This is a genomic window from Pedobacter gandavensis, assembly GCF_014172405.1.
Classification (GTDB): Bacteria; Bacteroidota; Bacteroidia; order Sphingobacteriales; family Sphingobacteriaceae; genus Pedobacter; species Pedobacter gandavensis.
Map to the genome: position 1 here is coordinate 288,358 of NZ_WNXC01000005.1, position 57,671 is coordinate 346,028.

Sequence of the window (57,671 nt, forward strand, 5' to 3'; positions counted from 1 at the left end):
GATGCAATTTGCGATACTGCTTGTTTCTTATCAAAACAAACAAACGCTGTTGGTATCGTTTCTATGACTGTAAGTGGTTATACTGCCTTCGAAATTTCAAGTCACAGACCAAAAGCATTAACTTATATCTTCACCAGCAATGTATCTCTACTAAATACTTTAAGCTTATTATGGGGTGTTCAAGGCTTCTACTACGATAAGTTTGACAGTACTGATGATACCATTCAGGACGTAAATAACTTGCTAAAAGAATACAAAATGATTAAAAAAGGTGATGTAATCATCAACACAGCGGCAATCCCAATGGAGAAAAAAGGGAAAACCAATATGTTGAAAATTACGGTAATTGATTAATCTCTTGTAGCAATCAAAATTTTTTCTACTTTTGCAATCCGCAAAAAAGGAGAGATGTCCGAGTGGCTGAAGGAGCACGCTTGGAAAGCGTGTGTACCTCAAAAGGGTATCGAGGGTTCGAATCCCTCTCTCTCCGCTGTTAAGATTGTACCTTAAAAAGTAGAAAAGGGTTATTCCATAAGGAATAACCCTTTTTTTATATCCACCCATCTCCCCGATTTAAGGTCAATACAAAAGCGCCACATATAAGGAATGGCCAAATTGGGGCAATAGGAGTATTCGATGAGCTCATGACTTACTTTTAAGATAAAAACACAAAAAAAAATAGGCTATACGCTACCTGTAATGTAATGTTCCAGGTTTCCGATAATGAATTTTTGCTCTTCAATGATGTATTTTACTACGTCACCAATGGAAATGATTCCGCTCAGTTTACCATGATCTATGACGGGAAGGTGTCGGACAAATTTGTTGGTCATCAGCCACATACATTCTTCGATCGTGTTGTCTGAAGATACTGTAAGTGGATTTTTAGTCATGATTTCACTAACTGGAATATTTTTGGAAGATTTTCCTTTTAGAATGACCTTTCTTGCGTAATCTCGTTCCGTGAAAATCCCCTTAAACTTTTCCTGATCCATGACCAGAATGGATCCTATGTTTTTTTCAAACATTAACTCTAGTGCTTCAAAGACTGTGGTCTCTGGACTTAAATAGACGTTGGGATGGGTTTTGCCTTGTAAGATATTTCTAACTTTTCCCATAATTGAACTCCTTTCTATGACAGATTTGGTGTACAATGATTCAATAGGGTTGGGTGTATTAAAGTTAAGGCTTATTTTAATAAAAAGAGTACATAATGCAGTTAATTTTTCAATTTGTAAATCAAATGTTTCAATTGTTTGTTATTGATTTACAGCCTGTTTCAGGAGTAGTGTTTCTTTTTTATAATTGCCTTTCCGCCCAGTATTTGGTAATCCTGATATTGGTTAAAATAACCGTCCCCTTGGTTTTCTTTCTGTGATTTTGAAAAACTTATAGCTGATAAAACTGCAATGAGTATGAAAAGTAAGATTTTTTTCTTCTTGGTTTTTCTAGGTGGTCTTCCCCTGTTCCTGTCCGCACAAAAGGTAGTTGTGGTCAAAATTGATGGGGCAATTAATCCAGTATCTGCTTCTTTTATTCATGATGAGATTGAAAAAGCAGCTAAGGATAGGGCAGTGTGTCTGGTGATTAAGCTGAATACACCAGGAGGATTACTACAGTCCACCCGTAGTATTGTTAGTGATATTCTGGTAGCACCGCTTCCAGTAGTGGTTTATGTGGCGCCTTCTGGTGCCCATGCTGGCTCAGCAGGCGTTTTTATTACGCTTGCTGCTCATATTGCTGCGATGGCGCCTGGAACTAATATTGGCGCAGCACACCCCATCAGTCTGGTCGGCCAAACAGATTCAGTGATGAATGTAAAAGCAACCAATGATGCCGCTGCATTTATTCGAAGCATCGCAGAAAAACGAAAACGGAATTTGAAATGGCCCGAAGATGCAGTTAGAAACAGCCTGGCTATTACGGAAAATGAAGCCCTGAAATTGAAAGTGATCGATGATATTGCATGGAACGAAAGGGCTCTGCTCAACCAGATAGATGGCAGGATGGTGGAGTTAAATACGGGTCAGGTAACTTTGCATACCAAGGGTGCAACCATTCAATATGTGAAAATGTCTGTGGCCGAAAAACTGCTGGATTTCATCAGTATTCCTGATGTTGCTTACCTTTTACTGATGCTGGGTATGATTGGAATCTGTTTTGAGCTATTCAATCCAGGGGCAATTTTGCCGGGTATCGTGGGTGTAATTAGTTTGATTCTTGCATTTTATGCGATGAACACCTTACCCGTTAATTATGCTGGTTTGCTATTAATCGCCTTTGCACTGCTGCTATTCCTATTAGAAATTAAAATAACCAGTCATGGCTTTCTTGCAACTGGTGGGGTCGCCTCTCTTCTTCTGGGCTCTATGATGCTGTTCAAATCAAGCTCTTCTTTGGACATGATTAAAATTTCCAGTGGAATTATAACGTCCGTGACCTTAGTTTTTACAGTTTTCTTTCTCTGTGTGATTGGTCTGGGTATAAAGGCACAGCGGCTAAAAACGGTAACTGGCATTCAGTTATTACTGGGAAAAACTGGAGAAGTGCTAAGTCAGCTAGATCCTTATGGACAAGTAGAGATAAACGGAGAAGTGTGGATTGCTGAATCCCTGACTGGAAAAATTAGCATATCTGAGCGGGTAAAGGTGGTCAGGATTAAGGGACTTACACTATTTGTAGAGCCAGTTGGGCAGGCCTGATCAATATTTTTTAAATAAAAGGAGGTGTTTATGTTTTACAATGTATTGTCAATGGTACTCGTTTTTTTTGCCATTATTGTACTTGCCGGTGCAATCCGAATTCTCCGTGAATATGAGCGGGGTGTTATTTTTCGTTTGGGTCGTGTCCTTGATAAGGGAGCAAAGGGGCCGGGACTGGTCATTCTGATTCCTTTTATTGATAAAATGGTCCGGATTTCATTGCGTATTGTGGTGATGGATGTACCGCCACAAGACGTCATCACCAGGGATAATGTCTCTATAAAGGTCAATGCGGTCATCTATTTTAGGGTAATTGACCCTCAGCGTGCGGTGGTGGAGGTGGAAAACTATTTAACGGCAACGTCTCAATTTTCACAGACGACATTACGAAGTGTGCTTGGCCAGTCTGAGTTGGATGATCTCCTTTCTCAACGCGATAAAATTAACCTCCACTTACAACAAATCATCGATCTGAAAACGGAGCCATGGGGAATAAAGGTAACCGCGGTAGAGGTAAAACAAATAGATCTTCCTCAGGAAATGCAACGTGCTATGGCCAAACAGGCGGAAGCAGAACGGGAAAGACGTTCAAAAGTGATTTCTGCCGAAGGGGAGTATCAAGCTTCGCAACGCTTGTCTGATGCCGCAAAAATATTGAGTGAACAACCAAGTGCCCTGACCTTGCGCTATTTGCAAACGCTGCGGGAGATTGCTACGGAAAATAATTCTACAACCATTTTTCCCGTTCCTATTGACCTCTTGAAACCTTTTATGCAACCCGCTGTTGAGATCCAGCCTAAGGAAAACCCTCCAGGCGATGCTGCCGAAAAAAAGGAGCTTTAGCTACTCTTGGAATTTTACTTTTATTTTGTGATTCAGGGATTTACAGGTGTTTTTTCTAAAACGTCAATTTTTTAATAGCCCTTTAAGTGCCTTTAAAACCCCTTTCTAAAAATAAGCAATTTATTAACCGTACATTGCGCTTTTACCTGATTATGAGCGATATTACAAAAGAGTTGCACCAAGGTGCAGATGAGAAGAAGAGACTAGAGTTTGAGGAAAAGCTTAAACAAATTGCTCTAAAATATGATCGTTGGTTTAGCGGGCATACCAATAAAGATACAGGTGACAAGCCGGATAGAATTCAAAACTATTTCCGTTACTTCCAAAATCACGAAGGATTAACCCAACTTTATATTAAAGATGGTATGCCAATAGAAGTTGATTTGGATTGCAGAGAAGCCTTTAAAGCGACCTTTAAAGCTTAAGAAATCACAGCTTCTTTTCTTAAATACCATTGCTGATTTGTCTGTTCTTCCTTTTTCATCCAATGAGACAGGAAGAAGAGATGGGTCTCTGGGTATATGCGATCGCTTACTCGAAAACGAAAAAAGGTTTTATTAGTGGAAGGTTTTTAAAGTTTTGAGGAGGTAGGGCGCTTTCTCCTTTTAGTTTCCATAACTTGAGGTTCTTAATGGCTCCTTTGCCGTTAAAAGCGAATCCAAACTGTCCTTTAGGCTTTACAAAACCAGTACTGTCTTTAAAGGAGATTACGGCTTCCTGGTTGATCCAGATGAAAAATTGATTTCCTGATCTTTGTATTTTCCAGTCTTGCCAATCATGTTGTGTGGTTCTTTTTACCTTAGGCATCGTACCAATATGACCGCTGCTGTGGATAAATGAACCCCTGTTTTCTAAGTTTGCAAATAATGATCGGTCTTCAATAGCGACCCTGTTTTCCAATTGATTGAGAAGAATTCCAAGAAATTTTGAACCATTTAAGTTCAGCATGACTTCAAAAAGGTAGGTTTTTGGTTCTGCAATGGCAGAAAACGTTAAAATATAGTCTTCTGGTAAAGGTTTGTTCGCGAGTAAAATCGCCCAGTTGATATCCTTGCTTGCATGAAGCTCCGCATCCTTAATTTCCCAACTTCCATTAACTGTCAGCCATTTTTTTTGAAGCTGATTCTTTTTAAAATCTTGTTCAAAGATCAGTTTACTTTGCGCATTTGAGGTGAAAACGGTATTAACAGCTAAAAATAGGGATAAAATAAATACAGGGAACTTCATCATAGGGGAAAATAGGCAGGATATTGATAGAATCTGCGGGCAAATATAGGAATTGCAGACCTGTGATCTCTGTAAAAGACGTTACAGGTCTGTAATTCTATTCACCTGAGCCATGCGATTAGTTGCCGGAAGCTTCTACATATTTTTTAAAATTATTTAGAATTGCTTGCCAGCCATCTCTTTGCATTTCTTTTGAATTCGTGCTTTCTGCATCGAAACGCTCTGTGATTTTTACTCCATCGATATTTTTTTCAAAGTTGATTTTTACCTTTCTGTCATCCCCGAGGGTATAGCTAATCAATTCATAAGGAACCACTTCATCATAAACCCCGCCAAAGTCAAAACCAAAACTACCATCTCTGGCTTCCATTCTTGAGCTGAATTTCCCACCTGGTCGTAAATCATTTTCCGCAGTTGGCGTATGCCAGTCTTCGGAAGCTGAATTCCATTTAATAATGTCTGATGGCGTGCTCCAGGCTTTCCAAACAGTTTCAATTGGTGCATTTACAGTAGCTGTTACCGTAATTACGTTTTGATCTTGTGTCGTCATTTTCGTTTCTTTAATTGGTTGATGAATCAAAGTTAATGCTATTGTATTTATTTTCTGTGGGTAGTAGCGACAATCTGAGGGGGAATTCGCGACATTAGCGCGTATCCTATTTTGTTGATTTAAATTAAATAAGGCTCATTTATCCGATTTTTAACCAGCCGGTAATGCTCATTCTGGGCTTATTAGTCATCAAAACTTCATGCTCCAATTCGCTGCTTTTAAAGAAAACACTCTTCCCGTTCATCGGCGAAATATGCTGTAGGGTGTCTGCATGATGAATGCACAGTTCCCCTCCATCAGCAAGTTGCCAATCTGTATTGAGGTACATAATCATGGAGTATTGCCTGCTTACATTCGTTCGAAATTGATCCAGGTGTTTCTTGTAGAAACTGCCTGTCTCATATAAGGTATAATGGAATTCATATCCTGTAATTCCCGTGTAGCAGGTGCTGTTCAGGTGGCTCACAAAACTATCCATGAGGTCAAAAAAGGCATTTTCATGGGGGTCATTGTGCGCCCTGTCCAGCCAGTAAATCCGATCACTTCGAAATAATTTGTCCTGGACGACAACAGTATCGTTGCCTGTTCCTGCGGATAAAAGCAGGTTTCCCTGGTAAAGCCGTGTTAGGTTGGTTTTTAAATGACTGGATAACTGATCATTTAAAAAGAGGTCTGCTATGCCAACCTTATTGTTTATAAAGCTGTCAATTAGCGTATTAAATATTTTTTCCAATGGAAAGGTGCGGCGCGATCAGGGCATAATTGCCCTTATCTGGTGAAGGTAGTTTTAATTAGCGGTAACTAATTGTATTTCAATAAGGTTTGCTGTAGTATAAAAGTCTATGGAATTTGTAGTTTATTTAATTATCTTTGTGCCATTAAAGGATTAAACCAGCTCAATAACATGAACATATTTAAGTTTGCCATTTTTGGATTACTGCTGAGCAGTACTACCGTTTTTGCACAAGATAATAGTAAAGTTGCCATTACCGGAACAGTTAAAGGGGCAACATCAGGGAAAGTATACCTTCAGAAATTTGATAATAAAATGTTTAGGACGCTGGATTCAGCAGAAGTAAAAAACGGGACATTTAAGTTCAATAAAAGCCTTAAATTGCCTGAATTGTATGGTCTAACTCTTGATAAAGAGGAAAGTCCATTGTATGTTTTCCTGGAGAAAGGCCAGGTTAATGTAACACTTGATCCAGAGAAATATTATAGAAATTCGGTGGTGACTGGCTCTGTTTCCAATGATCTGTTTACCGATTATAAGAAAGAAAAAGACGTTAAAATTGACGAATTCATCAAAAAGAATCCAAACTCTTTAGTGGCTGCTTATGTATTATACAGAGATTTCTCCTACAGATTGACTCCAGAAGAAATCAGCCAAAACTTGCAATTACTGGATCCTTCTTTGCAAAACACACCATATGTTGCGGTATTGAAAGATTTGGTGAACGTGTTGAACTCGGTAAGTATTGGAAAAAAAGCACCGGATTTTGAAGGAAATACGCCGGAAGGAAAAACGATTAAACTTTCCGATCATTTTGGGAAATATCTGTTGCTTGATTTTTGGGCTTCTTGGTGCGGACCATGCAGAAGAGAAAATCCAAATCTGGTAAAAGCCTATCAAAAATATCATGAAAAAGGATTTGACATCTTCGCGGTGTCTTTAGATAAATCAAAAGAGGCCTGGTTAAAAGGAATTAAAGATGACAACCTGAGCTGGACTCATGTTTCAGACCTGACCTTTTGGAACAGCGCCGGGGCAAAGTTGTATGGCGTAAGAGCGATCCCTGCAAATGTATTGATCGATCCTAATGGAGTAATTATTGCAAGAAACCTAAGCGGTGAAGAACTGGAGAAAAAGTTAGCAACGCTTTTAGCTAGCTCATTGGCGGAAACAAAGTAAAATTATTCGTGTTCATTTCTTCGTAAATGAGGGAAAAAATAAATGCCTGTTCATCCTTGTTGAACAGGCATTTATTTTTTGAGATATTGCCTTTTATAAGCTTGTATCAATCAATAAAGGTTATACTAAAATATGGACCATTAATTTTATGCCTGATGTAGGTACAAGTTAAGTAGGGCAGCAGCTGAAGCGCCAATTAGTGGACCAACAACAGGGATCCAGGCATATCCCCAGCCACTATCACCTTTTCCATGAACAGGTAATATGGCGTGCATAATTCTTGGAACTAAATCTCTTGCCGGATTGATGGCATAACCAGTGGTTCCTCCAAGCGACAATCCAATCACCCAAACCAGAAATGCAACTGGTATTGCGCCTAATGAACCTAGTCCTATGGCTGTTTTTTCCGTACCTAAAGCTGCATCAGTAAAATGAAGAATGACAAAAATCAGGACAAATGTGCCTATGATCTCTGAGATCAGGTTAGACCATTTGTTTTTGATCGCCGGAGCGGTACAGAAAGTAGCCTGTTTTGCAGCTTGACTTTCAGTTGGTTTATAATGGTCTTTATAAGTTAACCAAACTAGAAAAGCGCCTAAAAATGCGCCAATAAATTGCGCTGCAACATATAGTGGAACTTTAGCCCAGCTAAATTTTCCGGCAATGGCGAGGCCAATAGAAACAGCAGGATTCAGGTGTGCTCCGCTATAAGGCCCGGCCACAACTACGCCCACAAATACGGCGAGTGCCCAGGCAGTTGTGATGACGATCCAACCACCATTGTTTCCTTTGGTACCGGATAAGACCACATTTGCAACCACCCCATTTCCCAAAAGTATCATTAACATAGTACCGATGACCTCGGCTGAAAATTCCGACATTTCTATAGATTTAAGTTTTTTAATGAACTAAGCGCAATTATACGTAAGTATAAACAAACCGTTTCGAAAAAATAGAAAGCCAATTGGAAAATTTAATCAACCAGATGCCTTTAGCCTTTGCATTCCGGTTGCTTAAAATGGCTTAGCATACAAACAACGTTTCTTGGAAATGAGTGTGGCCAGCCCTTATTGTATCAAATTTGATACAATAAGGGCTGGCTTTAATATCCTCGGTCTTGTCTTGAGATATTTTTCTTTTTGGAGGGTTAAAACACTTCAAATGAGCCATTCAGCAAGGATTTCAATAAGCTGATTTTCTTCCCCCAAGGCATTGTGGCACATTTCTTTCTAAGCCCCCTCAAATAAAATAACACATTATGAAAAAGATCATCATTTTGGCAATTTGCCTATTCACCGCTGGTGCTGTAAATGCACAAAGTCCAATTAGGTTTGGGATTAAGGGCGGACTAAACGTCCCTAACATCATCAAAGGAGACGGAAATAACGATTATAAAACAAAAGTAAACCCTGGGTTTAATGCAGGTATTACTTTGGATATTATGCTGATTAAAGGTCTGGCATTCACTCCAGAGCTATTGTATTCCACCAAAGGATATAAATTGGAAACACCACTGGGTGAGTTCAAACAAACAACCCATTTCGTCGATATACCAATTTTGGCTACCATTAATGTGGGCGGTTCTGGTTTAAACCTGGTTGTAGGGCCTCAGGTTTCTTTCTTAACCTCTACCAAAAATAAATATTCAAGCGATTTTGGTCCAACTATAGAAGAGGAATACAGAGAAGATTCTGATAAGTTTAAAAAGAGTCTTTTGGGAGGGGTAATTGGTTTTAGATATGATATTAATGACAAATTTGACCTTCATGGACGTTATGCATTGGATTTCCAGAAAAATAATGAGGATGGAACGAAAAGAACTCCAGAATACAAAAACCAGGTATTCTCAGTTGGACTGGGTATGAAATTCTAAGCTGAGATTTCTCAGCTGTGTTGAATTTCAGACAATTTATGCGCTTTGCCTGGAAAATTATGAACAGCTGTTGATTGACTTTATTTAACTGATAGTCAGTGGAGTTTGGCTCTTGTAATCGCCTTTTCTTGCCATTGTAACCAAGTGTTTGGCATGGTTATTACATTAACCTCCTTGAATTTTAAAATAATTAAAATCGATAACTATGAAAAAATTATTCATTATAGGATTAGGTCTAACGATGAGCAGTATGGCCTATACGGCAAAAGCACAACAATCACAAAGTGCAGCAAACGATCAGATCAGGTTTGGTATTAGAGCTGGAGCCAATCTGATGAACATGGGTAAGATCTCTATTGCTGATCAAAATTATTCCACAGATTCAAAAGTAGGATTTCAGGCTGGTGTATATGCAGACCTACCTTTAGGTGGTGGCTTTGCTTTCTTGCCGGAGGTAATGTACTCCCAAAAAGGGGGTAAGTTTAAAGAGACTTTTGCAGGAAATACCTCAGAATTTGATTCTAAAGTAGGTTATCTAGATGTGCCAATTCTGATCGGTTACAGACCAACTCCAGAATTGACGATTTTTGCAGGTCCTCAGGCATCTTTCCTGCTTTCTCAGGAATCTTCATTTAAGGTGAATGGGGAACAAGTAGGAGATAGCTTTACTAACAAAAAGGATTATAAAAAATCTATCGCAGGTGGAGTTGTAGGTCTTGGGTATAACATTACCCCTAATATCAATGTGAATGGAAGATATGCGATGGACTTTCAAAAATCATTTAATGATGATTTAAACCAGGATAAATTGAAAAATAAAGGTTTCGCCTTATCCTTAGGATATACTTTTTAGAACCTGATTTTTTAGAAATTCGCTAGAAATTTAAATTTAGATTATTGTAAAAAGCCCGTGTCATTCAATTGATACGGGCTTTTTAGCTCCTTGTTTTTTTATCTACCTTTGAGATTTAACCGAATCCCAGCTCCATGAAATTTAAATACCCCATCCTTGCTTTCTTTTGTTCCTTAACAGGCCTTTCTACAGCTCAGGCACAGCAAACAGAAAACCAAACACAGCAACAGTCACAACAAGTGCAACGGAAAAGCTATATAGAAACGTTGTCGGTGCCTAACCCATGGGTTGATTCTGTATTTAAGAAGTTAAATAAGCGTCAGCGAATTGCACAGCTGTTTTTCGTGAGAGCACACACAGATATGGGCAAAGTTTTCGAAGATTCGATTGCCAAGGTGGTTAAAAAAGAACGAATCGGCGGTCTTGTGTTTTTTCAAGGAGGTCCCGGCCGCCAAGCAATCTTAACGAATAAATATCAGGCACTCGCACGTGTACCTTTATTGATCACTTCGGATGGAGAATGGGGACTCGGAATGCGTTTAGACAGCACGATTTCTTATCCTTACCAAATGGCACTAGGTGCTGTTCAGGACAAAGGATTAATCTATAAAATGGGACAAGAGGTAGCCAAAGACTACAAACGCATTGGGATGCACATGAACCTGGCGCCAGATGTAGATGTCAACAACAATCCTAAAAATCCAGTGATCAATTATAGGTCATTTGGCGAAAATAAATACAATGTGACCGCTAAAGCTTCCGCTTATATGAAGGGAATGCAGGATGGCGGACTATTGGTTAGCTTAAAACATTTCCCCGGACATGGGGACACCGACGTAGATTCTCATTACGATCTGCCTAAACTGCCTTTTTCAAAAGAGAGACTGGACAGCCTGGAAATCTATCCTTTTCGCGAACTCATTAAGGAAGGAGCAGCGGGAGTGATGATCGCACATATGAATATTCCGGCATTAGACAATACGCCAAATATGCCTTCCACCTTATCAAAACCTATTGTTACCGGGATCTTAAAGGAAGAGCTGGGCTTTAAAGGAATCATCATTTCAGATGCGATGGGTATGAAAGGTGTAGTGAAGTACTTCAAGGATGGTGAGGCTGATGTGATGGGAATTATTGCTGGAAATGACATTCTAGAGCTCTCGGAAAATAGCGCCCGCGCGATTAAACTCGTTAGAAAAGCAGTTCGAGAAGGACGAATTCCAATGGAGCGCATCAATCAGAGCGTAAAAAAGATTCTAACTGCTAAATACTGGGCCGGCTTAAATGTAAAAGACACGGTTAATGAACAGCATGTTTATGCGGAAGTTAACCGACCAGAAAGTAAAGTATTGTTACAACAGCTTGCAGATGCTTCCATGACTTTGCTCAGGGGAAAACAGTACCTAAAAACACTTGCTGCTGAAAAGAGAACAGCAATCATTAGTATTGGTACACCTCAGGTGACAATCTTCCAGACGGATTTGGGTAAATATTACAAGAATTCTATTTTTTATACCCTTGATAAGACTGCAAATGCCGCCGCCATTGCTAAAATTTTAAAGGAAATTGGCAATTTTGATCAGGTGATTATCGGGATTCATGATACACGCAATCGCCCGGGAAATGGAATGGTCTTAAGCGCAGACCTGAAGAAATTTATTAAAGATATGTCAGATCAGAATGCCGTGTTTGCCTTGTTTGCGAATCCATATAATATTGCCGCTTTGCCAGGTTTAGAGAACAGTAAGGCACTGATTGTCGCGTATCAAAAGGAAGACTTTATGCAGCGTGCAGCGGCATCAGTGCTTAAAAATCAATTGATACCTTCTGGTAAATTGCCAGTTACCGTGAATCAGAGCTTTAAGTATGGTGATGGGTTGTAAAAGAAATTTTCACTAAATATAAAGCCACCAAAAAGTATCTAGCTTTTTGGTGGCTTTTTTTATGGGTATGCAAACAATTATAGCTGGGAATTTAAAACTATTTGTTCGCACCTGTGGGTATGATCCCTTAATTTATGATTTGTTGTTTTCAGGTTTTAATGCAGCAGCAGTCCAGCCCTTCAAAAATTCAGATACCTTTTTCACACTGTGGCCTTTTCCTTCTTCCAGGTAAGCCGAGTTTTGGGTGTGTAATAGTTTCCCATTGCCATCAAGGATTAGAAATACAGGAAATCCGAAACGTCCTGGATATTGCAATTTCGCCAATACCGCTTCATTTTTGTTCTCTTTGCTATAGTTGATCAATACGGTTTCATAATTGTCATTCAACAATTTTTTAAGCTCCGGGGTGTTGTCTACCAGATTGTGAAAGGCGATACACCAAGAACACCAGTTCCCACCAACCTGTACAAATACGTGTTTACCTTCTTTTTTAGCCTTTGCAATGGCAGCTTTAAGATCGGCCTGTGCATTCGCAGCAGGATTATAAATTTTAACCGCCTCTTTGGTATCCTGCGCAAAGCTGCTGGCAGAGATAGTAAGGAAAGCGAAAAGTAGTAATGCCAGTTTTTTCATGAGTATTCTTTTTGATTTTTAGGTTGATACAATTTCTGATAAAATATTAAGATTTAAGAGGATTTCAACCCAATAAATTTGCTTAATCCAAAAATAGAAAACTATTCAGATCTTTTTGTAATCTGAGTATAAAATTAATCTACTAATTTGGTAGTCTACTATTTTGTGGAAACTTCGGAAGAATCCTTTAGCTTTACCTAATGCCTCAACAGCCGTTAAAAATACTACAAGCTTCCGCAGGATCTGGTAAAACATTCAGTCTTACAGCCCATTATTTGACCCTATTATTATCCGGAGAAACGAAATATCGGGAAATTCTTGCCGTAACCTTTACCAATAAGGCAACCGAAGAGATGAAAACCAGGATCATGGAGGTGTTGAAAGGCTTTGCACTCGGGCAGGAAGATGTGGAAGACTATCGGGTATTGGTTTTAAAAGCGCATCCCGATTTAAATAAATCGCTGCTTCAGCAAAGATCGGAGCGGATCTATAAAAGAATCCTTCATGATTATAGCCGTTTTTCTGTTAGTACAATTGATGGATTCGTTCAAAAAGTGATCAGAGGCTTTGCCTTTGAATTGGGTTTAGATTCCGGCTATGCCTTAGAGATGAATTTTGAGAAGGTAAAGAACGAACTTGCAGACAAGCTGGATGAGCAAATGGACCACAATCCAAACCTCTTGCAGTGGATTATTGACCTTGCCTTAGACCGGATCAGCAACAATGTAAGCTGGAACTATAGAAATGAGCTGACCGACCTTGCTGGTGAGATTTTCAAAGAACGTTATCAGCCATTCGACAATGCTATTCAGGAATTAATTGAGCACAACGACCTCAATGCCATGTTTGGGGAGTATAGTAAAACAACTAAGCAACAAATTAATCTGTTTGAGCGCGATCTTAAAGAGCTGGCATTGCGCGCAACCAATCTTTTTGAAGGTGCGAATGTTCCTACGGATCAGCTCAAAGGAAAATCCAGGTCTCCTTTGCTGGCAATAGCGAAAATTTCTGATGGAGATTTCTCCAAGCTCGAAACGATTGCCAGAGTCATTAATGAACCGGAAGAATGGTTTAAACCAGGTGCCGACGATAGTCTTTACTATACGTTGAACCCTATCCTCGATAAATTATACCAACATTATATCCATGGCCTGCCGGAATATATTCTTGCCCAGGCCTTCAATAAAAATTTATACTACCTGCGCTTAATGCAGGAAATGGCGGTTTTGTTGAAAACTTACCGACAAGAAAGTGGCAATCTACTCATCAGTGATGCGCAAAATCTGCTGAAAGGAATTACCGGAGAAGACGATGACAACCCTGCCTTTATCTGGGAAAAAACCGGGAGTCGATACCGACATTTTCTGTTTGATGAGTTTCAGGATACCTCTGCAAATCAGTGGGGAAACTTTAAACCCCTGTTGAAAAATGCGATGGCGGAAGCCAATGGAAAATTGATTGATCATTTGATTGTAGGTGATGTCAAGCAATCTATTTATCGCTGGAGGAATGGAGATTGGAATATCCTCCACCAACAAGCAAAGAAAGATATTGGTGAAACTTACGTGGTTGCCGCAAACCTGGAAGAGAATTACCGAAGTACAGAAAATATCATTTCTTTCAACAATACGCTTTTTAAAGCATTGCCAATCCTCATGCAGCGCCGGTTAAATGAAACGATTGGAGAACAAGCTGCCAATGAGAAATTAGCCAATTGGTGGGAAGAAATGGGCTTCAGTCACATCATGACTGACGTTTATGCCGAAGTAGAACAGAAGATTACTCCAAAAACAGCGGAAGGTGGTGCCATTGATTTTTCTGTTTTGAAAACAGATGCGGATGGTGCCAGCCTGGGCAGAACAGGCTTCAAACCTGAAGCATTAAGGCGTATGGTAGAGACCTTAAAGCGCCTGATTGTGGAAGAACAACGCTATAAAGCAGGTGATGCCTGTGTTTTGGTGCGCTCCAATTCAGAAGCAATTGCCGTGGTAGATGCGCTAATGGAGAACAACATTAATGTGATCTCCGGTGAAGCCTTGTTGATTGAGAACAATGTCTCGGTAAAAATTCTGATCAACACCTTAAAAGTGATGGCCGGAATCCCTGGAAATACAGCTTTGTATAAAGCGAATATCATCAGTTTACATGCGCAGTTAAGAGGCGTTGAGGTTCTGCCAGATCAATTGTTCAACCTGAAAATTAAAGGTCTGGAACACTTGATCGAGATTCTCCCACAGGAACTTTGTGAAAATTGGAAGAGCTGGATGCAGCAACCTTTGCCAGAGCTATTGGAAAAATTAATCCATGCTTATGGACTGAATCAAGCCAGACATGCTGCGCATTTACCTTACCTCTTTGCATTAAGAGATCTTGCCGGGAATTTCGCCAGACAAGGGGAAAAAGGGATCACCGCTTTTCTGACCTATTGGGATGAAGAAGGAAAAAGAAAAACCTTGCCCTCTTCAGAAAGTACAGATGCGGTACAGGTGATTACCATTCATAAATCTAAAGGATTAGCTTTTAAAGTGGTGATGGTACCATTCTGTAACTGGGAAATCAATGGAAAACCCAATGGGATTTTTTGGGTGCCTACAGCAGATACCGCTTACCATCAGCTGCAAAGTATTCCTTTGAAATACAATAAAGAACTCGGACAATCGGCAGTTGCCATTCCTTATTATGAGGAATTACTTTACAACAATATGGATGCGCTAAACATGTTATATGTTGCAACCACCAGAACAAAAGAGTACCTGTACATCACCTGCCTGGGTAAAAAGACGGACACGGTAAGTACGATCGGCGATGTGTTGGCGATGACTTTACAAGATCAATTGGATGAAGAAGGTCGCTTTTTTGTGGATGTGCCTGTAGTTAAAAAGAGTAAATCAAAGCCGGCCGAAGAAAATGGACCCGCGTTGATCAATTTGCAGGAATATCCAACTTCAGAAAGGCTTTCAGAAGTTTTCAATAATAAGCTCAAAAGAAAAGAACTGGAAATGTTAACCGGCACAAATGCTGGTCGGGAAGGGACGATTTTACACGAGATATTGGCCAGATCAGCTAATCTTCAAGAGATGGAAACTGCCTTGAGCAGTATGCTCAATGAAGGGTTCTTTAAAGTAGATGAGTTGCCCTCTCTCCGCAGGCAAGCGGGGAATGTGTTGGCACATGAAGAGCTACAGGCCTTATTGAAAACCAGTAAAGAGACCATTAACGAAAAGAGCATTATTGATGTCCGCGGAAAAATGTACCGTCCGGATAAAGTGCTGATCTCTGGAAATGAGGTCATCGTGATTGATTATAAATTTACGCTTAAAGAGAGCGACTCACATATTAAACAAGTGTACGGATACCGCGACTTGTTATTGGCAATGGGCTACCAGAAGGTAAAAACCTATTTGTTTTATGCACATAGTGCAACCTTAAAATCAGTGTAAAGATGAAGGCGTTTTTAAAAGAAGTTGCAGAAGATTTAGTAAAAAGATTGGGTTCGGATCTGCACCATGCCGCAATAGTTTTTAACAATAAAAGACCGGTGCCTTACCTGCAAAACCATTTGGCAGATACGCTGAAGAAGCCTTTTTGGGCCCCCTCGTTTTTCACCATTCAGGAGTTTTTTGCCCTATCTACGCATCTGCAGGTAGCCGACGGTTTTACCCAGTTCTTTACCCTGTTAAAAGAATACAATAAGCTCATTATTGAAGAAGGTGGAAAACCACTCAATCCTGATGTTTTTTACCCGATTGCCAGGATCATTCTGAGTGATTTCTCACAAATAGACAATGATCTGGTGAATGCAGATCAGCTGTTTCAGGAACTGGAAGATATTGCGGTGATTGAAAAGGATTTTCAACACCTGACCGAAGAACAGCAACAGTTCTTAGAGCAGTTCTGGTCCTCGTTTTCTTCCGGAAAGCAACAATACCATCAGGAACAGTTTATCCGCATGTGGAGACGTATGCCAAAACTGTATCGCGCATTCCATGCGGCACTAAGAGATAAAGGCTATACCACCATGGCCTATATTTATCGTCAGCTGGCAGAAGGAAATGCAGATTTACCACAATTTATCGACGCTTTTAAAGCAGGGAAAATTGTCCTGGCTGGCTTTAATGCACTCAGCAATGCGGAAGCCGTGATTTTCAAAAAATGGAATAAAGAAGAAAAAGCTTTGTTCTATTTTGATGTCGACAAATACTATATGGATGATGAAACTCAGGAAGCAGGACTTTTCCTGAGAAAAAACATTCAAAAATTAGGACTTCCAAATGCTTTGGGCGAGGCAAGAGACCTGATTCGAAATCAACAGAAAGAGATTAACGTTTATAAAACACAAGGACAGACCGCACAAGCAAAGATTCTTCATCAAGAATTGTTGCAGGATTATCCATTGTTGGATGTCGCAGACAATGCCGGAAAAATAGCACTGATTCTTGCCGATGAGAGCTTGCTATTGCCTGTTTTACAAACGATTCCCACCAAATATCAACACGCAGCCGGGATTTCCAATATTGAATTGAACGTCACGATGGGATATCCACTATTGGCCACCTCCATTTTCGGCCTTGCTGATTTATGGTTGAGCGTACAGGCACAATTGACTGAAGGAAAAAAAGACACCATTTATTATAGAGAAGTAGAAGCCTTCCTCTCTCATCCTTTAACGGGCGTTTTACCCGCATTAAGAGATGCCATACAACAGGAAATTTTGAAAGATCAATTGATTGATGTTCCGGTGCAAACCTTACAAAAAGATAGCTTGTCTACCTTGTTTTTCACCAAAGTAGACAAAGGCTTAATGGCCATCGATCACCTGCAGCAGGTCTTCAAATTGATACTGGAAAGACAACTGGAAGAGCAGACTTTAAAACAAACGGAAGCCGATTTATTTGGCGCCACGCTGAAAGAACTGAACAGATTACACGATACTTTAGCCGATTATGCGGCACATCTACCCCTTTCTTTTGTGCTCTCTTTGATGCAAAAAGCAGTGCAGGGAATCGCAGTTCCTTTAAGTGGAGAACCTCTACAAGGAGTACAGGTGATGGGATTGCTGGAAAGCAGGAGCCTGGATTTTGAGCATGTGTATGTGCTTGGGGTAACGGAGGGTATTCTTCCACAGATCAACGTTTCTCCAAGTTTCATCCCTGATAGTATCCGCAGGGCCTATGGATTACCTGTGATAGAAAACCAGGACGCGATTTCTGCCTATATGTTTTACCGTTTATTGCAGCGTTCTAATAAGGTAAGTCTGGTGTATAACGGCCAGGCGGACGACAGTAATACCGGTGAACCCAGTCGCTTTTTAAAGCAACTGGAATTTGAAAGCGGCTATACTTTTAAATATTTCGATCAGTCACAATCCCTTGCTATTGAGCCGAAAGTAGAATTTGAGATTAAAAAAGAAGGGGAGGTGCTGAGGCGTTTACATACTTATTTAGACAATCAGGAGCAAGATCCGGTTAGGTTATCCGCCACCAGACTCACCACTTACCTCAACTGCCCGGTACAGTTTTTCTATAAGTATATTGCCAAAGTAGAAGAACCGGAAGCGCTTGCAGAGAACCTGGAAGCCAACAGCATTGGTTCTACCTTACACCTTGTTCTGGAGAATTTTTATCAGAAATTAAAGGATGAAAGCCCTTATATCACCAAAGAACGCATTACCGAAAACAGAAAACAGCTTACAGAGATGTGCAAGCTTGCCTTTTCCAAGGTGATGTTTGATAAAGAAGAAAGTTTACTGGAATACAATGGCATGCAGCAGGTGATGCTGGCCATTGTTGCCGAATATGCCAATGTGATCCTGGATCATGATGAACAACAGGCACCATTCTCACTCGTAGAATTGGAAAATGATAAAGATTATGTAATTACCTTCCCGATTAAGGTCAAAGGAGCAGAACGGAAACTGACTTTATTCGGTATTATCGATCGGGTGGATCAGCGTAATGGCGTCACCAGGATTGTGGATTATAAAACCGGAAGGGATGAAGTTGGTTTTTCTTCTATTGATGAACTGTTTGATAGCGAGAGTAATAAGCAAAATAAAGCCCTGGTGCAAACGTTGTTCTATACCTATGTTTATGAGCAAGCAAAGGGAATTTCTGGCGTAGAACCCAACCTGTATATCGTGCGTAAGATGCGCGAAGAAGGTACCTTGTTCTATCTGAAAGAAAATAGAAAGAGAGTACTTTTACAAGCGGAACATCTGGAGGAATTAAAAGGAAGTTTTACGACGCTTCTGCGCGAAAAACTGGAAGAATTGTTCAATCCGGAACTTCCTTTTAAACACACTACTGTTGCGGAAAATTGTACTTATTGTCCTTATCTTACCCTTTGCGGAAAATAAATAAAAAAAATAGCGCCTATGTTACTTTCAGCAGTCCCTATTCTGGCTTACAACAATCCAGCAGAAACCATTGCTTTTTATACCGAAAAATTGGGCTTTACCTTCCATTCTGAATGGGATGGTTACCTGATTTTCAGTAGGGAACAGGTCTCTATTCACCTCTGGTTTACCGAAGATCCGGCCATTCCAAAGCATACAGGCTGTTATATTAATGTAAATAATGTGGCACAATTGTATCAGGAATATGAGGCCCATGGGATCGTTCATCCGAACGGAAAGCTGTCTGAAATGCCCTGGGGAATGCATCAGTTCTCAATTTTGGACAATAGTGGTAATATTATTCATTTCGGAGAGCCCTCCGAAAATGAAGACAATTAAAGGGAAAATACAGTGTAATTAAAACACTACTTTATAATTAATTTACAATGGTTATATTTGCCATCAGTTAATATTTGAATATACAATGAGAGAAATTCAATTTAGAGAAGCGTTACGTGAAGCCCTAAGTGAAGAAATGCGTAAAAACGAGAACATTTTTTTGATGGGTGAAGAAGTAGCGCAATACAATGGTGCTTATAAAGTAAGTCAGGGTATGTTAGACGAGTTTGGCGACAAACGCGTGATTGATACTCCTATTGCCGAAATGGGCTTTACCGGTATTGGTATTGGCGCAGCAATGAATGGATTAGTTCCGGTCATAGAATTTATGACTTTCAATTTCTCATTGGTTGCCATTGATCAGATTATTAACGGTGCAGCCAAAATGCTTTCAATGAGTGGAGGTCAATTCTCTATTCCGATCGTATTCCGTGGCCCAACCGGAAATGCAGGTCAGCTAGGTGCTCAGCACTCTCAAAACTTTGAGAACTGGTTTGCAAACTGCCCGGGTTTAAAAGTAGTAGTTCCATCTACTCCTTATGAAGCTAAAGGTTTATTAAAACAAGCTATCCTTGATCCAGATCCAGTTATTTTCATGGAATCTGAGGTGATGTATGGTGATAAAGGTGAAGTTCCTGAAGAAGAATATTACCTGCCTATCGGTAAAGCAAACGTGGTTAAAGAAGGTACTGATGTAACCATCGTTACTTTCGGTAAAATGTTAACACGTGTGGTAAACCCTGCAGTTGAAGAGTTGACTAAAGAAGGAATCAGTGTAGAAGTAATCGATTTACGTACTGTACGTCCTATCGACTATGCAACCATCATTGAATCTGTTAAGAAAACAAACCGTTTAGTGGTAGTTGAAGAGGCATGGCCATTGGCTTCTATCTCTTCTGAGATCGCGTTTAATGTTCAAAAGAATGCTTTTGATTATTTAGATGCACCAATCTTACGTATCACTTGCGCTGACGTTCCACTTCCATATGCACCAACGCTTATCGCGGCTAGCTTGCCTAACGCTGAAAAAGTGATTAAAGCAGTAAAAGAAGTGATGTACGTAGCAAAATAAGTTATAAATTACATCGTTAATATAGGATCCCGTTGGTATTTACCAACGGGATTTTTTTTAACCCATCCTAACCGAAGGGCAACAATTCATTAACAAATTATTTATTTGAGGATATCGATTGTTAGCCTTAATTTTGGCCGCAATTGTACGTTAGCATAACAAAAGATCATTAAATGAGTCATCATTCTAAAATAATTGCTGCCGAGCTTGGGGTAGCTGAAAAACAGGTTGTTGCAACCATCGAACTGTTAGATGCCGGTGCAACTGTACCCTTTATTTCCCGCTATCGTAAGGAAATGACAGGCAGTCTGGATGAAGTGCAAGTCGCGTTAATCCGAGACAGATTTCAACAACTTCGCGAACTTGATAAACGTAGAGAAGCCATCCTAAAAGCACTGGCCGCATTGGATAAACTGAGCCCGGAACTGGAGCGTCAGATCAATGAGGCAACAAATATTGCCGCAATTGAAGACATCTACCTTCCATACAAACCTAAACGTAAAACGAGAGCTTCTGAAGCGCGTAAGAAAGGTCTGGAGCCATTGGCGTTAACGCTTTTGGAGCAGGGCAAGGGAACTCCGGATTCGGAGGCTAAGGCTTTCTTAAACGAGGAGCTGGGCGTAAATTCCATTGAAGAAGCTTTGGCAGGTGCAAGAGATATCATTGCTGAGATTGTGAATGAGCATGTGGAAGTCAGAACCGCAATGCGCCAGTATTTTCAGCAAAAATCTTCTTTCAAATCTTCAGTGATGAAAGGTAAAGAAGAAGAGGGGATCAAGTATAAAGATTATTTTGAATGGGAAGAGCCACTGAAAGCAGCACCATCACACCGTGTGTTGGCGATGAGAAGAGGGGAAAATGAAGCCATTCTGAAACTGGAAACGATGCCAGAAGAAGAAGGTGCAATTTCCATCATCGAAAGGCAATTCATCAAAGGGAGCTCTGCTGCGGCGAAACAGGTACAGATGGCCATTCAAGACTCTTATAAGCGTCTTCTAGGACCAGCGATGGAAACCGAAATTCGTTCTTTCTCAAAAGAGAAAGCCGATGTAGAAGCCATCCGTGTATTTGCAGAAAATGCCAGACAATTGTTATTGGCCGCGCCAATGGGACAGAAAAACGTATTGGCGATCGATCCTGGATTCCGTACCGGATGTAAGGTGGTCTGTTTAGACCGACAAGGAAAATTATTAGAGAACACAGCGATTTACCCACATACCGGACAAGGGAATGTGAAAAACGCAGCAGATAAAATTATAGAGCTTTGTAAAAAGCACCAGGTTGAAGCCATTGCCATTGGTAATGGTACTGCCGGAAGAGAAACAGAAGTGTTTGTCCGCAGTTTACAAATTCCTGAGGTGACTATTGTGATGGTCAATGAAAACGGTGCCTCTATTTATTCTGCTTCGGAAGTGGCACGTGAAGAGTTCCCTACACAAGATATTACCGTTCGTGGAGCAGTTTCTATCGGTAGAAGATTGATGGATCCATTGGCAGAGTTGGTGAAAATTGACCCTAAATCTATTGGTGTCGGACAATATCAACACGATGTGGATCAGAGTAAATTACAACAATCACTGGATGATACCGTAATGAGTTGCGTGAATGCAGTAGGCGTAGAGTTAAATACAGCTTCTAAGCAGGTATTGGCCTATGTTTCTGGTTTAGGCCCGCAATTGGCACAGAATATCGTGACCTATAGAAATGAAAACGGTGCGTTTAAAAATAGAGAAAGCCTGAAAAAGGTACCTCGTTTAGGCGATAAAGCATTTGAACAGGCTGCGGGTTTCTTGAGAATCAGAGATGCAGAACAGGTATTAGATGCTAGTGGTGTTCACCCGGAGCGATATAATTTGGTGAATAAAATGGCCAGAGACTTGAACTGTAGCGTAGCACAGCTGGTTAAAGATGCGGAATTGAGAAAACAAATCAAGTTGCAACAATATGTAACGGATGAGATCGGCTTGCCAACTTTAAACGATATCATGAACGAATTGGCAAAACCAGGGAGAGATCCAAGGGAACAATTCGAAGCATTCAGTTTTACAGATGGCGTAAATGAGATCGCTGATTTAAGAATCGGAATGAAACTTCCGGGAATTGTCACCAACATTACCAATTTCGGTGCTTTTGTAGATATAGGTGTTCATCAGGACGGATTGGTGCACACCAGTCAGCTGGCAGATCGTTTTGTAGCCAACCCTAATGATGTGGTCAAAGTACACCAAAAAGTAGAAGTGACCGTAGTAGAAGTGGATGCGGCAAGAAAACGCATTTCCTTATCCATGAAAACAGGGGAAGCGAAGCCTAAAATGAAAACAGCAGGAAAACCTGAAGAGCAAGGAAAAGCTTTCCATAAATCGGGTAATCACAAGCCTACCGGCAATAAACCGAAACCTGCTCATAAATCGGATCAGAAAGGGAAAGCTCAACCAGAAGGTGATTTACAGGTGAAATTGGAAGCTTTAAAGAATATGTTTAAATAAACAATCCAAATCAATTGATCTGAGTCAAAAGGAGAAGGTTCGGCATTTAGCCGAACCTTTTTTGATTATCAAATTTACTTGTTATTACTCGTGTAAAAAATAAAATGGTGAATATTTCCTCCTTTTTAGTTATTTTTGGTGAAAATATTCACCATTATGAAGTCAAAGAAGATTGTGATATTTCCCAAACAACAGAAAATTCTGGATTTATTGGGAGAGCATATAAAATTGGCGCGTAAACGTCGAAAACTAACAGCTGTTCAGCTTGCTGAACGTTCAGGTATAGATAGGGTGACGCTTAGATCCATTGAGAAGGGAAGTCCTAGTGTAGCAATGGGTTCATATTTTAATGTGTTGAGGTCGCTTAATCTACATGAAGACTTTCTTAAGCTTGCTGCAGATGACGAATTAGGTAAGAAATTACAAGATCTCGATTTACTTAAATAATGGCAACTGACAAAACAGATATTTGGGTGTACGCCCACTGGCAAGGGATGAAAAGTCCTGAGTGTATTGGTGTTTTATCAGGTCACCAGAGTAAAGGTAGAAAGGTCTTTAGCTTTGATTATGATAAAGAGTGGCTGAAATCTAAGACAAGATTCCTGCTAGATCCAGATATTCAATGGTACCATGGCTCCCAATTCCCAGGTGGTAAGGAGAACTTTGGAGTGTTTATGGATTCTATGCCGGATACTTGGGGAAGGAGGCTGATGCAACGAAGAGCTGCTCAAAATGCCTTGGCTCAAGGTACTGTGGTTTCAACTTTGTATGAACTAGATTTTTTGCTTGGGGTTCATGATTTTACTCGTATGGGTGCATTGCGATTTAAAAAAGATCCTGATGGACTATTTTTGGATGACAATAATGAAAACCCTGCTCCGCTAATGGCGCATATCAGAGCTTTACAGGAGAGTGCCAGGTTGTATGAGGAAGATGTGGATGGGAAACAAAGTGATAAATGGATGCAAATGTTAATTGCACCAGGTTCATCGCTTGGTGGAGCCCGACCGAAAGCGAATATTCTGGATGCTGATGGTAATTTATTTATTGCAAAGTTTCCTTCTAAAAGTGATACTACAGATAAAGCCGCATGGGAGTATCTTGCCTATACTTTAGGTTGTGATGCAGGACTAGATATGCCAGAGTGTCAATTGGTGAAAGTACATGGACCCTATCGGACCTTTTTGTCCAAACGATTTGATCGCGTTGGGGGAGAAAGAGTTCATTTTGCCTCGGCCATGACAATGACTGGAAATAATGAGGAACTTATTCGGGATTCAATACCAAGTTATCTGGACATTGCAGAATTTATACAGTATTCTGGAACGGCACATCTTGAAAAAGATTTGCATCAGCTCTGGAGAAGAATTGTATTTAACATGGCTATCTCCAATACTGATGATCACCTTCGTAATCATGGTTTTCTTTTAGATCAGGATGGCTGGCGGCTTTCGCCAGCTTATGATATTAATCCTTCTACTGAGAAGGATGGATTAGCTATAAATGTAGATAGTCACCACAACAGCCTTGATTTTGAACTTGCAAGAAGTGTTGGTATGTATTTTCAATTGAAAGACGAACAAATGGATAAGATTCTTCAAGAGGTTATCCTTGTCGTAAGGACCTGGAGATCTGTTGCTAATAAAATTGGAATTTCTAAAGTTGAGCAAGAATTAATGTCACCTGCATTTTCTTTGACTATTTAATAGTTGCTCCTTTAATCGAATGATCATTGACTTAAGGTGTTTAATGATATTTAAAAGACAGATTGAATTACAATTCAATCTGTCTTCTGATACTTTCTTCCAGTGAAATCAGTGTTTCCGTGCGTTGAATGCCTTCTACTGCCTGTATCTCCTCATTCAATACATGTCTCAAATGATTCGTGTCTCTACAGATGATTTTAGCGAACATACTATAAGCACCAGTCGTATAATGTAATTCTACGACCTCCTTAATTTTGCTCAGCTGTGCTACGGCATCTTTATATTGTATCCCTTTTTCTAAATAGATACCTAGAAAAGCACAGATGTCATACCCTGCTTTTTGCGGATCAATCATCAAATGGGAACCTTTAATAATGCCCATCTCCTGTAATTTTTTCATTCTTACATGGATCGTTCCCCCAGAAACGATCAGATCTTTAGCGATTTCCGTATAAGGTTTCGTCGCATCCTGCATTAACTGTTTTAAAATGTCAATATCCAGGTTATCAATTTCTAAATTTTGGCTTTCTTTTTTAAGCATGATTTTGATATTTGTTAACGATATTCAAATATAATTATTAATATGGTAATAATAAAATAATATGATTAAAATATTTGTAACATAAACGGGTTGTTGTTACATTTGTATCAAGCAAGTAACAAAAAATATTAGTTCTTTAACATTTGCTTATACTCTGTAGGGTGGTGAAACTGGCAGACGCACCTCCTTGTCTCGGTGGTGGAGAATATGGAAAACCCGTAAGGGCTAACTACTCCTTGAAGGTTCGACTCCTTCCCCTACAGCAATGAGTTTTTGAGTGGTAAGTTTTTCAGTTCTAATATAGGTGCATTTGGAAATTTACGACTTAACGCTTAAAACTCAGAAGATTGTACTTTATTTATTTTGTTGGGTGGTGAAATTGGCAGACACGCCTCCTTGTCTCGGTGGTGGGGATTAATGGGATAAACGTAGTTTATGGGTTGACCACAATTGATTTTGAACTATAGCTAACTACCCCTTGAAGGTTCGACTCCTTCCCCAACAGCCAGTTTTTTTATGAATAATAAGTTAGTTAAAAAAAAGTGACCTTGGATGAGGTCACTTTCTTTTTAACGCCCTTCCAACGAACACCAATTCCTTTTTTATTAAACTTTATACCTTCCATTTCTTTAAAATTCCAATTCATTTATAGCCGTTTATAGCTGTATTCAAGGCCTCAGTTTTGTATTTTGAAAAAATAAAACGAATGGTGATTGTACCCGGGTTGTAGTCGGGAAGAGATGCAGGTTGGCGTAGGGTATGGTAAGCGTCTGGATGAAGTTGCCGACCAGTTGCTGTAGGTTTTTACATTTTGAATACTACCTGAACTCCTGCTCAACCCTTACCAGGATCAGGGTTCTTCCCGACCAATCAGCGATCTTTCCCACATTCAAACCCAGCTCATCAGTATTCCCTTGCATTGGCCAGGATCCCGGATTTTCAGGCCATAAAAAAGCGGCTGTTTTTTTCAAAACAGCCGCCAGATCCACCAACGAAAAATTAAGGTTTCAATTGATACTTTTCACTGAATTTTTTATCCAGTTGTTTATGGAGGTTATCCAGGTTGATGTCTCTTCCTTGAATAAAGGCCTGTTCTACATGGTTGCTCTTCATGTCTAAGGCATCTCCTGAGGAGATAAAAAACGTTGCGTCTTTACCCATTTCTAAACTTCCGGTGGTTTTGTCGATACCCAACACTTTTGCGGTATTCAAAGTAATGGTCTGCAATGCCTTTTCAGGATCCAGTCCCCATGCTGAAACCGTTCCTGCCATAAAAGGAAGATTCCTTTGTTGCCAGTAACCATCGATACTAACCACGACATCTACGCCTGCATTGGCCAATACCGCCGCATTTTTATAAGGCATATTCACATCGTCATCTATAGAATTAGGTAAGGCATGCGGTTGTTTTACGACCACAGCCACATTGTTTTTCTTCAGAAAATCGGTGATCAGGTAGGCATCATCGCCACCAACAATCACAGGGGTAATCTGATATTTTTTTGCGAAATTCACTGCAGCAATGATGTCTTTTTCCTGGTCTACATTGATAAATAAGCGCTGACTGCCATTAAATAGGTTTCTCATTGCCGCTAAGCGCGCATTCGTTGTGGCTGGCTTTGGACCTTCTGCATAAGCTTTGGACTCTGTAAAAAGTTGGTCCAGCTCGTTGATCGCATTTTGTGCCCGTTCTTTTAACAGCTCAGGGGTAACTGTCGGACTGCGAAATCCGCCTCGTCCTTTAGGAACGATTGGCCAGGTGATGTGCATCGCGTCATCCTTTTTAATCGCTGCATCTTCCCAATTCCAGGCATCCAGTTGAACTACAGCAGAACTTCCGGCAACCATTCCACCTTGTGGCGTCACTTGTGCCATTAAAATGCCATTGCTTCTCAATGTGGCTGGAACTTTAGAATCTGTATTGTAAGCGATGATAGATCGGATATGTGGGTTGATATTGCCAATCTCGGCAAAATCCAGCGTAGCTTTTATCGACTCAAATTCTGCCAGTCCTAAGTTCGTAACCGGAGCAATAAAGCCAGGATACACATGTTTGCCATTTGCCTGAATCAGGTTTCCTTTGCTCATGTCCAGTCGAACCACTGTGGCATCACCAATTCCAGTAATCTTTCCTTTATCAAAAATCAGGTAGCCATTTTCAATCACCTTGCCATTGCCTAAATGTAGTTTGGCGCCTAAAACGTAAGTCAGTTTACTTTGTGCAGGGGCAGGAGAGATATTCGCCTGTGCGAAAGCTGAAACCGTTGCCGCTGCGGTAAGGAATACAGTTAAAATATATTTATTCATGAGCATGTGTCCTTTCTAATTCATTTAGTTCCATAGCATAATCTTCCAGGGTTTCGCAATGGTACATCCGCGGGCTTTCAGCAACCGGACGCTGCGTCTTTCCGCCTTTACCTTTGCTTTCCTGCATTTTTTTAATGATTCTTGCACGTTCCAGCTGCTGATCTTTTCTCAGCTGCTCATCACGTTCGATGTCCCAGTAAGCAATTCCATCTACAAACGTTCTTTCCGCTTTAGCATAAATAGATAGCGGGTTTGCAGACCAAATCACCACATCTGCATCTTTGCCTGCTTTGATACTGCCCACTTTGTTGTCGATGTGGAGCATTTTAGCTGGGTTTAAGGTCACAAACTTCAAGGCATCCTCTTCTGGTACGCCACCGTATAAGACGGCTTTACCAGCTTCCTGGTTTAGTCTGCGCGCCATTTCAGCATCATCAGAATTGAAGGCTGTAGTGATGCCTACGTTGTGCATGATCTTTCCATTGTAAGGGATCGCCTCTGCAACTTCCATTTTATAGGCCCACCAATCGGAAAAAGTCGAGGCATTAATTCCGCGTGCTTTCATTTTATCCGCCAGCTTGTAGCCTTCCAGAATATGAGTAAAGGTGTTGATCTTGAAGCCAAGACTATCAGCAACGTTCATCAGCATATTGATCTCAGATTGCACGTAAGAATGACAAGTAATGAAGCGCTTGTTGTCTAAAATCTCAACAATTGCATCGAGCTCCAGATCTTTGCGCACATGGTTTCCTTTAACAGCCAGTGCTGTTTTATACTCTTTTGCGCGGGTAAATTCGTCAACAAAAGATTGCTCTACACCCATTCTGGTTACCGGAAAACGTGCACCCGTACCAAAATTACTTTGCTTCACATTTTCACCAAGAGCGAATTTGATAAAGCCATCAGCACCTGCGAACTTCAATTCCTCAGGTAACTTTCCCCAACGGAGTTTAATCAGCTGCGCTTGTCCGCCAACCGGATTTGCTGAACCATGAAGGATATGAGAAGTCGTTACTCCACCTGCCAGCTGACGGTAGATGTTCACATCTTCTGAATTGATGATGTCCGCAATTCTTACTTCCGCAGAAGAAGATTGAGCACCTTCATTGATGCCACCTGTTCCAGCGATATGAGAATGTTCATCGATCAGTCCTGCCGTAATGTGTTTTCCTGTAGCATCAATAACTTTTGCATTGCCTGCACTTAGGTTTTTCCCTACGGCCTTGATTTTACCGTTTTCCAGCAAGACGTCTGCATTTTGAAGGATTCCTTCTTTTTCATTCGTCCATACCGTTGCGTTTTTTAACAATACGGTTTCTTGTTTTAATGGGCTTGGAAGACCAAAAGCGGTAAATGGATAGATCAGGGTACCTGCATTGAGGACCGGTTTTTCTACCTCTTTTTTCGCCAGTGTTTTCGCTACCGTATCTTTTTCATCCTTTTTTCCGGTCAGGAATCGTTTGCCCTGTACCCAGTTTTCCAGGACGATGTTGTTCTTTTTAAAGAGACTATCTGAAGTGATAATGAAATTGGCCAGTTTACCTTTTTCCAGTGTCCCTACCTTATCGGAAACACCAATCATAGCGGCTGGGATCTCTGTAACAGATAAAAGTGCTTGTTTTTGGGTTAAGCCATTGTCAATCGCAGTACGGATATTCGTCCAGAAGTCCGCCGCTTTATCCAGGCCATAGCTGGTTAAAGAGAATTTGATTCCTGCTTTTTCCAAAACTCCTGGATTCGTAGGGGCCATTTCCCAGCCTTTCATTTGCGTTAACGTTACATTTCTCGCCTCTGAAGGGTCTTCCACATCGTATGCTTTGACAAAATTGATGGGAATAATTAAGCTGGCGCCAGTTCCTTTAACCGCATCAATGCGCTGGTATTCGTCACCATTAGATTTGATAATATACTGTTTGCCAAATTCTTTTCCGATTTTATCCGCACGCAAAATGTTTTGCCAGCCGTCAGCTTCAAAAATTTGTGGGATATTTTGCTGTTTGTTAAAGGCTTCCAGAGAGATGTTATATTCTTCCTTTTGTTTGCCATACCACTGTGCATCATAATAGGTCTGACGCAATAGGGCAATAGCGCCCATCAATGAGGTTGGGTAGTCGTTTTGTGAACTTCCTTTGTTGAAAGAGTAATTGGCGGATGCTTCCGGTTTGAGCATGGTGGTATTTTCTCTTTCATCGCTTAAAGTAACTACGGCGGAGGTACCACGGGAAATACCATCTCTGCTGATCACATTCACACTACCGAATCCCGCTTTGCGCAATTCATCTGCTTTTTTAGTGTCTATGGTAAAAATAGTGTTGACCTGTGTTTCCGGGCGGATGGCTTCATTCCAGCCATATGCCCCTTTTTTTGTAGAGGTGAATATGGATTGACGGGATCCTCCACTAAAAGTTCGGCTGTTTTCAGGGACGCCATAAGCAGAAAAAGCATCTACCAAAGAAGGGTAAATGTATTTTCCTTTTAGGTCGATCACCACATAACCTTTCGGTATGGCTGTGCCGGTACCCACCGATTGGATGGTTTGGCCTTTGATTAATAGGGTTCCATTGGAGATGGTCTGGTTCGCATTTACCACGATGTTTGCATTGGTAAAGGCGTAATTTCCCGGTCTGATGTCATAAGACCCGTTTACCGGGTAGGTCTGCTGAGCAAATACCAGGGTACCAGAAAAAACCAACGCAAGCGAGAGTAGAATTTTCTTCATAAAAAATTTAGTTTTAGTAGCTAAATCTAACCTAAAAAACTGGGAGCATCTGTTTATAACCTATTTTTTACCAATTGAAACTTGGCTTTGTCCACAATTTGGCAAAGGTTTGTCAACAAATGTGTAATGGAGCATCATTATTTAGTTTATAATGATTTTAAATATCGATTACTATTTTTCCCTTTTTTTAAACTGTTTTTTATTAGCTAAGTTTGAAAGAAAAATTCGTTATGGATAAGATTTATCATATTTTGAAAAGTGCGCATTCAGGATGGCGTTACCTGGTTTTAATAATGTTGGTATTGGCAATCGTTCAGGCATTGGCTGGATGGTTAGGAAAAAAACCATATACAGAAGGAAATAGAAAGTTCAATGTTTTCACATTGATCTTTGTGCACGTCCAAATTTTATTTGGATTGGGTTTATACTTTCTAAGTCCACTGGTACAAGCAGGGATTAGATATTGGAAAATGGAGCATATCGGAATGATGATTTTTGCGGCTATTTTAGTGACTGTTGGAAATGCCAGATCGAAACGCAGTGAGGATGCAGCTAGTAAACACCGCACTATTGCCCTTTATTTTGGCCTTGCGCTGATCGTTATCGTTGCTTCCATTATTCAAATGGTACAACTTGATCCTACAAGGACATTCTGGGGAGTGTCATAAAATTTCACAATTTAATTTGGTGTTGTAAGATTTATTTATATTTTTGTTGCACATGATTAACAATATACATACTTGGCAATGGCGCAGTAATTCTGAAAAGAGTTTCGTCGTAGCTTCGTGTACATTATAGTTTATCAACCTAAACCAAACCACACTTATAACCCGACGTAACCACACGTCGGGTTTTTTGTTATAAAATTTTTTTTACGGCGGAGATGAAAAGCAATTGCACACTGATGAAAACAAAGATTTAAGATGAAGAATTATATCATTAACACCACTTACAAGAAGCGTCTTGCGGATACCACTACTCCGGTAAGTATTTACCTGAGGTTGAGGGATGTATTTCCGAATACCATTCTATTGGAAAGTTCCGATTACCACAGTCGCGAGAACTCGGTGAGTTACGTGTGTGCCCAGCCAGTGGCAGGGATCGTATTGAAAAATGGCATCTTATCCACTTATTTTCCTGATGGAAAAAAAGTAGAAAAAGAGGATTTTGTGCTCACAGAAGAAATTGATGCTTTTAAGCAGCAATTCGAGCCTGGCGTAGTGAACGAAACGCGCTATATCTCCAATGGTTTGTTTGGCTATTTCACCTGGAATGCCATTCAACATTTTGAAGACATCTCTTTTCAGTCAACTTCTCCTGAAGGAGAGGATATCCCTTTGATGCAATACCATATTTATCGGTATATCATTGCCATCGACCACTTTAAGAATGAAGTGACCTTGTTTAAAAATACATTTAACGGGGATGAAGATGATGACCTGGAGAAAATGGAATACCTGGTTCAGAATAAGAACTTCCCGGAATATAGCTTTAAAACGATTGGCGAGGAAAGCTCTAACCTGACCGATCAGGGCTTTATGGATATTGTAGACAAAATGAAAAAACACATTTTAAGAGGTGATGTTTTTCAGATTGTACCATCAAGAGCATTTAAACAAGGGTTTTTAGGGGATGAGTTTAACGTATACCGTTGCTTGCGCTCCATCAACCCTTCTCCATATCTTTTCTATTTTGATTATGGAAACTTTAAGCTATTCGGTTCTTCTCCGGAAGCACAGATCACCATCAAGAATAATGTGGCCAATATCTTCCCAATTGCGGGTACCTTTAAGCGTACTGGAAATGATGAAGAAGATGCGGAACTAGCCAGAAAGCTGGAGCAGGACCCCAAAGAAAGCGCAGAACACGTGATGCTGGTAGATTTGGCAAGAAACGACCTGAGCAGACATTGCAATGGGGTAGCCGTGAAATCTTTCAAAGAAGTACAATATTATTCTCATTTGATCCACCTGGTGTCTAAAGTAAGCGGAAACCTTCAAAAAGATGTTTCCTCTTTTAAAGTAGTCGCAGATACTTATCCGGCAGGAACATTGAGTGGTGCGCCAAAATATCGCGCCATGCAGCTTATCGATGAGTATGAAGGCCTGGGTCGTAATTTTTATGCAGGCGCAATTGGGTATATGGGGTTTAACGATACATTTAACCATGCCATCATGATCCGTACTTTTATGAGTAAAAACAATGAATTGCATTATAGAGCAGGAGCGGGTATTGTGGCCGATTCTATCCCTGAAAATGAAATGCAGGAAGTAAATAACAAAATTGCAGCCCTTCGCAGAGCTGTAGAAATGGCCACAGGCATATAACATGACAAACGATAAAGAGATGCAGAAGAAAGTATTGGTAATTGACAATTACGATTCATTCACTTACAATTTGGTCCACCTGGTAAACGAGTTAGGAAGAGAAGTGGAAGTCTGGAGGAATGATAAATTCGAATTGTCTGCGGTAGCGCAATACGATAAAATTATCCTTTCACCGGGTCCTGGAATTCCGGAAGAAGCAGGTTTGTTATTGGATGTGATTAAAGAATATGCGGCTACGAAGAGTATCTTTGGGGTGTGTTTAGGGCAACAAGCCATTGCACAGGCATTTGGTGGTACCTTGTTGAACTTAGGCAGGCCAATGCACGGCATTGCGACGCCAATACAGGTGCTGGACAAAGAAGAAGTGCTTTTCAAAAATTGTCCGGAGGTAATCAATGTGGGTCGTTACCATTCTTGGGTGGTAAATAGCGAAGGCTTTCCGGATTGCTTAACCATCACAGCAACGGATAAAGACCAGGAGATTATGGCGCTAAGGCATAAAGAATATGATGTTAGAGGTGTTCAGTTTCACCCGGAAAGTGTGCTGACAGAATACGGTAAGGAAATGATGAAAAACTGGTTAGAAGCTTAAAAGATGAATATTTTAGATAAAATTGTACTTCGCAAGCGTGAAGAAGTGGCCTTGGCCAAAGAATTGGTTTCTATAAAAATGCTGGAATCGGCAATACATTTCAACAGAACCCCTTATTCATTTGAGGAGTTTCTGCTGGATGAAAAGCGCTCGGGAATCATTGCCGAATTTAAACGCCGTTCTCCTTCTAAAGGCATTATTAATGACAAAGTGACTGTAGAAGAGGTGACTACTGCCTATGCTGCAGCTGGTGCTTCTGCACTTTCTGTGTTGACAGATGTGGATTTCTTCGGTGGGCATACCAACGACCTATTGGCGGCCAGAGCTGTCAATAATATTCCCATTCTGAGGAAAGATTTCATGATCGATGAATATCAGATTTTGGAAGCCAAAGCATTAGGCGCAGACATTATCCTATTGATTGCCGCGATCTTAACACCTGATGAGATTGAAGATCTGGCTGTTTTTGCTAAAAGCTTAGGATTGAATGTTTTACTTGAGGTTCACAATCTGGATGAGTTGCAGAGAAGCGTGATCCCTGAATTGGATGCCATCGGTGTAAATAACCGTAATCTGGCTGATTTTTCTGTCAATATCCAGACTTCTTTTGACCTGGTAGAGGAGATCCCTGACGACTTTTTGAAAATTTCTGAAAGTGCCATCAGTGACCCAATTACCATTAATGAACTGAGAGCAGCCGGATTTGACGGTTTCCTGATTGGTGAAAACTTTATGAAAACTCAAAATCCAGGAGCGTCAATGGCCGACTTTGTCAGTCAGCTGATCTCGGTATAACTTTTGTATCTTTGTAGGCTACATGGGAAAGCAAAAATATTTTGATACCGCGCTTAAACCTGAACGTGCTGTTCTTGTTGGCGTAATAAGACAAGGTGAAAAACCGGAAGAAACCAAAGAGTATTTGGATGAGCTGGCATTTTTGGTAGATACTGCCGGAGGTGTAGTCACGCACATCTTCACTCAAAAAATGGAGAAACCGGACCGTGGTACTTTTGTAGGTACCGGAAAATTAGAAGAAATAGCGGCTTATGTGAAGTCGGAAGAAATAGATTTAGTGGTGTTTGATGATGAATTGTCACCCTCACAACTGAGAAATATTGAGCGTGAATTGCAGGTTAAAGTGCTGGACAGGAGTAACCTGATCCTGGATATCTTTGCAGGCAGAGCACAAACGGCACAGGCGAGAACGCAGGTGGAGTTGGCTCAATTACAATACTTATTGCCACGATTAACCCGTTTATGGACCCACTTGGAGCGCCAAAAAGGGGGTATCGGGATGAGAGGACCTGGTGAAACTCAGATCGAAAGTGATAGAAGGATGATTCTGGAGAAGATCTCTCTTTTGAAAGAACGCCTGAAACTGATCGATAAGCAAAATGAGACACAAAGAAAAAACCGTTCTGAACTGATTCGTGTGGCTTTGGTAGGTTATACCAACGTTGGTAAATCAACCATCATGAACATGTTGTCAAAATCAGAAGTATTTGCGGAAAATAAATTGTTCGCTACGCTGGACACGACCGTGCGTAAGGTGGTGATCGAAAACGTTCCTTTCCTTTTGTCAGATACAGTTGGATTTATCCGCAAACTGCCTCACCATTTGATCGAATGTTTCAAATCGACACTAGATGAAGTACGTGAAGCAAATGTATTGATCCATGTAGTGGATATTTCTCATCCTAATTTTGAAGATCAGATCAATGTGGTCAATGAAACTTTAAAAGAATTGGGTGCCAGAGACAAACCCACGATCATGCTGTTCAATAAAATTGATGCGTATGTGAGCCCGGAAGTGGATTTGGAAAATGGAGAGAAATCTACTTTGACCCTGGAAGATTTTGAACGCAGCTGGATGGCCACTAATAATGCCCCTGCGATGTTTATCTCTGCCCTGCATAAAGAGAATTTAGAAGAATTTAAACAGCTATTGTACGATAAAGTTAAAGCTTTACATACAGAGCGCTATCCTTACGATAAGCTGTTATATTAATATTTAAGATTGCAATAATTATGGAAAGTAAACGTCAGCAGAAATTTGCCGGAGTCCTGCAAGAGGAATTAGCAAGTATATTTCAACGTGAAGGAGCAGCATATTTACCAAATACCCTGGTGACCATTACTAAAGTCCGCGTTTCTCCGGATTTAGCGGTAGCAAAGGTTTATTTAAGCTTTTTAAATACCAACAATACCACTTTATCTGTGGCAGAAGTGAATGCGCATTCTAGTGAGATCAGGTATAAATTGGGTGCAAGAATTCGCCATCAGGCAAGGGTTGTTCCTACCTTAACGTTCTTCCTTGACGATACCAACGAGTACGTTGAGCGCATGGACAAGATCTTTGATAAGATCGCAAAGGAGCCAAGACAAGAGGATACTGAAGAACAAGCGGATTAATATTTAGCGCTGAAGATAAGATATGCAGGAAACAGCAACCGTAAAGCATCCGTTAAATCTGGAAGGCGTTGAGATTGGAAAAGTGGTAGATTTTGATGCGGCTTCGGATCAATTGTATCCTTTTAACCTGACCGCAAGCAATACGGAGCTGAGTCCGGAAGTATTGGCCGATACGGCTGTTTTTAGCGACTGGATTTCCGGCCATCTGGCCAACGCCAATGCCCGTTATGGGATTGGCGGATATGATGAACACCGGACAATCTATGCCCGGAGTCATCATTTTGATTCAGAAGAAGAACCCCGAAGGTTACATTTAGGGGTAGATATCTGGGGGCCTGCAGGAACTAAAGTTTATAACTTTTACGATGCAGTGGTTCACAGTTTTAAATTCAATGACCATTATGGGGATTATGGAGCAACCATTATCCTGAAATATGTGGTCAAAGGGCAGGTGTTTCATGCCTTGTACGGACACTTGAGCTTAGCTTCACTGACTGGTTTACAGGTAGGACAAAAGATGGCCAAAGGGAAGGCTTTCGCCACTTTCGGTATCCCCGAAGAAAATGGCCACTGGCCTCCGCACCTTCATTTTCAATTGATTTTTAACCTGTATACCGCCAAAGGCGATTACCCAGGCGTTTGTCAGTTTTCTAAAAAATCAGGATTTCTCCTGAATTCTCCCGATCCCGCTGTTATTTTAAAACATACATTTAAAGGCGGATTGATTTAATTTCCGTAAATTAGGGTATGAACAGATGGCTATTTTTATGCTTTCTGCTGCTCGGTTTTTCTGCAGCTTCGCAACCCAGATTAAAAGGTGGCCTGGAATCCTTTGTGATGAGCAATAAGGTCTATCCACCATATTCCCTACACAATTGCATTCAGGGGGTAGTGAATATCGAATTCAAACTGAACGATCGGGGAGAGGTATTCTATTCCGCAGTTCGTTCTGGCGTAGGCACAGATTTGGATCAGGAGGCATTGCGCTTGATTCGCCTGAGTAGTGGCAAATGGGAAGTTCCTCCAGGGCATGATTCGACCTTGGTCTTAATTGCGCCGATGGTGTTTGAACTTACCGGATATGGCTGCGAAGGGAAAACTAAAACAGAAATCAACCTGGCAATCGCCAATTATATTTCCAACACCGCACTAACGGATGTCATCCTGAATTTCTATAAGAACAGAGGAACAGTAGGCTATAAACCAGAAGATGAAGCGAGGTTTGCACGGTTAAAAGAAGAGCTGGGCTATGATGAAGCCTATTTTGGAGAAAGGATAAAAGATGGTAAGCGTAAGCTGAAACAGAAAGATTTCCAGGGTGCCTGTGAAGATTTTATGTTCGTTAAGAACATGGGCTCAAATTTAGCGGATCAGCTGATCGCACAATACTGTCGAAATTAAGGAATGATGATCGTTATGGCTGCCGGCAAAATTCTGGCTTCCACCTGATTTACTTTTCCTTGATACTCTCCATCTACCTGGAAATGGACTTTATGTCTTGTTTTGATGCAAAGGTCCTTGGTATGAAAAAGTTCAATCTTTTCCCGATTAAAAGGAAGTTCGGTAAATTTCACCTTCAATATCTCTAGGACCGTATATTTCTTGACTAAAATCACTTCAAAAAGATCATCTGTCAGGTCGCCTTCCGGGTTGATTTTAACTCCTGTACCATAGCTGGTGGCGTTCGCAATCACCACCATCGCTGCCTGAGTCTGAATCTGCTTTCCTTTAATTTCCAGGTCTACCTCCATTTTATGATGGCTCCATAAGGCTTGCCATGCGGCTTTTGCATAGCCGATCATGCCACGTTGCGGCAGGTGATCGAAACGTTTGATGATATAGGCGTTAAAGCCGATATCGGCAAGATGGATGCAGAATTCGCCATTTACCTTGATGGCATGGATTTTCTTTAGCTGACCGCTGGCCGCTACTTTCAAGGCAGCTTCTAATTCCAATGGGATGCCAAGTTCTTTGGCCATACCATTGGCAGAACCTGCCGGAATAATTCCGATGGGGATGTTTGTTCCAGCCAGGCATTCGGCAACGAGCTTTAACGTCCCATCACCACCCACAGCAATCACACGATCTGCTTTTGACTGATCAATGGTCTGTTTCAGGTTTTCTAAACTACAGTCCTTAGGGAGTTCAAATATTTCAATTTCCTGGGATTCTGCCTTAAAATGAAGCGTGATGGCTTCGGAATAGTTAATTTGATGATTTCCGGAACCTGGATTAACGATAAAAAGTAATTTTGCGCTCGAATTGCCTGCTCCCATTGATATTGTTTAATAGGACAAACAACTTCCGGCTTACTCTGTTTTAATTAGCAATGATTAAATCCTGCAATGTTAAAGTATATCATGGCTATGGACATACCCATAACCTGGTTATTTATGGCCATGTATTCAGTTTTAAAGCCCAGACCAAACAGATCTACAGCAATAATTTGTTTGTAAATATTGCCCATCTTTTGAAACTTTTTATGGTGAAACCAGCCCCTTTTACCAAGGTTCAGCTGAATTTTAATGGGCAGATCATCACGCAAAAAACAGCTTATGATGGTTTTTTTAAGTTTGAGTGGGAGGCGCTGGAAGATGTTGCCGCAGGTTGGCATGGCGTAAAGGTAAAAGCCTTCGCCAAAGATGGGACCGTATTGGGAGAATCATTAGGGAAGGTATATGTACCTCACATTACGCAATATGGAATTATTTCTGATGTAGATGATACCGTGATGGTTTCTCATTCTGCCACCATTGGCCGGAGGTTAAGAGAGCTGTTCATCAAGAACCCAAGAACCCGAAAAACCTTTCCTGGCATCGCCGAACTTTACCGGTTACTTGCGTTATCGCATACCACTGCCGATCAACCCAATCCATTTTTCTATGTTTCCAGTACAGAATGGAATCTTTACGATTACCTGGTGGAGACTTTTCGCTTTAACAGGTTACCCGAAGGGGCTTTTTTGCTCAACCAGCTGAAACGCTGGACCAGCTTAATCAAAACCGGAAAAACAGGGCATGAAGGGAAGTTGATTCGTTTGCGGAGGATCATGGACGTTTTTCCCAATCAAAAGTTCGTATTTTTTGGTGATAACTCCCAGAAAGACCCGGCTATTTATGCAACTATTGCAGAGAAGTTCCCGCAAAATGTAGCCGCAGTATTCATTAGAAATGTCCGTAAAGAGAAAGTCATAGAAACCACCAAAATATTAGCTAAAATGGAAGCTGCAGGTGTCAGTACCTGTTTGTTTAAAGACAGTAAAGATGCCTTTTCCTACGCACAGAAAATTGGCCTTATTGAAATTAGCTGATCGATTTTCCAAAAGGCGTAAAGGCCAGGTTCATCAATTTGAAATGTTGCCTGCCGAATGGGATTCCGATAATGGTAATACAGAATAACAAGCCAAAAAATAAATGAGTCAAGGCAATCCAGAAACCTCCAAAAACTAACCAGATGATGTTCATAATGGTAGATAAACAACCGGTATTGGAAGAAGTATCCGTGATTTTTACTCCAAATGGCGCCAATCCTACGAATGCGAATTTGAAACATTGCAGTCCAAAAGGAATACCTATGATGGTGAGGCATAAAATTAGCCCACCGATGATGTATTCGATAAAGATGAAAATGCCGCCGAAAACGATCCAAATGATATTGCCTATTAAATTCATGCCTTGTTTTTCAATTAAGATACGATAAGGAAGACTTCGTTACATTAAATTATTGTTTTTATTATTGCAGCATGGTTTTTAGACTCGATGAAAAGGAGATTAGCTTTCCAGATCCGGCATTGGCTGATCCGGACGGATTATTAGCAGTAGGAGGAGATTTAAGTGTGAACAGACTGCTTTTAGCCTATCATCATGGAATTTTCCCCTGGTTTAGTGAAGATGATCCCATTTGTTGGTATTCGCCTCATGAGCGTTGCGTAATCTTCCCGGATCAGGTGAAGATTAGTAAGAGCATGGCAAAAGTTTTAAAAGATGAGGTTTTCAAAATCACCTACAATCAAGCATTTCCGGAAGTGATCAGGAATTGTGCAAAAGTTGGGCGTAAGGACCAGCCGGGAACATGGATTACGGAAGAAATGCAGGAAGCCTATATCGCATTGCATGAGTACGGCTATGCAAAAAGTGTAGAAGTATGGAAGGATGGGGTATTGTGTGGCGGGCTATATGGCCTGGAAATCGGTGCTGTATTTTGTGGCGAAAGCATGTTCAGCCTGGTCAGTAATGCTTCTAAAGCAGCTTTGATCTGGTTGTGCCAGGAAAAAAACTTTGACTTGATTGACTGTCAGCTTCCAAATGATCATTTGTTGAGCCTGGGGGCGGTGATGATCAGCCGGGAGGAATATTATGATTTGCTGCAGCCTCAATGAAACGATAGGATAAACGCCAAATCGCGCCAGATAAAAACGAATCCAGCGCGATGAGCCAGGGAATTATGGGTTAACGACTAGTTCAGGATCTCTTTAATGTCTTCTTTACTCAATGATTTGAAGAAGCTTTCTTCCGTTGTAATCAATGAGCTCGCCAATCTCTTTTTGCGATTTTGCAGCGCAAGAATTTTTTCTTCTACCGTATCTTTAGCGATAAATTTATAAATGAAAACTTTCTTCTCTTGTCCGATGCGGTGGGTACGGTCAATGGCTTGTTGTTCTACTGCCGGATTCCACCAAGGGTCTAGGATAAATACATAATCTGCCTGGGTAAGGTTTAAGCCTACGCCACCCGCTTTAATGGAAATTAAAAAGACTTTCAGTTCCGTGTTTTCCTGGAATTCTGCCACGATTTCCCCTCTGTTTTTTGTTGCGCCATCCAAGTAAGAGAAAGGGATTTCTTCTTTCTCAAAATACTGTTTGAAAATATTGAGGTGCTTCACAAACTGCGAGAAAATCAAAATTTTATGTCCTCCTTTTAACACATTATCCAAGGTATGGATCACGTTTTCAAATTTTCCGGAATCCGAAGTATACGTTTCATCGATCATAACCGGATGATTCGCCAACTGCCTCAATGCGGTTAATCCCTGCAAGAGCTGGACTTGTTTTTTCGCATAAGTACCATCGTCCATGCTGCTCAACAAGTCGTTCCGATAAGCAGATTTTGTCTTCTCATAGTAAGCCGCCTGATCTTCAGACATGTCGCAGTAAATCACCTGCTCTGTTTTTGCAGGGAGCTCAGAAGCCACCTGTTCCTTGGTTCTTCGTAAAACAAATGGTTTGATGATGGCTTGTAGTTTTCTGGCTTTTTCTTCATCCTTTCGCTTCTCGATCGCCTGTACATACTCTTCATTGAAGAAGGTCTGTGTACCCAATAAACCCGGATTTAAAAAAGTAAGCTGTGTCCATAGATCACTCACAGAGTTTTCAACCGGCGTACCACTCAAAATCAATTTATGTCTGGATTTAAGTGCTTTTACCGCTTTGAATGATTTTGAAGATGGATTTTTGATGTTCTGACTCTCATCGAGGATGATGTAGTTGAAATAATAATCTTTCAGCAAATCGATGTCTACGCGGGTAATGCCATAGGTGGTGATGATGATGTCGTATTTCGCAAACTGACTGATGTCTTTGTTCCTGGAGCTTCCGGTATGGGCATGGATCTTCAGTTTTGGGGTGAATTTCTTAGCCTCATTGAGCCAGTTGTAGATCAGGGAAGTTGGCATAATGATCAGTGAGGTGCTTTTCGTCGACTGCTCTTCATCCTCTTCTTTAATTTTTTGGAGCATCGCCAGGGTTTGTATGGTTTTACCCAAACCCATGTCATCTGCCAGACAGCCGCCAAAATTATACTCCCTTAAAAAGCTGAACCAGTTGTATCCCGCTTTCTGATAGCTGCGGAGGTCTCCTTTAAAGTGTACCGGCATTTTGGTGTCTTCAATGTTCTCAAAATCGTTTAGCCTTTGTAGCTTCCTACTTAAGGTGACGCTGGCAATGCCATCTTCTGCCAGTTCATTGATCAGTCCGATATGGTGTTTTTTTAACTTCAATTCCTTCCCGCCATCGGAAAGGCTGAATAAACTTCCATATTGACTAAACCATTTTTCAGGAATGATCGCAATGGAACCATCAGGAAGGGTAAACTCCCTTTTTTTATGAAGGATATGTTGTTTTAGCGCAATAAAAGGAATGGGATGCGAACCGAAATAAACGATCGCATTGATGTCAAACCAATCATTGTCTTCTTTGATTTCAAAATCAATTTTATTGCTGGCAAACTGGAACTTTTTAGCACTTTGGTCTTGCTCAATCTCAAAACCTTCAGCTTTCAGCTGCTCAATATGCTCATTAACCCAGTTGAGTACGGCATAACTTTGGTTCTCCTCTGCATGGGCAGGTAATTCCAGGTTATGGTCCAGCGGATTCACTTTCTTGAGTCCAAGGGAAGTCAGAAAGTTAAATTTCTGCTTCTCCCATGTGGCATCTCTTTTGATGCGGGTGAAAATATAGTTGTCTTCTTCTTTCTCGATGTGTACCGTAATTTTTTTCTCATTACCCATTGCAAAAGCATGGGTATCATACCTAAAGTACAATTGCAGTTGAGAGATGCCGGCATCAACATAAATCACCTTGATCACCGGTGTAGGTTCATGTTTTTCCGTTTTGATGTCAAAACCTTCCGCATAAACATGGTATTTCTCAATGAGTGGAGCGACAAATTTTTCAAAATATGCGCCTTCTGCAGATTTCGGAATCGTGATGTAGCGTTTGTTTAAAAATGGCATCAGTTTTTTTCCTTCAATGTCTTGTTCAAAGAAGTATAAAACGTCATTTAACAGCAGCCATGCGGGTTGGTTACTCACCACCTGGGCTTCCTGAAACATGAAGTCGATGCGCATGCCCTGGTATTTGATCGTTGGAAAGTATCTGGTTTCCATAGCATTTCGCCTAAAATGAAACAATACCGTAGCCGGTTCGGCAGCAAGTTCGATTTTTCGCTCTGCAGGCCAGCCATCACTGTCCATCATGTACAATGCACCATCCTTTTTGATGAGTTCTAAGGCCTCTGCCAGTTTCTTTTCAATCTTGGGACGCACGTTCTCATAAAATTTTTCATTGAAAAATTTGCTGAAAAACTCAACCGGACGAATGGGCTTTTTATGGTATTTCTTGATGATGAAATCCTGTTCAGTCTCATCCAGAATTTTGATCAGTTTAAAGTCTTTTTCTGTCAGGTGTGCAGCGAATTCAGAAGCAGTATGAGAAAACACACGCTGGTAGGTTAATGAAAAGTCTCCCTGAGGGTTCAGCTGGACAATATGAGGCTCTATCAAATAACCGAAAAACTCATGTTTACACAATGAATAAACAATTTTACAGGGTTTAGAACTATCTACTCGTAACATTAGCTAAAGGTTAAAACAAAGGGAGGATAAGCATTTAAAAATCTTTAAACATACAGCAAATTGAACTTCTTTCAAATAAAACAGGAGAATTAGCCATTTTTTTTCTGCCCGTTCGTCGAAAAATATAGGCCTTTGGTCGGTGATTCTTTCATTATGGTCTAAAACGGAGAAAGTTGCTGAAACGTTTCTGAAATGGAGGCGTCTTATCTACAAAACCTTAAGAAATCTTTAAAATCAAAATATTATGAAAACCTCTGTAAAATCATTAATCGCACTAACGCTAACAGCAATTGTTTTATCTACCTCTGCGTTTACCAACGCATCGATGGCAGCAGTAACACCCATGCATACCAGTACTGAAAAACCTTTCAGTTGGATTGAAGTAAGTGGAAATGTGAAGGTTACCTTAATTCAAAGCAAAAAGGAAAGAATTGAACTGAATAGCGAAGCCGAAGGAAAACCAGTTTCTTTTCAACAGAAAGGAAATACTTTGATCATCAACTCTACAGCAGATGAAACCTTAGATGTAGTGGTTTATGTGAACGACTTACAAAGAATTGTGGCTTCAAATGGAGCTAAAGTAACTACCTCTGGGAAATTGAACCTGAATGTATTACAGGTATACTTAAACGACGATGCTAAGGCCGTATTAAAAGGAAATATCAAAAGCTTATACACGGTAACGAATGGCAATTCAGATTTGAAATTACGTGGAACTGCTGACGAACATATTTTGGTGAAAAACAAAATGTCTGTATTAAATACAACGGATTTTGCAGCCTTGAAAACAGAAAGCACCTTCCTTGAAAACGGAATTGCTGTAAACACGAAAACGACTTTGGTGAAATAGAAAAGAAAGATTTACTTAGCTCTAAAGCGCGGCGGGAATAAATTCCCACCGCGCTTTTTATTTTGGCTCGGTTTATAAGTCGAACTTGATGCCCTGTGCCAGGGGCAAAGTATTGGCGTAGTTGATGGTATTCGTCTGTCTGCGCATATACCCTTTCCAGGCGTCAGAGCCACTTTCTCTGCCACCGCCAGTTTCTTTTTCTCCACCAAAAGCACCGCCGATTTCGGCACCAGAGGTGCCAATATTTACATTTGCGATGCCACAATCAGAACCTGAGGAGGATAAAAACTGCTCCGCTTCTCTCAGGTTGAGCGTCATGATGGCTGATGATAATCCTTGTGGAACCCCGTTTTGTAAGGCAATGGCTTCCTCCAGCGTTTTGTATTTAATCAGGTAAAGGATAGGGGCAAAAGTCTCTTCCTGCACAATTTCATAGTGGTTTTCTACGGCAGCAACACAGGGTTTCACATAGCAGCCGGAACTATAGTTTGGACCGCTAAGAACGCCGCCTTCCACCACAAAATCTGCACCTTCCTGAATTCCCTTTTCGATGGCTTTGCTGTACATGTCTACGGCTGCGGTATCGATGAGTGGTCCTACATGGTGGTGTTGGTCTAGCGGATCTCCAATCCTTAATTGCCCATAAGCTTTTACTAGTCTATTTTTAAATTCTTCGTAGATGTCTTCCTGAATGATGAGCCTGCGGGTAGAGGTACAGCGTTGACCGGCAGTACCTACTGCACCAAATACGGCACCGATGATGGACATGTCTAAATCTGCATCCTTAGAAATGATAATGGCGTTATTTCCTCCAAGTTCAAGAATGCTTCTGCCAAATCTACTGGCTACTGCCGTAGAAACGGTACGGCCGATGCGGGTAGATCCGGTAAATGAAACCAGTGGGATCCGTTTGTCGTTATTGATCATGTCGCCTACGGCATTGCCAATCAGCAGGTTGCTGATTCCTTCCGGCATTTCATTGTCTGCCAGCACTTTCGATAGGATGTGTTGACATGCAACAGCACATAATGGGGTTTTTGAAGAAGGTTTCCAGACACAAACGTTGCCGCAAACCAGGGCCAGGGCGGTGTTCCAGCTCCATACCGCAACAGGGAAATTGAAAGCTGAAATAACACCCACAATTCCCATGGGATGCCATTGTTCGTACATTCGGTGGTTTGGTCTTTCAGAATGCATGGTTAAGCCATACAATTGGCGGGAAAGTCCGACTGCAAAATCGCAGATGTCAATCATTTCCTGCACTTCTCCAAATCCTTCCTGTAAACTTTTCCCCATTTCATAAGAAACCAGCGTGCCCAGATCTTCCTTGGCAGCCCTTAAGGCATCTCCAAACTGACGCACCATGTCGCCACGTTTTGGTGCGGGTAAACTGCGCCAGAATTGAAAAGCACTTTCGGCTGTTTTCATCACGCTTTCATAATCTTCAGCAGTAGCCACCTGGATGCTGGCAATCTTTTGGCCATCTACCGGCGAAAAGCTATCGATAGTTTTGGCATCTGTTGCTCCTGACCAGTGTTTACCGGTGCTGTAGGCAGGATTGAGCTCCTGAATCCCTAGGTTTTTTAAAACAGAACTGATGTTTTTTTTCATTCGTTTTACGGTTTATAAACAGTGATATAGCTTAATCCTCAGGGGATAAGGTAGCCTTATATTACCGTTTTTTAAATATTTGGTTTCTTTTCTGACCTGAATTTTACAGGTTTTCGTTTAAAGTTATGTTATTTTGTAAAATAATTCTGATCATAATCCAATTGAAAAAGCAATCAACTCATTTCCCCCGAGCCTTTTGCTAAAAATAATACTATCAGTCATTTAGGGTTTCGGGTGTGTAGATGTTGAAAATTAATTAGTTTATGCAAATATTTAATTTGTAAACTTATATTGTGTTTTTAAAAATTGGTTCTGTTCTTTAATTATTCGCAACATGGAAGAGGAATTTTTATTTGAGTTTAGTGATGATGCGCAACGTTCAGTAGAGCGTTATGAAGAGATGATACGCAATCAGGATCAATATTTTTTTGATGCGCAGGCTTTTGAGAATATCATTGATTATTATATAGAGAAAAGTGACCCTGTAAAGGCACTTCAAGTGACCGATTACGCAGTAAATCAACATCCTTATGCTGCTGTATTCCTGGTAAAACAGGCACAGTTGTATTTTGTAACCGATCAGATTGAAAGGGCTTTTCTAGCTTTGCAAAAAGCAGAGTTACTGGAAGCTTCAGAAGCAGAGATTTACATCTTAAGGGGAAATATTTACAATAGTCTGGAACGCTACCAGGAAGCATTGGAGAATTTTCAGATCGCGCTGGCTTTTGCTGAGACGACCGATGAGATCCTTTTACAAATTGCCTATGTCTATCAGAATATGTTGGATTATGAACAAGCAATTGTTTACATCAAACGTAGTTTGGAGCAGGATATGGAAAACAAAGACGGCTTATATGAGCTGGCATTTTGCTATGATATCCTGGATAAACAAGAGGAAAGCATTAAGTTTTATCAGGAATATATAGATAATGACCCTTATTCTTATGCGGCATGGTACAACCTCGCCAATTCTTACCATAAACTAGACCTCTTCGAGAAAGCGATTGATGCCTATGATTATGCGATTTTAATTAAGGATAACTTTGCTTCGGCTTACTATAATAAGGGAAATGCGTTGGTGCAGTTAGACCGTTTTGCGGAAGCCATCGAAGTGTATAAACAGACTTTTGAATACGAACCACCTAATGCGGATACGTATTGCGCTATTGGAGAGTGCTATGAAAAGCTGGATTTGATGGATGAAGCGCGTGCTTATTATAAGAAATCCGTTAAAATGGATCCTAAAATGGCCGATGCCTGGTTTGGAATCGGCGTAACCCTCAACTTTGAGGAACGCTATTTTGAATCCCTGCATTTTTACCGTAAGGCTTTAGAGCTGGATGACGAAAATCCTGATTTCTGGTTTGCTATGGCAGATGCTTTTTATAAACTCGGTCAGATTGAAGAATCTATCGAAGCTTACTATAAAGTTTTGGAATTTAATCCAGTGGATATTGAGGCCTGGTTGGACTTTTCTACAGTGCTCTATGAGCAGGGAAGGCTATTGGAAGCTTCAGAAACGATTTTAGATGGGATAAAAAATAACCCCGATGCAGCAGAATTATATTACCGAATGGTGGCCTATTTATTTGCGCTTGGAGAGAAAAATGATGCCTTGGTATATTTGGAAACCGCTTTAGTAACCGACCCTGATAAACATTATATTTTGTTCGAATATTTGCCGCAATTACAAGATAATGGCTCAATAATCGAAGTCATTAACCGTTATGTTAAATAATGGTACCGTTTTTTATTAGATATACCTGATAAAAACTGTCCATTTTTTTTTCACCTTTGTGAGCAATATGAACTACCCATTAAATAATATACCCGAAAGATCAGTAAAGCCGCGCAATAAAGGAATTACAATGGTCATGGATAAAGGACTAAGCTTAAGGCAAACGGAAGATTTTATCGAAGTTGCCGGAGTACATACTGATATCGTAAAATTAGGCTGGGCAACTTCGTTTGTGACTCCTAATCTAAAAGAGAAGCTGGCCATTTACAGAGATGCAGGAATTCCTACCTATTTTGGAGGGACATTATTCGAAGCTTTTGCAATCCGTAATCAGTTTGACGACTACTGTAGAGTGCTGGATAAATATCAGATGGAATATGCTGAAGTATCTGATGGCTCTATTACCATTGAACACGATCTTAAATGTGAATTCATTCAGAAATTATCAAAACAGGTAACTGTAATTTCTGAGGTAGGTTCTAAAGATGCTGCCAAGATTTTTGCCCCATATAAATGGATCAAATTGATGAATGCAGAGTTGCAGGCAGGTTCCTGGAAAGTCATTGCTGAAGCCCGTGAAGGTGGAAACGTTGGCATTTACCGTGGTTCCGGAGAAGTTAGAGAAGGATTAGTTGATGAAATCCTGACTCAGATTCCTGAAGAAACCATCATCTGGGAAGCACCACAAAAAGAACAACAAGTTTGGTTTATTAAGCTCTTAGGTGCGAATGTAAACCTTGGAAATATCGCTCCTGCGGAAACTATTCCATTGGAAACTATTCGTTTAGGTTTAAGAGGTGATACTTTTGACCATTTTCTAAACCTGGATAAATTGTAATCCTACATTTATACAAATGAAGAAATTTGGCCTCATTGGGTATCCCTTATCACATTCCTTTTCAAAAAAACACTTTTCAGAGAAATTCGCAAAAGAGCAGATCAGCGATTGCGAATATGAACTCTATCCCATTGAAAATATCAGCTCCTTTCCGGAGTTGATTATTGCAGATGAGGAAATCCGGGGGATTAATGTGACCATTCCTCATAAATTGGGGGTGATGGCTTACTTAAATCACCTGGATGAAGCAGCAGCAGAAATTGGTGCAGTCAACTGTGTTGACATTCGCAGGGAAAACGGCAAAACTGTCCTGAAAGGATACAATACCGATGCCTATGGATTTGAAGCTTCTTTACGCCCTTTTCTGAAAGCGCATCATACTAAAGCCTTGGTTTTTGGTGATGGCGGTGCCGCAAAAGCCGTTAAGTATGTCTTGAATAAACTAGGGATCTCTTTCCTGGTAGTCACGAGGAAACCAGCAGCAGGTACTATTTTATACGAAGCTGTGGATGCGAAAATGATGGAGGAGTATACTTTGCTGATCAATACGACACCACTGGGAATGTCGCCAAATGTAGAAAGTTGTCCGGAGATTCCTTATGAATCCATCACGGAAAAGCATCTGGCTTACGATCTGGTTTACAATCCGGAGGTTACCAAATTCCTGGAACGCAGTGCTGCATCCGGTGCAGCCACTAAAAACGGTCTGGAAATGTTGTACCTTCAGGCAGAACGTTCCTGGCACATCTGGAATTCCTGATATGAAGAGATTTTTCCCATTCGGCCTCCTTATTCTGGTACTGGCTTTTAGTGCCTGTAACCAAAATAACAACTATGCGCCGAAGCCAAGGGGGTATTTTCACATCGATTTTCCAAAAAAGGCCTATCAGACTTTCAACGAAGGTTGTCCTTTTTCTTTTGAATACCCGGTGTATGCAAAAATGATCCCCGACAGCGGCAGAGATACCCAGCCTTGCTGGTATAACTTATCTTTTCCGCAGTTCAATGGGCGTCTGCACCTCACTTATTATGATGTCTCTTCCAAAAAAGAATATGAAGGCCTGGTAGAAGATGCCCGGACTTTCGCTTTTAAACATACGGTGAAGGCCAATGCCATTGATCAAAAGCTGATCAATTACCCGGAAAAGAAAGTTTATGGTGTTTATTATGCGATAGAAGGGAACACCGCTTCTTCTGTGCAGTTCTTTTTGACCGACAGTGCAAAACATTATTTCCGTGCTGCATTGTATTTCAATGAGCGCCCGCAATATGACTCCATTCAACCGGTAGTGAATTTTATAAAGAAGGATATTGATCAAATGATCAGTACCTTCAAATGGAAAAATTAATATCTATTTTAACTCCTATGATTAGTATTCAGCAATTTGCTTTTAACCCATATCGCGAAAACACTTACGTTTTATTTGATGAGTCTTCGGAATGTGTGATCATTGATCCCGGAATGTCTGATGCGAATGAGCAAAATCAACTGGTTCAGTTCATTAAAGAAAATAAGCTGAAACCGGTATTACTGTTAAATACACATTGCCATATTGACCATGTATTGGGCAATAAATTTGTGTACGATAACTGGAGCCTGAAGCCGCAGTTTCATGCTGGAGAGTTACCTATTTTACAGGCAATTCCTGGATATGCTCCTCAAATGGGCTTCGACTATGAGCTTTCTCCGGAGCCGGAAGTGTTTTTGGGCGAAACGGGAACGGTTAAGTTTGGAAACAGTCAGCTGGAACTGATATTTGCGCCAGGCCATTCGCCGGCACATTTGTGTTTCTACGCTGCTGCGGATAACTTTTTAATTGGTGGTGATGTGCTGTTTTATACGAGTATCGGTCGTACCGACCTTCCTGGGGGAAACCATGCGCAATTAATCAATAGCATAAAGAATAACTTGTTTATATTGCCAAATGATTGCAAGGTTTATCCTGGCCACGGTCAGTTTACGACCATTGGTTTCGAAAAGCAACACAATCCATTTTTACAATCGTAATTTCATAAATACTTGAATACAGCCTTTTACATAGCCCGCAGGTATCTTTTTGCTAAAAAATCTACCAATGCGATCAACATCATCTCCGCGATTTCCGTGGTTGGGGTGTTTGTGGGAAGTGCTGCATTGATCATCATTTTATCAGCCTTCAATGGTCTTGGAGAGATGGTATTGAAAATGTTCAATACGATGACGCCTCAGCTGGTCATTATGCCGGTTAAAGGAAAAACTTTTGAACCCAATACCGCTTATTTCAATCAATTGAAAAAGGCAGATGGGATTTATTCCTATGTGGAAGTCTTGTCGGAAAATGCTTTACTTAAGTATAATGACAAGCAGAGTGTAGGCTTGATCAAAGGGGTAAGTCCGGCGTATTTAAAGAATAAAAGCCTGGATAGCACCATTATTGACGGGCATTTTGTGCTCGACAATCCGAGTGGTCATTATGCGGTGATCGGCTCCGCCATTCAAAATTTTCTGGTGGTCAATACCACTGATCCTTTTAATCCATTACAGGTATATTCCCCTAAGAAAGGGAAGCAGGCAAACTCCATCAATCCCGGGGATAATTTCACGGTATTGACGATCCCAGTTTCTGGCGTTTTCGAAGTTCAGCAGGATTTTGATAATGTGGCAATTGTACCTTTAGACTTTGCCCGTCAGCTTTTGGCAGAACCGAGTAAGATTTCTTCTATTGAACTGCTGTTGGATCCGAATGTGGATGCGGAAAAGTTTAAAGCAGCTATAGAAGAGAAAATCGGATCTGATTTCGTTGTAAAAGACCGTATTGAGCAAAATTCGGCACTTCATAGCATCCTTGGAAGTGAAAAATGGGCGGTATATATCATCCTTACTTTTGTATTAATTATCGCTATCTTTAATATTATTGGGTCACTAACCATGTTGGTGATCGACAAATTGCAGGATATTTCCGTTTTAAGTAGCCTGGGGGCGGGGAAAAAGCTGATCAAGCGGATATTTTTGCTGGAAGGTATGATGATTACCATGACGGGGTGTATCCTCGGACTGTTGGTGGGATTAATCTTCTGTCTGGTACAGCAGAAATTTGGGATGATTAAGATGTCTCAAGACAACCCCATGATTTCCAATGCCTATCCTATTGGCTTGAAATGGGTGGATTTTTTATTAGTATTTTTAACAGTAACCGTGTTCTCTTTTATGGCATCAGCTTTGTCGTCTAATCTAAGTGTCAAAAAAATTGATCATTTAAATCAAGATCTCTAACATCATGAATATATCTATCAAATCATTACCCTTATTAATGCTCTGCTCAATTGTTATTCTGGCCTGTAACACCAAGCCGGTATCTGTTGAAAAGAAGAATATCAGGGTGATTAAAGGCTTGTATAGCTATGGTCCGGAGATCAAATCTTTTACGGACTGCGAAGAGGGAAATGAATATTGGGTAGCTGATAGTGCGAAGACCCTGGAGCTGGCCTACAATAATTTCAACTTCGAGAAACCGTATGAACCGGTTTATATTGAAGTAGAATGCCATATCATCAAATCGGACAGCTTAATCATTGCCGCAGATTTTGATTCTACCATGGTGGTGACAAAATTATTGAAGATCACGAAAGAAATTCCTGACGGGCCTTGTAATTAAAGCAGAAGCCCGTTTTAGAACAATTAACCTATCGGAATTAGGGGGAGCTTAATAAGGAATCAGGTAAAGGTCTTTCTTGATGGGTTTAATTAAACCTCTTTCCTGTGCCATCTGGAATAAGACATCAATTGCTTTACGGCCTTCAGTACCCAGATCAATAGAATATTTGTTGACATATAGGTCGATGTGCTTGTACATCACTTCTTCACTCATTTCCTGGGCGTATTGTTTGATGAACTCAATTCCGGATTTAGGATTCGCAAAAGCAAATTCCACAGATTTACGCAATACCCTGTTTACCTTTTCTTTAGTTTCCTGATCCAGTTTTCTATTGATCACAATTCCTCCCAATGGGATGGCGCAACCAGTTTGCTGTTCCCAGTAATTCCCCAGATCCATGACTTTGTGCAAGCCTTTGTCCATGTAAGTAAATCGGTTCTCATGGATAATTAATCCGAGGTCAATCTCCTCGTTTAACAGCGCGGTTTCAATCGCTGAGAAAACCATTTCCTGTTTTTGTACTAAATGGGGGAAAGCAATGCCCAACAAGAAGTTAGCTGTGGTGTACTTTCCAGGGATGCCCACGCGAAGTGTCGCATCGATGTGGTCAGGGTGATTGGCCAGGTACTCATTTTTAGAGATCAGCAATGGGCCAACGCCAAACCCTAATGCACTGCCAGCATCTAACAGGGCATACTGCTCATAGACATAGGCAAAAGCATGAAAGCTCAGCTTGCTGATGTCTAGCTCCCCTTTCATGGCCTTTTGATTCAAGGTTTCCACATCGTCAAATGAGACTTTGAAATCCAGTCCTTCCGTATCAATTTTATGGTGAATCAGGGCATCAAAGATAAATGTATCATTCGGACAGGGGGAAAATCCAAGGCTTAGGGTCATGGCAGTATAATTTTTTCTGTCAAAGGTAATGAAAATCGAAAGGGAAGATCGTTAGCTATTTGTCAAAAATCCGATGGCCCATTCATTCAAATTTTTAATGGCAAGCCCGATTTCCCAACTTTCGCGGTTCCTGGGTTCCACATAATTAGAGATGCTGCGGATTTGCAGACAAGGGATACCGGCTTCCTCACAACTGTAAAGTACAGCAGCACCTTCCATACTTTCAGTAATGGGTTGAAGCCTGTTTTTAACAGCTTCAATGCTTTCTTTCCTACCATGAACCGTGTTTACGGTGATCCCTTTTACCTTTTTAAGCGCAGATAAGGAGGGGTGGAGCAGGTTATTATAGGCATGGTAGCTGCTTTTTCCAAAGCCCAGTTCCTCAACAGGAAGGAATTGTCCATGGTCTTCTGCACCTAGCTCAGAAAAATCGTCTTCTACTACATTGAGCACGGATCCTAAGGCGATATTGCGGTCAAAGGAACCTGCAATTCCCAGATTGATCACCAACTGATAGCGATTTGATAAATGTTTCCCCAGTGCAAAAGCGGTAGCTGTCATGCCAACGCCGGTAATCAGCAAGTCGAATTTTTCTGTTTTTACAAATGCTTCCCCGGATAACCGGAAGTGCTCGGTTAATAAAGAGATTTCCGCATTTGTTGCCGCTACTAAAAGAATCTTCATAAGCCTAAGTTAGAGATTAAACCTTTCTACTTTAAGCTTTCTGCGTATATTTGTCAACAATATAACAGAGAATGATATACATAACCAGAAAAGCATCATTTAACGCTGCGCATAAATTGTCGAGACCAGATTGGTCTGAAGATAAAAACACAGAAGTTTACGGAAAATGTGCCAATCCAAATTGGCATGGACACAACTATCAGTTGTATGTGACTGTTAAAGGGGAGATTAACCCGGAAACAGGTTTCCTTGTAGATCTGAAATGGTTGAAGGACATCACCAATACTCAGGTAGTCGATAAGATTGACCACAGAAACTTGAATCTTGATGTAGATTTTATGAAGGGTAAGTTGGCTTCAACGGAGAATCTGGCCATCGCTATTTGGGAAGAACTGCTGCCTTTTATTAAAGAATCTGGCGCGGAACTTCATTGCATCAAAATTTACGAAACTGAAAATAACTTTGTCGAGTACTTCGGCTAATCCATCAGATATGAACAATCATTTAGATCATTTAGATGAAACGGAAGACGGTTACATCAAAATAGACCGTTATAACGAGGGAAAAATCTCGGCAGTAGCGAATCATTATACGGATATTTTAAGCCAGTTAGGCGAAGATCCGACTCGTGAGGGACTGGTAAAAACACCAGAACGTGTAGCGAAAGCTTTGCAGTACCTGACTCATGGTTACGACCTTGATCCGGCAGCGATCCTTAAAGGAGCAATGTTCAAAGAGGACTACAGCCAAATGGTGGTCGTGAAAGATATTGAAGTGTTTTCTATGTGCGAACACCACATGCTTCCTTTCTTTGGAAAAGCCCATGTGGCCTATATTCCGAACGGTCACATCGTTGGATTGAGCAAGATTCCAAGAATTGTGGATGCTTTTTCTCGCCGTTTACAGGTGCAAGAGCGTTTAACAAATGAAATTAGAGATTGTATTCAGGAAACGTTAAACCCTTTGGGCGTAGCAGTTGTGATTGAATGCAAGCATTTATGTATGGCAATGCGCGGTATTCAGAAGCAAAATTCTGTAACCACCACTTCTGCTTTTACAGGAGAATTTGCAAAAGACACAACTAGGGCAGAGTTTTTGAGGTTAATCACTGCCAACTTACACTAAACATCACATTAAGCATAAAATGAAAGCATATATATTTCCAGGACAAGGCGCTCAGTTTTCGGGCATGGGTAAAGAATTGTACGAAAATGAAATCGCCAAAGAACTGTTTGAAAAGGCAAATGAAATTATCGGTTTCCGCATTAGTGACATCATGTTCTCTGGAACAGATGAAGAATTAAAGGAAACTAAAGTAACTCAGCCAGCGATTTTTCTTCACTCTGTGATTTTGGCAAAAACATTAGGAGCCGATTTTCAACCGGATATGGTTGCAGGACACTCCCTTGGAGAGTTCTCGGCATTGGTAGCGGCAAATGCACTATCTTTTGAAGATGGTTTAAGATTGGTGATTGCCAGAGCAAATGCCATGCAGAAAGCTTGTGAATTACAACCTTCTACCATGGCGGCTATTTTAGGCCTTGCTGATGAAGTGGTAGAGAAAATCTGTGAAGAGATTGATGAAGTGGTTGTGGCTGCAAATTACAATTGCCCAGGACAAATCGTGATCTCTGGTAGCATTGAAGGCGTAGATATCGCTTGTCAGAAGTTAACTGAAGCAGGCGCTAAACGTGCTTTGAAGCTAAATGTTGGTGGCGCTTTTCACTCTCCGTTAATGGAGCCAGCAAGAGTAGAGCTACAGGAAGCGATTGAAAATGTAACGGTACTTTCGCCGGTATGTCCGATTTACCAAAATGTGGACCCGGTTCCAAATACGGATCCTGCTAAGATCAAAGCAAACTTAATTACACAGTTGACCGGTGCGGTAAAATGGACGCAAACCCTTGAGCGTATGATCGCTGATGGTGCCAGTGAATTTGTAGAAGTAGGTCCTGGTAATGTATTACAAGGCCTGGTTAAGAAAGTGAATAGAGCTTTCCCAACAAGTTCTGCAACGATCACAGCTAAGGTTTAACGTGAGCATCGCGGGTAAAATCAGATTTTTATTGTTGATACTTGGGGCCTGCTGTATTGGTACGGCCCTATCTTTAAAAAATACGATCAGCAAGAAAGATCTGCTTACCCATGAGGCGGCAGACCTTCAGGAAAACCTGAGTGACAAAGAAAGTATTGTTTACGACTTCCTTTCCGATCCAACCAGGGTTGAGCAGGCCAAGCAATTTGACCTCAATGAAAAGTATGCCTTAGACTTCATTAATCTCTATACCAAACAGGGGATCAACCTGTTGGTCTATGAAAAAAACAACCTAAAATTTTGGAGCTCTTTTAGTGCCTTCCCTTCCAGTTTGGAGGTGATTGCGGAGGGCTCTTCCTTTGTCCAGCTCCCCAATGGCTGGTATGAAGTGGTTCGGAAAACAACCGGAAACTATGCGCTGGTCTTCCTCATCGAGGTGATCAACCAATACAATATTCAGAACCAGTATCTGAGAAACGACATCTCGCCCTTCCTATTGCCTTCAAATTCCTTGTCGCTGGCCGCTTTTACGGATACCGATGTCTATGGAATTAATAATTTTGAAGGTAAAATTCTCTTTGAAGTAAAGCTGAAACCCGACTATACCAAGAGCATTTATGCGAAGATAGAGGTTTGGCTTTGGGCGATTGGGCTGTTTAGCATCTGTCTTTTCTTCAATTCCTTTTGCGTCTGGATGGCAAAAAAAGGACGATTACTCCCTGCTACCGGACTTTTGATCCTGTTTTTTGCGATATTAAGGATCACCGATCTGGAATACGGATGGTTCAATCAACAGTTTGACCTCTTGATATTTAGTCCGACGATTTACGGAGAAAGTTTCTTCTTGCCCTCTTTAGGCGATTTTCTACTCAATGTATTTGCCATTACCTGGGTCGTCTATTTTATTTATAAACACAGGGATGAATACCATTTGCCTTCCTGGTTGAACCAGAATAAAGTGGCAGGGTGGGTTTTTTATCTGATTTTACTAGGTTTCTTTGGCTTGCTGGCCCTGATCAGTGATCAGGTTTTCTTCGGGTTGATCATCAATTCAAAGATTAATTTTGACATCACCAATATCATTAATCTGGGCTGGATCAGCTGGGTGAGTATTATCATCCTATGTTTGGTATGGTTTAATATTTACCTGGGTATCACGGTACTGTTTGAGCTGAGTAAAACCTTGAATGTGACGAATAAAGAGCGGTTAATCTTATTTCTGTTTGCCTTTTTGGGTTATTTGGCTTATCGACTCAGTACTGATTTCAGCATCTTTTTTATCGTCTATGCGGTATTTATCCTGGTCATAGGCTGGAATGTATTTCTTAGGGACAATAAATTTTCGATAGGAATTTTTACGACCATATTTTTCTGTCTGGCCTTCATGTCTTCTATCAAGTACCTGAAGTTTATCGACATCAAGGAAAGAAATAAACGGCTTACGATTGCACAGAAACTGGAATCCACAGATGACCCCAAGATCATTAGTGCCATTGAGAGTTTGGAAGTGGGTATTTATACCGACAGCTTCGTTGCGGATTATTTTAAGCAGCCCAGTGTAAGACGCTCTGATCTTTTACAAAAACACATCAATAAGCAGTTTTTAGGGGGATACCTTTCCAAGTTTGAATATAATATTTATGAATACGACAGCAGGGATTCTTCCTTAAACGGACAGAACGTTTCGCTGAATTATTACAAGAAACTAGTGCAGTCGGGCTCAGTAAAAGCCTCTGAATCGAATTTCTTCTACCGTCTGAATGATACTTTTGGGTATCAAAATTATTTCGGCATCATTCCCATTTTTGAAGGCAACCATATCTTGGGAACACTCGTAATTGAGCTGAAATCTCAGCAATACAATTACAATAGTCAGCTTCCTGATATTCTGATCGACCGTAAAAATAAGAGTGAAGATGATTATAGCAATTACTCTTTTGCTTTTTATAGCTATGGTAAACTGGCCATCCAATCTGGTCCATATACCTATAAACTTTCCGGGCATGATTTTAAAGCAGAACCCAGAAAGCCTCAAACGATCACAGACAGCCTCGGATACACACATGTGGTGTACATGCCCATCGCCTCTAAAATGATTGTTGTAAGCAAGGAAAAGGTGTCCTATGTGGCGCGTTTGGCTACCTTATCCTTCTTCTTTTTAGTATTCATTATTTTTTCAGTCACACTGTACGCCTTAATCTGGGTATTGAAGAATATTGATGAGAGCTGGGGTGGTTGGTTCAACATCAACCGGTCATTGATGATTAATGCCAATAAGATCCTTTATAAAACGAGGATTCAGTTTTCTATTGTCCTTTCTGTGGTGGCTACTTTGGTCATTGTGGGCTGGACGACCTATTTCTACATCCGGGATGAGTACCGTAGACAGCAGGAAGATTATATCCAGGATAAGATTAGAAAAGTGCAGTTTTCTTATGAGAAACGGATTTTTTCCAGTGGCTTGCCAGCTTCTAATGAGGAGTCAGTTCGCTTTTTCAATGAATTTGCAGATGTAAATGGCGCTTACCTGAGCCTTTTTGATGCCAATGGAAATCTGTTATTTACTTCTTTACCCAGGATATATGATTTTGGGATAATAGGGCGAAAAATGGGGGCCAAGGCCTATGTTTACCTCAATCAAATGCAACGATCAGAGTACATC

At 40.7% G+C, this 57,671-nt stretch carries 53 protein-coding genes and 3 tRNA genes (2 of these 56 only partly in view); 40 read left to right on the top strand and 16 right to left on the bottom strand.

What is annotated here, in order from left to right:
• A protein-coding gene (gene pyk, locus GM920_RS15360; RefSeq protein ID WP_182959058.1) for a pyruvate kinase crosses the window boundary here: on the top strand, positions 1–354 show its 3' end. Its footprint begins 1,077 nt before the window's first position; only the last 354 of its 1,431 coding nucleotides appear in the window; the start codon falls outside the window, past its left edge; the stop codon is at positions 352–354.
• A gap of 48 nt (positions 355–402) precedes the next feature.
• Positions 403–490, top strand: a tRNA-Ser gene (locus GM920_RS15365).
• Between the two features lie 193 nt (positions 491–683).
• Here GM920_RS15365 and GM920_RS15370 read toward each other — a convergent pair.
• The gene (locus GM920_RS15370; protein WP_182959061.1) at positions 684–1,118 is read right to left on the bottom strand and encodes a CBS domain-containing protein; all 435 of its coding nucleotides are present in this window, start codon (positions 1,116–1,118) and stop codon (positions 684–686) included.
• A 297-nt stretch (positions 1,119–1,415) separates the two neighbouring features.
• On the opposite strand from GM920_RS15370, the gene GM920_RS15375 reads away from it, so the two are divergent.
• The 3 genes from GM920_RS15375 (at position 1,416) to GM920_RS15385 (ending at position 3,970) form a co-directional block, all read left to right on the top strand.
• Positions 1,416–2,702 carry an NfeD family protein gene (locus GM920_RS15375; RefSeq protein WP_182959064.1) on the top strand — a complete coding sequence of 429 codons (1,287 nt, stop codon included), beginning with the start codon at positions 1,416–1,418 and terminating at the stop codon, positions 2,700–2,702.
• Positions 2,703–2,732: 30 nt separating this feature from the next.
• Positions 2,733–3,545 carry a slipin family protein gene (locus GM920_RS15380; RefSeq protein ID WP_182959066.1) on the top strand — a complete coding sequence of 271 codons (813 nt, stop codon included), beginning with the start codon at positions 2,733–2,735 and terminating at the stop codon, positions 3,543–3,545.
• A gap of 152 nt (positions 3,546–3,697) precedes the next feature.
• On the top strand, positions 3,698–3,970 hold the full coding sequence (locus GM920_RS15385; protein WP_182959069.1) for a hypothetical protein: 273 nt from the start codon (positions 3,698–3,700) through the stop codon (positions 3,968–3,970).
• A 106-nt stretch (positions 3,971–4,076) separates the two neighbouring features.
• Here GM920_RS15385 and GM920_RS15390 read toward each other — a convergent pair whose 3' ends face one another.
• From GM920_RS15390 to GM920_RS15400, 3 genes are all read right to left on the bottom strand, one after another.
• Positions 4,077–4,775: a hypothetical protein gene (locus GM920_RS15390; protein WP_182959071.1), complete on the bottom strand. Its 699-nt coding sequence runs from the start codon at positions 4,773–4,775 to the stop codon at positions 4,077–4,079.
• Positions 4,776–4,890: 115 nt separating this feature from the next.
• Positions 4,891–5,322 (bottom strand): SRPBCC family protein, encoded by a 432-nt coding sequence (locus GM920_RS15395; RefSeq protein WP_182959073.1) that lies wholly within the window; start codon positions 5,320–5,322, stop codon positions 4,891–4,893.
• Between the two features lie 139 nt (positions 5,323–5,461).
• Positions 5,462–6,055, bottom strand: a complete 594-nt coding sequence (locus GM920_RS15400; RefSeq protein ID WP_182959075.1) for a 2OG-Fe(II) oxygenase — start codon at positions 6,053–6,055, stop codon at positions 5,462–5,464.
• Between the two features lie 171 nt (positions 6,056–6,226).
• Between GM920_RS15400 and GM920_RS15405 the strand changes: the two genes are divergently transcribed.
• Positions 6,227–7,234, top strand: coding sequence for a TlpA disulfide reductase family protein (locus tag GM920_RS15405; RefSeq protein WP_182959077.1), 1,008 nt, complete (start codon positions 6,227–6,229; stop codon positions 7,232–7,234).
• Positions 7,235–7,380: 146 nt separating this feature from the next.
• Here GM920_RS15405 and GM920_RS15410 read toward each other — a convergent pair whose 3' ends face one another.
• Positions 7,381–8,115 carry an MIP/aquaporin family protein gene (locus GM920_RS15410; RefSeq protein WP_182959079.1) on the bottom strand — a complete coding sequence of 245 codons (735 nt, stop codon included), beginning with the start codon at positions 8,113–8,115 and terminating at the stop codon, positions 7,381–7,383.
• Between the two features lie 377 nt (positions 8,116–8,492).
• Between GM920_RS15410 and GM920_RS15415 the strand changes: the two genes are divergently transcribed.
• The 3 genes from GM920_RS15415 to GM920_RS15425 all read left to right on the top strand — a co-directional run bounded on the left by GM920_RS15415 (position 8,493) and on the right by GM920_RS15425 (position 11,843).
• Positions 8,493–9,107, top strand: coding sequence for a porin family protein (locus GM920_RS15415; protein ID WP_182959081.1), 615 nt, complete (start codon positions 8,493–8,495; stop codon positions 9,105–9,107).
• Between the two features lie 205 nt (positions 9,108–9,312).
• Positions 9,313–9,960, top strand: coding sequence for a porin family protein (locus GM920_RS15420; RefSeq protein ID WP_182959082.1), 648 nt, complete (start codon positions 9,313–9,315; stop codon positions 9,958–9,960).
• Between the two features lie 134 nt (positions 9,961–10,094).
• Entirely contained in the window at positions 10,095–11,843 is a 1,749-nt protein-coding gene (locus GM920_RS15425; RefSeq protein WP_182959083.1) for a glycoside hydrolase family 3 protein, read from the top strand.
• Positions 11,844–11,975: 132 nt separating this feature from the next.
• Here GM920_RS15425 and GM920_RS15430 read toward each other — a convergent pair whose 3' ends face one another.
• Positions 11,976–12,476, bottom strand: coding sequence for a thioredoxin family protein (locus GM920_RS15430; protein WP_182959084.1), 501 nt, complete (start codon positions 12,474–12,476; stop codon positions 11,976–11,978).
• A 200-nt stretch (positions 12,477–12,676) separates the two neighbouring features.
• Here GM920_RS15430 and GM920_RS15435 point away from each other — a divergent pair, with 200 nt between their 5' ends.
• From GM920_RS15435 to GM920_RS15465, 7 genes are all read left to right on the top strand, one after another.
• Complete coding sequence (locus GM920_RS15435; RefSeq protein ID WP_182959085.1) at positions 12,677–15,916, top strand: UvrD-helicase domain-containing protein; 3,240 nt, start codon at positions 12,677–12,679, stop codon at positions 15,914–15,916.
• A gap of 2 nt (positions 15,917–15,918) precedes the next feature.
• Entirely contained in the window at positions 15,919–18,831 is a 2,913-nt protein-coding gene (locus tag GM920_RS15440; protein WP_182959086.1) for a PD-(D/E)XK nuclease family protein, read from the top strand.
• A gap of 18 nt (positions 18,832–18,849) precedes the next feature.
• Positions 18,850–19,209: a bleomycin resistance protein gene (locus GM920_RS15445; RefSeq protein WP_182959087.1), complete on the top strand. Its 360-nt coding sequence runs from the start codon at positions 18,850–18,852 to the stop codon at positions 19,207–19,209.
• A gap of 85 nt (positions 19,210–19,294) precedes the next feature.
• On the top strand, positions 19,295–20,281 hold the full coding sequence (locus tag GM920_RS15450) for a pyruvate dehydrogenase complex E1 component subunit beta (RefSeq protein WP_182959089.1): 987 nt from the start codon (positions 19,295–19,297) through the stop codon (positions 20,279–20,281).
• 173 nt (positions 20,282–20,454) lie between these two features.
• The gene (locus tag GM920_RS15455; protein WP_182959091.1) at positions 20,455–22,767 is read left to right on the top strand and encodes a Tex family protein; all 2,313 of its coding nucleotides are present in this window, start codon (positions 20,455–20,457) and stop codon (positions 22,765–22,767) included.
• Between the two features lie 156 nt (positions 22,768–22,923).
• Positions 22,924–23,214 (top strand): helix-turn-helix domain-containing protein, encoded by a 291-nt coding sequence (locus GM920_RS15460; protein WP_182959092.1) that lies wholly within the window; start codon positions 22,924–22,926, stop codon positions 23,212–23,214.
• The gene (locus GM920_RS15465) at positions 23,214–24,473 is read left to right on the top strand and encodes a type II toxin-antitoxin system HipA family toxin (protein WP_182959094.1); all 1,260 of its coding nucleotides are present in this window, start codon (positions 23,214–23,216) and stop codon (positions 24,471–24,473) included. The genes GM920_RS15460 and GM920_RS15465 overlap by 1 nt, the downstream gene beginning before the upstream one ends.
• Positions 24,474–24,540: 67 nt before the next feature.
• Here the strand turns inward: GM920_RS15465 and GM920_RS15470 are convergent, their stop codons facing one another.
• Positions 24,541–25,014, bottom strand: coding sequence for an Lrp/AsnC ligand binding domain-containing protein (locus GM920_RS15470; protein WP_182959096.1), 474 nt, complete (start codon positions 25,012–25,014; stop codon positions 24,541–24,543).
• A 155-nt stretch (positions 25,015–25,169) separates the two neighbouring features.
• Between GM920_RS15470 and GM920_RS15475 the strand changes: the two genes are divergently transcribed.
• Together GM920_RS15475 and GM920_RS15480 are read left to right on the top strand one after the other, a co-directional pair.
• Positions 25,170–25,277 (top strand) — tRNA-Asp (locus GM920_RS15475).
• 101 nt (positions 25,278–25,378) lie between these two features.
• Positions 25,379–25,522 (top strand) — tRNA-Asp (locus tag GM920_RS15480).
• Positions 25,523–25,832: 310 nt separating this feature from the next.
• Here the strand turns inward: GM920_RS15480 and GM920_RS15485 are convergent.
• The 3 genes from GM920_RS15485 to GM920_RS15495 are packed head-to-tail and all read right to left on the bottom strand — an operon-like array spanning position 25,833 to position 30,040.
• Positions 25,833–25,985, bottom strand: a complete 153-nt coding sequence (locus GM920_RS15485; protein ID WP_182959099.1) for a hypothetical protein — start codon at positions 25,983–25,985, stop codon at positions 25,833–25,835.
• A 28-nt stretch (positions 25,986–26,013) separates the two neighbouring features.
• Positions 26,014–27,321 carry an amidohydrolase family protein gene (locus tag GM920_RS15490; protein ID WP_182959102.1) on the bottom strand — a complete coding sequence of 436 codons (1,308 nt, stop codon included), beginning with the start codon at positions 27,319–27,321 and terminating at the stop codon, positions 26,014–26,016.
• The gene (locus GM920_RS15495; protein ID WP_182959105.1) at positions 27,314–30,040 is read right to left on the bottom strand and encodes an amidohydrolase family protein; all 2,727 of its coding nucleotides are present in this window, start codon (positions 30,038–30,040) and stop codon (positions 27,314–27,316) included. Before GM920_RS15495 ends, GM920_RS15490 begins: the two co-directional genes overlap by 8 nt.
• 230 nt (positions 30,041–30,270) lie before the next feature.
• Here GM920_RS15495 and GM920_RS15500 point away from each other — a divergent pair, with 230 nt between their 5' ends.
• The 8 genes from GM920_RS15500 to GM920_RS15535 all read left to right on the top strand — a co-directional run bounded on the left by GM920_RS15500 (position 30,271) and on the right by GM920_RS15535 (position 36,772).
• The gene (locus GM920_RS15500) at positions 30,271–30,708 is read left to right on the top strand and encodes a cytochrome B (RefSeq protein ID WP_182959108.1); all 438 of its coding nucleotides are present in this window, start codon (positions 30,271–30,273) and stop codon (positions 30,706–30,708) included.
• A gap of 255 nt (positions 30,709–30,963) precedes the next feature.
• Positions 30,964–32,367, top strand: coding sequence for an anthranilate synthase component I family protein (locus GM920_RS15505; protein WP_182959111.1), 1,404 nt, complete (start codon positions 30,964–30,966; stop codon positions 32,365–32,367).
• 19 nt (positions 32,368–32,386) lie between these two features.
• Positions 32,387–32,959, top strand: a complete 573-nt coding sequence (locus GM920_RS15510; RefSeq protein WP_182959242.1) for an anthranilate synthase component II — start codon at positions 32,387–32,389, stop codon at positions 32,957–32,959.
• A 3-nt stretch (positions 32,960–32,962) separates the two neighbouring features.
• Positions 32,963–33,754, top strand: a complete 792-nt coding sequence (gene trpC / locus GM920_RS15515; RefSeq protein ID WP_182959114.1) for an indole-3-glycerol phosphate synthase TrpC — start codon at positions 32,963–32,965, stop codon at positions 33,752–33,754.
• 22 nt (positions 33,755–33,776) lie between these two features.
• On the top strand, positions 33,777–34,967 hold the full coding sequence (gene hflX, locus GM920_RS15520; protein WP_182959116.1) for a GTPase HflX: 1,191 nt from the start codon (positions 33,777–33,779) through the stop codon (positions 34,965–34,967).
• A 20-nt stretch (positions 34,968–34,987) separates the two neighbouring features.
• A complete protein-coding gene (rbfA, locus tag GM920_RS15525; protein WP_182959119.1) occupies positions 34,988–35,371 on the top strand; it encodes a 30S ribosome-binding factor RbfA in 384 nt (127 codons plus the stop codon).
• 22 nt (positions 35,372–35,393) lie between these two features.
• Positions 35,394–36,101, top strand: a complete 708-nt coding sequence (locus tag GM920_RS15530) for a peptidoglycan DD-metalloendopeptidase family protein (RefSeq protein WP_182959122.1) — start codon at positions 35,394–35,396, stop codon at positions 36,099–36,101.
• Positions 36,102–36,118: 17 nt separating this feature from the next.
• Positions 36,119–36,772, top strand: coding sequence for an energy transducer TonB (locus GM920_RS15535; protein ID WP_182959125.1), 654 nt, complete (start codon positions 36,119–36,121; stop codon positions 36,770–36,772).
• Here GM920_RS15535 and GM920_RS15540 read toward each other — a convergent pair.
• Complete coding sequence (locus tag GM920_RS15540; protein ID WP_182959128.1) at positions 36,769–37,647, bottom strand: diacylglycerol/lipid kinase family protein; 879 nt, start codon at positions 37,645–37,647, stop codon at positions 36,769–36,771. The two genes, GM920_RS15535 and GM920_RS15540, sit on opposite strands and share 4 nt — an antisense overlap.
• Before the next feature lie 53 nt (positions 37,648–37,700).
• On the opposite strand from GM920_RS15540, the gene GM920_RS15545 reads away from it, so the two are divergent.
• Positions 37,701–38,681 (top strand): App1 family protein, encoded by a 981-nt coding sequence (locus GM920_RS15545; RefSeq protein ID WP_182959130.1) that lies wholly within the window; start codon positions 37,701–37,703, stop codon positions 38,679–38,681.
• Here the strand turns inward: GM920_RS15545 and GM920_RS15550 are convergent.
• Entirely contained in the window at positions 38,674–39,042 is a 369-nt protein-coding gene (locus GM920_RS15550) for a YccF domain-containing protein (RefSeq protein WP_182959133.1), read from the bottom strand. The two genes, GM920_RS15545 and GM920_RS15550, sit on opposite strands and share 8 nt — an antisense overlap.
• Before the next feature lie 71 nt (positions 39,043–39,113).
• Here GM920_RS15550 and aat point away from each other — a divergent pair, with 71 nt between their 5' ends.
• Positions 39,114–39,749, top strand: coding sequence for a leucyl/phenylalanyl-tRNA--protein transferase (aat, locus tag GM920_RS15555; RefSeq protein ID WP_182959136.1), 636 nt, complete (start codon positions 39,114–39,116; stop codon positions 39,747–39,749).
• A gap of 77 nt (positions 39,750–39,826) precedes the next feature.
• Here the strand turns inward: aat and GM920_RS15560 are convergent, their stop codons facing one another.
• Positions 39,827–42,721, bottom strand: a complete 2,895-nt coding sequence (locus GM920_RS15560) for a DEAD/DEAH box helicase (protein ID WP_182959139.1) — start codon at positions 42,719–42,721, stop codon at positions 39,827–39,829.
• A gap of 244 nt (positions 42,722–42,965) precedes the next feature.
• Between GM920_RS15560 and GM920_RS15565 the strand changes: the two genes are divergently transcribed.
• Entirely contained in the window at positions 42,966–43,571 is a 606-nt protein-coding gene (locus GM920_RS15565) for a GIN domain-containing protein (RefSeq protein WP_182959142.1), read from the top strand.
• Between the two features lie 72 nt (positions 43,572–43,643).
• Here GM920_RS15565 and amaB read toward each other — a convergent pair whose 3' ends face one another.
• A complete protein-coding gene (gene amaB / locus GM920_RS15570; protein ID WP_182959145.1) occupies positions 43,644–45,182 on the bottom strand; it encodes an L-piperidine-6-carboxylate dehydrogenase in 1,539 nt (512 codons plus the stop codon).
• A 334-nt stretch (positions 45,183–45,516) separates the two neighbouring features.
• Between amaB and GM920_RS15575 the strand changes: the two genes are divergently transcribed.
• The 7 genes from GM920_RS15575 to GM920_RS15605 all read left to right on the top strand — a co-directional run bounded on the left by GM920_RS15575 (position 45,517) and on the right by GM920_RS15605 (position 51,393).
• Complete coding sequence (locus tag GM920_RS15575; RefSeq protein WP_182959148.1) at positions 45,517–46,920, top strand: tetratricopeptide repeat protein; 1,404 nt, start codon at positions 45,517–45,519, stop codon at positions 46,918–46,920.
• Positions 46,921–46,987: 67 nt separating this feature from the next.
• Entirely contained in the window at positions 46,988–47,758 is a 771-nt protein-coding gene (locus GM920_RS15580; RefSeq protein WP_182959151.1) for a phosphosulfolactate synthase, read from the top strand.
• A gap of 16 nt (positions 47,759–47,774) precedes the next feature.
• Entirely contained in the window at positions 47,775–48,518 is a 744-nt protein-coding gene (locus GM920_RS15585; RefSeq protein ID WP_182959154.1) for a shikimate dehydrogenase family protein, read from the top strand.
• A gap of 1 nt (position 48,519) precedes the next feature.
• On the top strand, positions 48,520–49,107 hold the full coding sequence (gene gldD, locus GM920_RS15590; RefSeq protein ID WP_182959157.1) for a gliding motility lipoprotein GldD: 588 nt from the start codon (positions 48,520–48,522) through the stop codon (positions 49,105–49,107).
• Positions 49,108–49,124: 17 nt separating this feature from the next.
• Positions 49,125–49,766 carry an MBL fold metallo-hydrolase gene (locus GM920_RS15595; protein WP_182959159.1) on the top strand — a complete coding sequence of 214 codons (642 nt, stop codon included), beginning with the start codon at positions 49,125–49,127 and terminating at the stop codon, positions 49,764–49,766.
• A gap of 12 nt (positions 49,767–49,778) precedes the next feature.
• Positions 49,779–51,011: an ABC transporter permease gene (locus GM920_RS15600; protein ID WP_182959162.1), complete on the top strand. Its 1,233-nt coding sequence runs from the start codon at positions 49,779–49,781 to the stop codon at positions 51,009–51,011.
• 4 nt (positions 51,012–51,015) lie between these two features.
• Positions 51,016–51,393, top strand: coding sequence for a hypothetical protein (locus tag GM920_RS15605; protein ID WP_182959164.1), 378 nt, complete (start codon positions 51,016–51,018; stop codon positions 51,391–51,393).
• Positions 51,394–51,441: 48 nt separating this feature from the next.
• Here GM920_RS15605 and GM920_RS15610 read toward each other — a convergent pair whose 3' ends face one another.
• Positions 51,442–52,290 (bottom strand): menaquinone biosynthesis family protein, encoded by an 849-nt coding sequence (locus GM920_RS15610; protein ID WP_182959167.1) that lies wholly within the window; start codon positions 52,288–52,290, stop codon positions 51,442–51,444.
• Positions 52,291–52,341: 51 nt separating this feature from the next.
• Positions 52,342–52,974 (bottom strand): futalosine hydrolase, encoded by a 633-nt coding sequence (gene mqnB / locus GM920_RS15615; RefSeq protein ID WP_182959170.1) that lies wholly within the window; start codon positions 52,972–52,974, stop codon positions 52,342–52,344.
• 71 nt (positions 52,975–53,045) lie between these two features.
• Between mqnB and GM920_RS15620 the strand changes: the two genes are divergently transcribed.
• The 4 genes in view from GM920_RS15620 to GM920_RS15635 are tightly spaced (at most 19 nt apart) and all read left to right on the top strand, a layout consistent with a single transcriptional unit that may run on beyond the window.
• Positions 53,046–53,456 carry a 6-pyruvoyl trahydropterin synthase family protein gene (locus GM920_RS15620; protein WP_182959172.1) on the top strand — a complete coding sequence of 137 codons (411 nt, stop codon included), beginning with the start codon at positions 53,046–53,048 and terminating at the stop codon, positions 53,454–53,456.
• 10 nt (positions 53,457–53,466) lie between these two features.
• Positions 53,467–54,099: a GTP cyclohydrolase I FolE gene (gene folE / locus GM920_RS15625; protein WP_182959175.1), complete on the top strand. Its 633-nt coding sequence runs from the start codon at positions 53,467–53,469 to the stop codon at positions 54,097–54,099.
• A gap of 19 nt (positions 54,100–54,118) precedes the next feature.
• Positions 54,119–55,009, top strand: a complete 891-nt coding sequence (fabD, locus tag GM920_RS15630; RefSeq protein ID WP_182959177.1) for an ACP S-malonyltransferase — start codon at positions 54,119–54,121, stop codon at positions 55,007–55,009.
• A gap of 1 nt (position 55,010) precedes the next feature.
• On the top strand, positions 55,011–57,671 hold the 5' portion of the coding sequence (locus GM920_RS15635) for a sensor histidine kinase (protein WP_317171551.1). The gene runs 1,056 nt beyond the window's last position; only the first 2,661 of its 3,717 coding nucleotides appear in the window; it begins with the start codon at positions 55,011–55,013; its stop codon lies beyond the right edge, outside the window.

Coding starts and splice junctions, on each gene's coding strand:
- GM920_RS15370 (WP_182959061.1), bottom strand. CDS start 1,118: ATGGGAAAAGTTAGAAATATCTTACAAGGCAAAACCCATCCCAACGTC.
- GM920_RS15375 (WP_182959064.1), top strand. CDS start 1,416: ATGAAAAGTAAGATTTTTTTCTTCTTGGTTTTTCTAGGTGGTCTTCCC.
- GM920_RS15380 (WP_182959066.1), top strand. CDS start 2,733: ATGTTTTACAATGTATTGTCAATGGTACTCGTTTTTTTTGCCATTATT.
- GM920_RS15385 (WP_182959069.1), top strand. CDS start 3,698: ATGAGCGATATTACAAAAGAGTTGCACCAAGGTGCAGATGAGAAGAAG.
- GM920_RS15390 (WP_182959071.1), bottom strand. CDS start 4,775: ATGATGAAGTTCCCTGTATTTATTTTATCCCTATTTTTAGCTGTTAAT.
- GM920_RS15395 (WP_182959073.1), bottom strand. CDS start 5,322: ATGACGACACAAGATCAAAACGTAATTACGGTAACAGCTACTGTAAAT.
- GM920_RS15405 (WP_182959077.1), top strand. CDS start 6,227: ATGAACATATTTAAGTTTGCCATTTTTGGATTACTGCTGAGCAGTACT.
- GM920_RS15410 (WP_182959079.1), bottom strand. CDS start 8,115: ATGTCGGAATTTTCAGCCGAGGTCATCGGTACTATGTTAATGATACTT.
- GM920_RS15415 (WP_182959081.1), top strand. CDS start 8,493: ATGAAAAAGATCATCATTTTGGCAATTTGCCTATTCACCGCTGGTGCT.
- GM920_RS15420 (WP_182959082.1), top strand. CDS start 9,313: ATGAAAAAATTATTCATTATAGGATTAGGTCTAACGATGAGCAGTATG.
- GM920_RS15425 (WP_182959083.1), top strand. CDS start 10,095: ATGAAATTTAAATACCCCATCCTTGCTTTCTTTTGTTCCTTAACAGGC.
- GM920_RS15430 (WP_182959084.1), bottom strand. CDS start 12,476: ATGAAAAAACTGGCATTACTACTTTTCGCTTTCCTTACTATCTCTGCC.
- GM920_RS15435 (WP_182959085.1), top strand. CDS start 12,677: ATGCCTCAACAGCCGTTAAAAATACTACAAGCTTCCGCAGGATCTGGT.
- GM920_RS15440 (WP_182959086.1), top strand. CDS start 15,919: ATGAAGGCGTTTTTAAAAGAAGTTGCAGAAGATTTAGTAAAAAGATTG.
- GM920_RS15445 (WP_182959087.1), top strand. CDS start 18,850: ATGTTACTTTCAGCAGTCCCTATTCTGGCTTACAACAATCCAGCAGAA.
- GM920_RS15450 (WP_182959089.1), top strand. CDS start 19,295: ATGAGAGAAATTCAATTTAGAGAAGCGTTACGTGAAGCCCTAAGTGAA.
- GM920_RS15455 (WP_182959091.1), top strand. CDS start 20,455: ATGAGTCATCATTCTAAAATAATTGCTGCCGAGCTTGGGGTAGCTGAA.
- GM920_RS15460 (WP_182959092.1), top strand. CDS start 22,924: ATGAAGTCAAAGAAGATTGTGATATTTCCCAAACAACAGAAAATTCTG.
- GM920_RS15465 (WP_182959094.1), top strand. CDS start 23,214: ATGGCAACTGACAAAACAGATATTTGGGTGTACGCCCACTGGCAAGGG.
- GM920_RS15470 (WP_182959096.1), bottom strand. CDS start 25,014: ATGCTTAAAAAAGAAAGCCAAAATTTAGAAATTGATAACCTGGATATT.
- GM920_RS15490 (WP_182959102.1), bottom strand. CDS start 27,321: ATGAATAAATATATTTTAACTGTATTCCTTACCGCAGCGGCAACGGTT.
- GM920_RS15495 (WP_182959105.1), bottom strand. CDS start 30,040: ATGAAGAAAATTCTACTCTCGCTTGCGTTGGTTTTTTCTGGTACCCTG.
- GM920_RS15500 (WP_182959108.1), top strand. CDS start 30,271: ATGGATAAGATTTATCATATTTTGAAAAGTGCGCATTCAGGATGGCGT.
- GM920_RS15505 (WP_182959111.1), top strand. CDS start 30,964: ATGAAGAATTATATCATTAACACCACTTACAAGAAGCGTCTTGCGGAT.
- GM920_RS15510 (WP_182959242.1), top strand. CDS start 32,387: ATGCAGAAGAAAGTATTGGTAATTGACAATTACGATTCATTCACTTAC.
- trpC (WP_182959114.1), top strand. CDS start 32,963: ATGAATATTTTAGATAAAATTGTACTTCGCAAGCGTGAAGAAGTGGCC.
- hflX (WP_182959116.1), top strand. CDS start 33,777: ATGGGAAAGCAAAAATATTTTGATACCGCGCTTAAACCTGAACGTGCT.
- rbfA (WP_182959119.1), top strand. CDS start 34,988: ATGGAAAGTAAACGTCAGCAGAAATTTGCCGGAGTCCTGCAAGAGGAA.
- GM920_RS15530 (WP_182959122.1), top strand. CDS start 35,394: ATGCAGGAAACAGCAACCGTAAAGCATCCGTTAAATCTGGAAGGCGTT.
- GM920_RS15535 (WP_182959125.1), top strand. CDS start 36,119: ATGAACAGATGGCTATTTTTATGCTTTCTGCTGCTCGGTTTTTCTGCA.
- GM920_RS15540 (WP_182959128.1), bottom strand. CDS start 37,647: ATGGGAGCAGGCAATTCGAGCGCAAAATTACTTTTTATCGTTAATCCA.
- GM920_RS15545 (WP_182959130.1), top strand. CDS start 37,701: ATGATTAAATCCTGCAATGTTAAAGTATATCATGGCTATGGACATACC.
- GM920_RS15550 (WP_182959133.1), bottom strand. CDS start 39,042: ATGAATTTAATAGGCAATATCATTTGGATCGTTTTCGGCGGCATTTTC.
- aat (WP_182959136.1), top strand. CDS start 39,114: ATGGTTTTTAGACTCGATGAAAAGGAGATTAGCTTTCCAGATCCGGCA.
- GM920_RS15560 (WP_182959139.1), bottom strand. CDS start 42,721: ATGTTACGAGTAGATAGTTCTAAACCCTGTAAAATTGTTTATTCATTG.
- GM920_RS15565 (WP_182959142.1), top strand. CDS start 42,966: ATGAAAACCTCTGTAAAATCATTAATCGCACTAACGCTAACAGCAATT.
- amaB (WP_182959145.1), bottom strand. CDS start 45,182: ATGAAAAAAAACATCAGTTCTGTTTTAAAAAACCTAGGGATTCAGGAG.
- GM920_RS15575 (WP_182959148.1), top strand. CDS start 45,517: ATGGAAGAGGAATTTTTATTTGAGTTTAGTGATGATGCGCAACGTTCA.
- GM920_RS15580 (WP_182959151.1), top strand. CDS start 46,988: ATGAACTACCCATTAAATAATATACCCGAAAGATCAGTAAAGCCGCGC.
- GM920_RS15585 (WP_182959154.1), top strand. CDS start 47,775: ATGAAGAAATTTGGCCTCATTGGGTATCCCTTATCACATTCCTTTTCA.
- gldD (WP_182959157.1), top strand. CDS start 48,520: ATGAAGAGATTTTTCCCATTCGGCCTCCTTATTCTGGTACTGGCTTTT.
- GM920_RS15595 (WP_182959159.1), top strand. CDS start 49,125: ATGATTAGTATTCAGCAATTTGCTTTTAACCCATATCGCGAAAACACT.
- GM920_RS15605 (WP_182959164.1), top strand. CDS start 51,016: ATGAATATATCTATCAAATCATTACCCTTATTAATGCTCTGCTCAATT.
- GM920_RS15610 (WP_182959167.1), bottom strand. CDS start 52,290: ATGACCCTAAGCCTTGGATTTTCCCCCTGTCCGAATGATACATTTATC.
- mqnB (WP_182959170.1), bottom strand. CDS start 52,974: ATGAAGATTCTTTTAGTAGCGGCAACAAATGCGGAAATCTCTTTATTA.
- GM920_RS15620 (WP_182959172.1), top strand. CDS start 53,046: ATGATATACATAACCAGAAAAGCATCATTTAACGCTGCGCATAAATTG.
- folE (WP_182959175.1), top strand. CDS start 53,467: ATGAACAATCATTTAGATCATTTAGATGAAACGGAAGACGGTTACATC.
- fabD (WP_182959177.1), top strand. CDS start 54,119: ATGAAAGCATATATATTTCCAGGACAAGGCGCTCAGTTTTCGGGCATG.